General features: G+C 59.3%; 59 protein-coding genes (2 of these 59 running past the window's edge). 22 read left to right on the top strand and 37 right to left on the bottom strand.

What is annotated here, in order from left to right:
* The 6 genes in view from flgG to ISX84_RS14710 are tightly spaced (at most 49 nt apart) and all read right to left on the bottom strand, a layout consistent with a single transcriptional unit that may run on beyond the window.
* On the bottom strand, window positions 1-576 hold the 5' portion of the coding sequence (flgG, locus tag ISX84_RS14735; RefSeq protein ID WP_195821137.1) for a flagellar basal-body rod protein FlgG. 210 nt of this gene lie to the left of the window's left edge; only the first 576 of its 786 coding nucleotides appear in the window; its start codon is at window positions 574-576; the stop codon falls past the left edge of the window.
* 25 nt (window positions 577-601) lie between these two features.
* Window positions 602-1,315 (bottom strand): flagellar hook-basal body complex protein, encoded by a 714-nt coding sequence (locus ISX84_RS14730; RefSeq protein WP_195821136.1) that lies wholly within the window; start codon window positions 1,313-1,315, stop codon window positions 602-604.
* A 1-nt stretch (window position 1,316) separates the two neighbouring features.
* Complete coding sequence (locus ISX84_RS14725; protein WP_195821135.1) at window positions 1,317-1,586, bottom strand: flagellar biosynthetic protein FliQ; 270 nt, start codon at window positions 1,584-1,586, stop codon at window positions 1,317-1,319.
* Between the two features lies 1 nt (window position 1,587).
* Window positions 1,588-1,914, bottom strand: coding sequence for a flagellar hook-basal body complex protein FliE (gene fliE, locus ISX84_RS14720; RefSeq protein WP_195821134.1), 327 nt, complete (start codon window positions 1,912-1,914; stop codon window positions 1,588-1,590).
* A gap of 49 nt (window positions 1,915-1,963) precedes the next feature.
* Window positions 1,964-2,356 (bottom strand): flagellar basal body rod protein FlgC, encoded by a 393-nt coding sequence (gene flgC, locus ISX84_RS14715; protein ID WP_195821133.1) that lies wholly within the window; start codon window positions 2,354-2,356, stop codon window positions 1,964-1,966.
* Between the two features lie 13 nt (window positions 2,357-2,369).
* Window positions 2,370-2,768 carry a FlgB family protein gene (locus tag ISX84_RS14710; protein ID WP_195821325.1) on the bottom strand — a complete coding sequence of 133 codons (399 nt, stop codon included), beginning with the start codon at window positions 2,766-2,768 and terminating at the stop codon, window positions 2,370-2,372.
* Between the two features lie 81 nt (window positions 2,769-2,849).
* Between ISX84_RS14710 and ISX84_RS14705 the strand changes: the two genes are divergently transcribed.
* Entirely contained in the window at window positions 2,850-4,226 is a 1,377-nt protein-coding gene (locus ISX84_RS14705) for a FliI/YscN family ATPase (RefSeq protein WP_195821132.1), read from the top strand.
* A gap of 867 nt (window positions 4,227-5,093) precedes the next feature.
* Here ISX84_RS14705 and ISX84_RS14700 read toward each other — a convergent pair.
* The 6 genes from ISX84_RS14700 to ISX84_RS14675 form a co-directional block, all read right to left on the bottom strand.
* On the bottom strand, window positions 5,094-6,392 hold the full coding sequence (locus ISX84_RS14700; RefSeq protein ID WP_195821131.1) for a DUF1217 domain-containing protein: 1,299 nt from the start codon (window positions 6,390-6,392) through the stop codon (window positions 5,094-5,096).
* Window positions 6,392-6,796 (bottom strand): flagellar biosynthesis repressor FlbT, encoded by a 405-nt coding sequence (gene flbT, locus ISX84_RS14695; protein ID WP_195821130.1) that lies wholly within the window; start codon window positions 6,794-6,796, stop codon window positions 6,392-6,394. The genes ISX84_RS14700 and flbT overlap by 1 nt, the downstream gene beginning before the upstream one ends.
* A complete protein-coding gene (gene flaF / locus ISX84_RS14690; protein WP_195821129.1) occupies window positions 6,793-7,164 on the bottom strand; it encodes a flagellar biosynthesis regulator FlaF in 372 nt (123 codons plus the stop codon). The genes flbT and flaF overlap by 4 nt, the downstream gene beginning before the upstream one ends.
* A gap of 69 nt (window positions 7,165-7,233) precedes the next feature.
* Window positions 7,234-8,568, bottom strand: a complete 1,335-nt coding sequence (locus tag ISX84_RS14685; RefSeq protein WP_195821128.1) for a flagellin — start codon at window positions 8,566-8,568, stop codon at window positions 7,234-7,236.
* Between the two features lie 210 nt (window positions 8,569-8,778).
* Entirely contained in the window at window positions 8,779-9,138 is a 360-nt protein-coding gene (locus tag ISX84_RS14680) for a flagellar biosynthesis protein FlgN (RefSeq protein ID WP_195821127.1), read from the bottom strand.
* On the bottom strand, window positions 9,128-9,409 hold the full coding sequence (locus ISX84_RS14675; protein WP_195821126.1) for a rod-binding protein: 282 nt from the start codon (window positions 9,407-9,409) through the stop codon (window positions 9,128-9,130). Before ISX84_RS14675 ends, ISX84_RS14680 begins: the two co-directional genes overlap by 11 nt.
* Before the next feature lie 194 nt (window positions 9,410-9,603).
* On the opposite strand from ISX84_RS14675, the gene ISX84_RS14670 reads away from it, so the two are divergent.
* Together ISX84_RS14670 and ISX84_RS14665 are read left to right on the top strand one after the other, a co-directional pair.
* Complete coding sequence (locus tag ISX84_RS14670) at window positions 9,604-10,875, top strand: flagellar hook-length control protein FliK (RefSeq protein ID WP_195821125.1); 1,272 nt, start codon at window positions 9,604-9,606, stop codon at window positions 10,873-10,875.
* 11 nt (window positions 10,876-10,886) lie between these two features.
* On the top strand, window positions 10,887-11,576 hold the full coding sequence (locus ISX84_RS14665; protein ID WP_195821124.1) for a flagellar hook capping FlgD N-terminal domain-containing protein: 690 nt from the start codon (window positions 10,887-10,889) through the stop codon (window positions 11,574-11,576).
* On the opposite strand, the gene ISX84_RS14660 is transcribed toward ISX84_RS14665, so the two are convergent.
* The 5 genes from ISX84_RS14660 to ISX84_RS14640 are packed head-to-tail and all read right to left on the bottom strand — an operon-like array spanning window position 11,554 to window position 16,865.
* Window positions 11,554-12,882, bottom strand: coding sequence for an NAD(P)/FAD-dependent oxidoreductase (locus ISX84_RS14660; protein ID WP_195821123.1), 1,329 nt, complete (start codon window positions 12,880-12,882; stop codon window positions 11,554-11,556). The two genes, ISX84_RS14665 and ISX84_RS14660, sit on opposite strands and share 23 nt — an antisense overlap.
* Window positions 12,879-13,697 carry an ABC transporter permease gene (locus tag ISX84_RS14655; RefSeq protein ID WP_195821122.1) on the bottom strand — a complete coding sequence of 273 codons (819 nt, stop codon included), beginning with the start codon at window positions 13,695-13,697 and terminating at the stop codon, window positions 12,879-12,881. Before ISX84_RS14655 ends, ISX84_RS14660 begins: the two co-directional genes overlap by 4 nt.
* The gene (locus tag ISX84_RS14650; RefSeq protein ID WP_195821121.1) at window positions 13,694-14,569 is read right to left on the bottom strand and encodes an ABC transporter permease subunit; all 876 of its coding nucleotides are present in this window, start codon (window positions 14,567-14,569) and stop codon (window positions 13,694-13,696) included. The genes ISX84_RS14655 and ISX84_RS14650 overlap by 4 nt, the downstream gene beginning before the upstream one ends.
* A 31-nt stretch (window positions 14,570-14,600) precedes the next feature.
* Window positions 14,601-15,728, bottom strand: a complete 1,128-nt coding sequence (locus tag ISX84_RS14645) for an ABC transporter ATP-binding protein (RefSeq protein ID WP_195821120.1) — start codon at window positions 15,726-15,728, stop codon at window positions 14,601-14,603.
* A gap of 54 nt (window positions 15,729-15,782) precedes the next feature.
* Complete coding sequence (locus tag ISX84_RS14640; RefSeq protein ID WP_195821119.1) at window positions 15,783-16,865, bottom strand: polyamine ABC transporter substrate-binding protein; 1,083 nt, start codon at window positions 16,863-16,865, stop codon at window positions 15,783-15,785.
* A 159-nt stretch (window positions 16,866-17,024) separates the two neighbouring features.
* Between ISX84_RS14640 and ISX84_RS14635 the strand changes: the two genes are divergently transcribed.
* The 7 genes from ISX84_RS14635 to ISX84_RS14605 all read left to right on the top strand — a co-directional run bounded on the left by ISX84_RS14635 (window position 17,025) and on the right by ISX84_RS14605 (window position 24,928).
* Window positions 17,025-17,723: a GntR family transcriptional regulator gene (locus tag ISX84_RS14635; RefSeq protein ID WP_195821118.1), complete on the top strand. Its 699-nt coding sequence runs from the start codon at window positions 17,025-17,027 to the stop codon at window positions 17,721-17,723.
* Window positions 17,724-17,792: 69 nt separating this feature from the next.
* Window positions 17,793-19,190, top strand: coding sequence for an aspartate aminotransferase family protein (locus ISX84_RS14630; RefSeq protein ID WP_195821117.1), 1,398 nt, complete (start codon window positions 17,793-17,795; stop codon window positions 19,188-19,190).
* Window positions 19,191-19,416: 226 nt separating this feature from the next.
* The gene (locus ISX84_RS14625) at window positions 19,417-20,517 is read left to right on the top strand and encodes an ABC transporter ATP-binding protein (protein WP_195821116.1); all 1,101 of its coding nucleotides are present in this window, start codon (window positions 19,417-19,419) and stop codon (window positions 20,515-20,517) included.
* Between the two features lie 118 nt (window positions 20,518-20,635).
* On the top strand, window positions 20,636-21,748 hold the full coding sequence (locus tag ISX84_RS14620) for an extracellular solute-binding protein (protein WP_195821115.1): 1,113 nt from the start codon (window positions 20,636-20,638) through the stop codon (window positions 21,746-21,748).
* Between the two features lie 70 nt (window positions 21,749-21,818).
* Window positions 21,819-22,106, top strand: coding sequence for a DUF1330 domain-containing protein (locus ISX84_RS14615; protein ID WP_195821114.1), 288 nt, complete (start codon window positions 21,819-21,821; stop codon window positions 22,104-22,106).
* Complete coding sequence (locus ISX84_RS14610; RefSeq protein WP_195821113.1) at window positions 22,107-23,747, top strand: ABC transporter permease; 1,641 nt, start codon at window positions 22,107-22,109, stop codon at window positions 23,745-23,747. It begins immediately after the preceding gene.
* 2 nt (window positions 23,748-23,749) lie between these two features.
* Window positions 23,750-24,928: an ABC transporter permease gene (locus ISX84_RS14605; RefSeq protein WP_195821112.1), complete on the top strand. Its 1,179-nt coding sequence runs from the start codon at window positions 23,750-23,752 to the stop codon at window positions 24,926-24,928.
* A 78-nt stretch (window positions 24,929-25,006) separates the two neighbouring features.
* Here ISX84_RS14605 and ISX84_RS14600 read toward each other — a convergent pair whose 3' ends face one another.
* Window positions 25,007-26,302 (bottom strand): lytic murein transglycosylase, encoded by a 1,296-nt coding sequence (locus ISX84_RS14600; protein ID WP_195821111.1) that lies wholly within the window; start codon window positions 26,300-26,302, stop codon window positions 25,007-25,009.
* A gap of 113 nt (window positions 26,303-26,415) precedes the next feature.
* Window positions 26,416-27,135 (bottom strand): helix-turn-helix transcriptional regulator, encoded by a 720-nt coding sequence (locus ISX84_RS14595; RefSeq protein ID WP_195821110.1) that lies wholly within the window; start codon window positions 27,133-27,135, stop codon window positions 26,416-26,418.
* 79 nt (window positions 27,136-27,214) lie between these two features.
* Here ISX84_RS14595 and ISX84_RS14590 point away from each other — a divergent pair, with 79 nt between their 5' ends.
* A complete protein-coding gene (locus ISX84_RS14590) occupies window positions 27,215-27,907 on the top strand; it encodes a glutathione S-transferase family protein (protein ID WP_195821109.1) in 693 nt (230 codons plus the stop codon).
* Here the strand turns inward: ISX84_RS14590 and rnr are convergent.
* Genes rnr through dapE form a run of 4 tightly spaced genes read right to left on the bottom strand, consistent with a single transcriptional unit; the run spans window position 27,904 to window position 32,325 of the window.
* Window positions 27,904-30,159, bottom strand: a complete 2,256-nt coding sequence (gene rnr, locus ISX84_RS14585) for a ribonuclease R (protein WP_195821108.1) — start codon at window positions 30,157-30,159, stop codon at window positions 27,904-27,906. The two genes, ISX84_RS14590 and rnr, sit on opposite strands and share 4 nt — an antisense overlap.
* On the bottom strand, window positions 30,156-30,764 hold the full coding sequence (locus ISX84_RS14580; protein ID WP_195821107.1) for a TIGR04282 family arsenosugar biosynthesis glycosyltransferase: 609 nt from the start codon (window positions 30,762-30,764) through the stop codon (window positions 30,156-30,158). The genes rnr and ISX84_RS14580 overlap by 4 nt, the downstream gene beginning before the upstream one ends.
* The gene (locus ISX84_RS14575) at window positions 30,761-31,183 is read right to left on the bottom strand and encodes a GNAT family N-acetyltransferase (protein ID WP_195821106.1); all 423 of its coding nucleotides are present in this window, start codon (window positions 31,181-31,183) and stop codon (window positions 30,761-30,763) included. Before ISX84_RS14575 ends, ISX84_RS14580 begins: the two co-directional genes overlap by 4 nt.
* A complete protein-coding gene (dapE, locus tag ISX84_RS14570; protein WP_195821105.1) occupies window positions 31,180-32,325 on the bottom strand; it encodes a succinyl-diaminopimelate desuccinylase in 1,146 nt (381 codons plus the stop codon). The genes ISX84_RS14575 and dapE overlap by 4 nt, the downstream gene beginning before the upstream one ends.
* A 267-nt stretch (window positions 32,326-32,592) precedes the next feature.
* Here dapE and ISX84_RS14565 point away from each other — a divergent pair, with 267 nt between their 5' ends.
* Window positions 32,593-34,176 (top strand): Hint domain-containing protein, encoded by a 1,584-nt coding sequence (locus ISX84_RS14565; RefSeq protein WP_195821104.1) that lies wholly within the window; start codon window positions 32,593-32,595, stop codon window positions 34,174-34,176.
* Window positions 34,177-34,258: 82 nt separating this feature from the next.
* On the opposite strand, the gene ISX84_RS14560 is transcribed toward ISX84_RS14565, so the two are convergent.
* The 3 genes from ISX84_RS14560 to dapD all read right to left on the bottom strand — a co-directional run bounded on the left by ISX84_RS14560 (window position 34,259) and on the right by dapD (window position 36,460).
* Entirely contained in the window at window positions 34,259-34,612 is a 354-nt protein-coding gene (locus ISX84_RS14560; protein ID WP_195821103.1) for a hypothetical protein, read from the bottom strand.
* A 9-nt stretch (window positions 34,613-34,621) separates the two neighbouring features.
* Window positions 34,622-35,533, bottom strand: a complete 912-nt coding sequence (locus tag ISX84_RS14555; protein ID WP_195821102.1) for a hypothetical protein — start codon at window positions 35,531-35,533, stop codon at window positions 34,622-34,624.
* A gap of 99 nt (window positions 35,534-35,632) precedes the next feature.
* The gene (gene dapD / locus ISX84_RS14550) at window positions 35,633-36,460 is read right to left on the bottom strand and encodes a 2,3,4,5-tetrahydropyridine-2,6-dicarboxylate N-succinyltransferase (protein WP_195821101.1); all 828 of its coding nucleotides are present in this window, start codon (window positions 36,458-36,460) and stop codon (window positions 35,633-35,635) included.
* A 140-nt stretch (window positions 36,461-36,600) separates the two neighbouring features.
* Between dapD and ISX84_RS14545 the strand changes: the two genes are divergently transcribed.
* The 3 genes from ISX84_RS14545 (at window position 36,601) to ISX84_RS14535 (ending at window position 38,223) form a co-directional block, all read left to right on the top strand.
* Window positions 36,601-37,443, top strand: a complete 843-nt coding sequence (locus ISX84_RS14545; protein WP_195821100.1) for a TIGR00730 family Rossman fold protein — start codon at window positions 36,601-36,603, stop codon at window positions 37,441-37,443.
* A gap of 89 nt (window positions 37,444-37,532) precedes the next feature.
* Window positions 37,533-37,889 (top strand): DUF883 family protein, encoded by a 357-nt coding sequence (locus tag ISX84_RS14540; protein WP_195821099.1) that lies wholly within the window; start codon window positions 37,533-37,535, stop codon window positions 37,887-37,889.
* 1 nt (window position 37,890) lies between these two features.
* Window positions 37,891-38,223 carry a phage holin family protein gene (locus ISX84_RS14535; RefSeq protein ID WP_195821098.1) on the top strand — a complete coding sequence of 111 codons (333 nt, stop codon included), beginning with the start codon at window positions 37,891-37,893 and terminating at the stop codon, window positions 38,221-38,223.
* 24 nt (window positions 38,224-38,247) lie between these two features.
* Here the strand turns inward: ISX84_RS14535 and ISX84_RS14530 are convergent, their stop codons facing one another.
* The 3 genes from ISX84_RS14530 to ISX84_RS14520 form a co-directional block, all read right to left on the bottom strand.
* A complete protein-coding gene (locus ISX84_RS14530; RefSeq protein ID WP_195821097.1) occupies window positions 38,248-38,985 on the bottom strand; it encodes a DsbA family protein in 738 nt (245 codons plus the stop codon).
* Window positions 38,985-40,169: a 23S rRNA (adenine(2503)-C(2))-methyltransferase RlmN gene (gene rlmN / locus ISX84_RS14525; RefSeq protein ID WP_195821096.1), complete on the bottom strand. Its 1,185-nt coding sequence runs from the start codon at window positions 40,167-40,169 to the stop codon at window positions 38,985-38,987. The genes ISX84_RS14530 and rlmN overlap by 1 nt, the downstream gene beginning before the upstream one ends.
* Before the next feature lie 84 nt (window positions 40,170-40,253).
* Window positions 40,254-40,784: an invasion associated locus B family protein gene (locus ISX84_RS14520; protein WP_195821095.1), complete on the bottom strand. Its 531-nt coding sequence runs from the start codon at window positions 40,782-40,784 to the stop codon at window positions 40,254-40,256.
* Window positions 40,785-40,961: 177 nt separating this feature from the next.
* Here ISX84_RS14520 and ISX84_RS14515 point away from each other — a divergent pair, with 177 nt between their 5' ends.
* Window positions 40,962-41,942 carry an asparaginase gene (locus ISX84_RS14515; protein ID WP_195821094.1) on the top strand — a complete coding sequence of 327 codons (981 nt, stop codon included), beginning with the start codon at window positions 40,962-40,964 and terminating at the stop codon, window positions 41,940-41,942.
* On the opposite strand, the gene ISX84_RS14510 is transcribed toward ISX84_RS14515, so the two are convergent.
* Complete coding sequence (locus tag ISX84_RS14510; RefSeq protein WP_195821093.1) at window positions 41,943-42,257, bottom strand: YciI family protein; 315 nt, start codon at window positions 42,255-42,257, stop codon at window positions 41,943-41,945.
* 62 nt (window positions 42,258-42,319) lie between these two features.
* Entirely contained in the window at window positions 42,320-43,198 is an 879-nt protein-coding gene (gene serB / locus ISX84_RS14505; RefSeq protein ID WP_195821092.1) for a phosphoserine phosphatase SerB, read from the bottom strand.
* Window positions 43,199-43,356: 158 nt separating this feature from the next.
* On the opposite strand from serB, the gene ISX84_RS14500 reads away from it, so the two are divergent.
* The 3 genes from ISX84_RS14500 to ISX84_RS14490 all read left to right on the top strand — a co-directional run bounded on the left by ISX84_RS14500 (window position 43,357) and on the right by ISX84_RS14490 (window position 47,012).
* Window positions 43,357-44,496 carry a phosphoserine transaminase gene (locus ISX84_RS14500; protein WP_195821091.1) on the top strand — a complete coding sequence of 380 codons (1,140 nt, stop codon included), beginning with the start codon at window positions 43,357-43,359 and terminating at the stop codon, window positions 44,494-44,496.
* A gap of 93 nt (window positions 44,497-44,589) precedes the next feature.
* Complete coding sequence (gene serA / locus ISX84_RS14495) at window positions 44,590-46,185, top strand: phosphoglycerate dehydrogenase (RefSeq protein ID WP_195821090.1); 1,596 nt, start codon at window positions 44,590-44,592, stop codon at window positions 46,183-46,185.
* 98 nt (window positions 46,186-46,283) lie between these two features.
* Window positions 46,284-47,012, top strand: coding sequence for a metallophosphoesterase family protein (locus tag ISX84_RS14490; protein WP_195821089.1), 729 nt, complete (start codon window positions 46,284-46,286; stop codon window positions 47,010-47,012).
* Here ISX84_RS14490 and ISX84_RS14485 read toward each other — a convergent pair.
* The 4 genes from ISX84_RS14485 to ISX84_RS14470 form a co-directional block, all read right to left on the bottom strand.
* Window positions 46,974-47,384, bottom strand: coding sequence for a hypothetical protein (locus ISX84_RS14485; protein ID WP_195821088.1), 411 nt, complete (start codon window positions 47,382-47,384; stop codon window positions 46,974-46,976). The genes ISX84_RS14490 and ISX84_RS14485 overlap by 39 nt on opposite strands.
* Window positions 47,372-48,412 (bottom strand): L-threonine 3-dehydrogenase, encoded by a 1,041-nt coding sequence (gene tdh, locus ISX84_RS14480; protein ID WP_195821087.1) that lies wholly within the window; start codon window positions 48,410-48,412, stop codon window positions 47,372-47,374. Before tdh ends, ISX84_RS14485 begins: the two co-directional genes overlap by 13 nt.
* Window positions 48,413-48,437: 25 nt before the next feature.
* Window positions 48,438-49,625, bottom strand: a complete 1,188-nt coding sequence (locus ISX84_RS14475; protein WP_195821086.1) for a glycine C-acetyltransferase — start codon at window positions 49,623-49,625, stop codon at window positions 48,438-48,440.
* A gap of 94 nt (window positions 49,626-49,719) precedes the next feature.
* Window positions 49,720-50,286, bottom strand: a complete 567-nt coding sequence (locus ISX84_RS14470; protein WP_195821324.1) for a helix-turn-helix domain-containing protein — start codon at window positions 50,284-50,286, stop codon at window positions 49,720-49,722.
* A 124-nt stretch (window positions 50,287-50,410) separates the two neighbouring features.
* Here ISX84_RS14470 and ISX84_RS14465 point away from each other — a divergent pair, with 124 nt between their 5' ends.
* Complete coding sequence (locus tag ISX84_RS14465; protein ID WP_195821085.1) at window positions 50,411-51,589, top strand: acetyl-CoA C-acyltransferase family protein; 1,179 nt, start codon at window positions 50,411-50,413, stop codon at window positions 51,587-51,589.
* A gap of 30 nt (window positions 51,590-51,619) precedes the next feature.
* Here ISX84_RS14465 and ubiB read toward each other — a convergent pair whose 3' ends face one another.
* On the bottom strand, window positions 51,620-53,167 hold the full coding sequence (ubiB, locus tag ISX84_RS14460) for a 2-polyprenylphenol 6-hydroxylase (protein ID WP_195821084.1): 1,548 nt from the start codon (window positions 53,165-53,167) through the stop codon (window positions 51,620-51,622).
* A 104-nt stretch (window positions 53,168-53,271) separates the two neighbouring features.
* Window positions 53,272-54,024, bottom strand: coding sequence for a bifunctional demethylmenaquinone methyltransferase/2-methoxy-6-polyprenyl-1,4-benzoquinol methylase UbiE (gene ubiE / locus ISX84_RS14455; RefSeq protein ID WP_195821083.1), 753 nt, complete (start codon window positions 54,022-54,024; stop codon window positions 53,272-53,274).
* An 87-nt stretch (window positions 54,025-54,111) separates the two neighbouring features.
* Here ubiE and mutM point away from each other — a divergent pair, with 87 nt between their 5' ends.
* On the top strand, window positions 54,112-54,963 hold the full coding sequence (gene mutM / locus ISX84_RS14450) for a bifunctional DNA-formamidopyrimidine glycosylase/DNA-(apurinic or apyrimidinic site) lyase (RefSeq protein ID WP_195821082.1): 852 nt from the start codon (window positions 54,112-54,114) through the stop codon (window positions 54,961-54,963).
* A 64-nt stretch (window positions 54,964-55,027) separates the two neighbouring features.
* Window positions 55,028-55,332, top strand: the beginning of a protein-coding gene (locus ISX84_RS14445; protein ID WP_195821081.1) for an enoyl-CoA hydratase. The gene runs 472 nt beyond the window's last position; the window shows 305 of its 777 coding nt (coding positions 1-305); its start codon is at window positions 55,028-55,030; the stop codon falls past the right edge of the window.

Raw genomic sequence — 55,332 nt, 5'->3', positions numbered from 1 at the left:
AAATAGATTGCCACCAAGTGCTTCGAGCCCCTTTGCATTCGTGAAACCCGTCATGTTGAACTGCCCCAGGAGCTGCGCATCGGGCGAATCCGCGAAGTAAGCAAAGACCTCACCTGAGGCGTTTATAGAAATGCTGCGCGCGTCATCCGGGATGACGATCTGCGGCTCAACCGGGAACCCGTCTGAATTCACGATGAGACCTTCACCTGTGCGCTTTAGCCCGCCATCCCGCGTGTATGCGGTCAGGCCGGAAGGCAATGTCACCTCGAGGTACCCTTTACCTTCGATCGCCAGGTCGAGGTCACCCCCTGTCTGGCTCAGTGATCCTTGCTGCAGCTGCACGGAGACCGCTGCCGGACGCACACCAAGCCCGAGCTGAACGCCTGTGGGCATGACCGTTCCGTCCGTTGCACTGATCGTGCCGGGCCGCGTCTGTTGCTGGTAATGCAAATCGGCAAACTCGGCGCGGCGCGCATTATACCCGGTTGTGCTCATGTTCGAGAGGTTGTTGGAAATCGTCTCTACCCGCATCTGCTGGGCACTCATTCCGGTGGCTGCAATCTTAAGGGCACGCATTAAGCATCTCCTGAGTTGAAATTGGTTACTGAGACATCGCCCGCAGGGCCTGACGAACGCGTTCGTCTTCGGCCTCAAGGAAACTTGCGCCAAGCTCATAGGCGCGCTGTACTTCAATCATCCGGGTAATTTGCAGGACAGGATCCACATTCGAGCTTTCAACAAACCGCTGAAGAACCCGCGCCCTTTCGGCTGGCTCATATCCGTCATCAGCTCGGAACATCACCCCGTCTTCGCGGACCATCTCGCGGGCGTTGAGCGGCTGAACCACGCCAATCTGCCCAATCGGATTTCCCTCGCTGGAAATCGTGCCATCCGCGGAAACGGCAATATCCGCAGCACCGGGCGGCACAAAGACAGGAGCGCCACCAGCATCCAGAACCCGATAGCCGTCCATCGTGACAAGATCACCTTGTTCATTCGGCGAAAAAGCACCTGACCGTGTCAGGCGTTCCCCTGCCGGGGTTTCGACAAGGAAAAATCCGTCACCTTCGATCGCAAAATCGAAGGTTCCGCCGGTCTGCGTCAACGTTCCTTGCTGAAACGACGTTTGCCGCACATTGCCCTGACCCATCGAAAGGCTGGAAGCGCCGTCTATCGATTGGACGTACTCAGAGAAGACAAGGCCTTCCTGGCGGTAGCCGGTCGTCGCAGCATTGGCGATATTGTTCGCAACAATCCGCATCTCGCGCATGAGACCGGATTGGCGGGTCAGCGTGGTGTAGCCAGAGTTATCCATGTTAACCTCCGATGATCAACGGGATGATGCGATTTTGGAAAAACGACACCAGCGTTTGCGTCATGAATCCCATTGAAAGCCAGAAAACGATTACAATCGCGGCGAGTTTCGGCACAAACGTCAACGTCATTTCCTGAATGGACGTCAGCGCCTGCACCAGCCCAATCGACACACCCGTGACAAGGGCTGCTGTCAGGATCGGGATCGATATGATCACCGCGATCCACAACCCCTGTCGTAGAGTGTCGAAGAAGAGGACTTCATCAAGCATCTTAGACGGGCATCCGCAGGATTTCTTGATAGGCTTCCACAACCTTGTTGCGCACCGTGACCGCCGCCTCAACGGCCAGTTCCGTCTGGGCCAACGCCTGGACAAGCGCGTGCGGATCGGCATCCCCGATCATTGACGCCTTGGCGGTTTCTTCGCTTTCCGCCAGGGTCTGTGCAAAATCCACCGCCACTCTGGTCGCGGCTTCTGCCACAGTCGTTTCTTCCGGTGTGGGTTCGGTGGCCGGGCGCGCCTGCGCATAGCTTTCAATCGCGGATGTAGATCGCGAGTCCGTAAATCTTTGAATTGCCGATACAGCTTTCATATCCATTCTGGATCTCCTTGAAATCGAGCAGCCCTTCAGGCTTCCTCAGTCGTGATTAGTTCCTCAAAAGGTCCATCAAACCGCTGGACATTTTCCGTGTCTGTTCAAACACTTTCAGGTTGGCTTCATAGCTTCTCTGCGCTTCGCGCGCGTCACCGAGCTCGATCATCAAATCGACGTTTGAGCTATCAAAGTAACCATCATCCCCTGCCATCGGATGCGCAGGGTCATACACCCGTTCGAGTGTTGATCGATCAAGTTGCACGCGTCCCGTTTCAACCATCGAAACGCCATTTCCAGCATTGAATGAGGTTTCAAATGGGACGAGCTTACGCCGATATCCGGGGGTGTCTGCATTGGAGATATTCTCTGCCAAGTGACGCAAGCGCGTGGCTTGGGCTTTCAAACCGCTGGACGTGACGCTGAGTGCTTTTGCGAAATCGTTCATGATACGTTCCCTTTTACTGGCGGCTCAATGTGGCGCGCAGGATGCCAAGTGAAGACTTGTAAATGGCCAGGGCACGGTCATGCTGGCGCTTGGCGTCAAGCGACTTCAGCATTTCACCTTCAAGCGAAACGGTATTGCCATTGGGTGATGCAATGGCATCTTCGTCAATTGTCGGATCAGCGGGCTGCCCGCTCACCGCGCCGTGCAGATGAAGGGAACGTGTCGCACGTTGGTTGACCGCGTCACCGAGAGACGCGTTGCTTCTGTATGTTTCTGCAAAGGGGGCAACATCGCGCGCCTTATACTCAGGCGTGTCAGAGTTGGCGACATTCTGCGCGGCAACTGCTTGCTTCTGGCCCGCGTGTACGGCCATGGCATGGGAAATCTTGAAGACTTCTAAATTTTTGAACATCCGGGCTTCTCCCTCGAACGGTTTCATCAAGGCTTAACTCTGATTCCTTTAGAAAGAGTGTGCGAATGCCAAAGGATTGCCATGAACCAGCCAATTCCCTTCGACGGGCTGACCGCCCAGATCACTGAATTGAACCCGGTGCGCGCTATTGGCCGTGTCACCCGCGTCGAAGGCGGGGTGATCCATGTCGCTGGTCTTGCCGGCAAGGCGCGCATCGGCGATCTTGTCGTTGTTTATCGCCAAGGTGAACCGCTGTCGGGAGAAGTGCTACAACTGGATGGAGATCTGCTTGTCCTGTTGCCCGATCAGGCGCCAGACGGCGTTGCGCTGCAAGATCGAGCGGCCTTGCTGGAGGCGCGGGGGATTGCGCCGTCAAACGCATGGGTTGGCCGTATCATAGACCCGTTTGGCAACCCACTCGACGGTAAACCACTGCTGAGAGGTGCTGCAGCGCGGGCGTTGCGCCGCGCCCCACCCGATCCGGGCGCACGGCGGGCCTTGGGAAAGAGGTTGAATACAGGAATGGCTGGCTTGAACACCATGCTTCCCATTGTTCAAGGTCAGAGAATCGGCCTTTTTGCCGGTTCAGGTGTTGGTAAATCCAGTCTCCTCGGGCACCTGGCACAAAACATGACAGCAGAAATTGTCGTCATTGCAATGATCGGAGAGCGCGGGCGCGAATTGCGGCATTTCATTGAAGACGTGCTTGGCAAGGAAGGGTTGAAGCGGGCAATTGTGGTCTGTGCCACTTCCGATCAATCCCCATTGATACGGCGCCGATGTGCCTGGGCTGCGATGTCGGTCGCCGAGCATTTCCGCGATCAGGGGAAATCGGTTCTGTTACTCGCCGATTCGATCACCCGTTTTGCCGAAGCACATCGCGAAGTTGCAGTGGCGGCCGGTGAAGCCCCTGTTTTGCGCGGTTTTCCTCCATCGACCGCACATCTGATCATGTCGCTTTGCGAGCGCGCCGGTCCTGGTCAAAACAGTCAGGGTGATATCACCGGTGTCTTCAGTGTTCTCGTAGCTGGGTCCGACATGGATGAACCGATCGCTGATATCTTGCGCGGCGTTTTGGACGGACATGTTATCCTTGATCGCGGAATTGCCGAACGTGGTCGCTATCCCGCGATTGATGTCTTGAGGTCCGTATCGAGAAGTTTACCGAACGCGGCCACCGAACAGCAAAACACTCTGATTGCGAAAGCGCGACATCTGCTTTCAGTCTATGACAACAACGCAATGATGATCCGCGCTGGTCTGTACTCCACAGGCAGCGATCCTGAAATCGATGCGGCTGTGCAGATTTGGTCGGATCTAGACGGGTTCTTGGCAAAAACTGAGCGACAAAATGTTGAGAACAGCTTTGCTCAACTGGAACTAATTCTTAGGCGCGCACGCATTCCAACCATCTCAACAAATGTCGGACCGGTCATGAGGCCGACACCAGCAGCTTGAGCTGGAGAGAGGTGCTGTCTGAATCGGGCGATGAGGTGCAAGAAAGTTCGATAAGCGCGCAAGAATAGGTGCTCTCTCTGGAGGCTCCATGCGAAAGCACATCCCAAGTGCCAAAAAAAGTGCTTGTGAGCCAGTTACATGAGACACGGGCTCGAAGAGTACCGAGAGCACAGCTAAAGTCAGCAGCTCCGATTTAAGGTGCGACCGAACAAAGCGCCAGAAGCTATGTGATCTGGAGCGACGAATTGCCAGGTTTGAGTCTCCACGTCCTTCCATCCGGCAAACCTACGTATGTGACTCAGCATCGGTCACGCAAGGGATCCGGGCATTGCTCCAATGGCTCCATCGGCATCCGGATTCCGAGACCACCCGGCGCGAGGCGCGGTGCTTCCCGGTTCGTCAAATAGGAGGGCTGTCCTAAAACTGCACCGCGGAAGGAAAGGCAAAGTCTTATTACCAAGGAACTTCGCGAGAAGAGCATCGCCGAAATGACAGATGACCTCATTCTTGGGAAGGGCGATCTCTTTGAGGAATGCCACGAAGGACGCAACCGGTATCGGTTGCACTCTTAGCACATATGACATCGTTCCGCTGCTCGGTACACGGCAGTCAAAGACACAACCAAAATAGTACGGTTCGTTGGGCGCTGTTGCAGAGAATCCCTTGCGCCTCCTCATTTCGGTCCCGCCACTTTACCTCTGCCTTCCGAGGCCAGCAAGCTGTGCAGTTAAGCGATTGTTTCTCAATATGTTCCTGCTGATTATGCAAGCTTTACAGCGATCAAACTATCCGACCAAACTCTTGTTTCGCCGTGTTTTAGCATCCTCAGCAATCGCTAGATTTGACAACCGACTTCAGCGTTCGCAGTTATGATCGGAGAAGGGTGAGAGCTAATGAAGCCGACGTGGCCCCACTGTTGAAGGAAGAAAGCTGAGATCGCACCACGTACTGCGTGATCAATTGATCCAACGCCTCTGGATCGGAAAACTGATTTACCTCATTGCTTCCAAAAATGGATTGTGCGCGCTCTTTGAAAACGGTCAGCTGCTGATTGATATCGATTTGTCCGAATTCACTTGGTAAATTCAGCGCAGTCTCAAAAAGGCTACGAAGCGGTGGCTCACCCATAATAGTGAACCATTTTGCATCGTTCGACATATCATCTGAGTTGAATGGTTCCAGTTCGAACTGACCATTTACCACCGTAACCGGCTCGTCGTAGGTTACATCGCTGGGCCATTCGAAGTTCTGCTCAATGTATCGATCGGTAATCCGCTCAGGAAAATCGATTTTGCGCGCCTGAAAATCCTCGGCAATACCGAAGCCAAAAGCACGAGAGAGCTCGACATAAGCTGGACTATCCAGCTCATTGGCGAATGCGACAACGGAGATACTACCTTCCTCCAAAACCTGTTTGATTTTCTCGCGCTCCGGACTTACCGGCGTTTCGACAGTTGGTTCGAACGAGGCAATGGCCTCATAGTCGTCATGCAGACCAAACGCGCCGAGCGTCATTTTGAGAAGCCGCGGATCATCGAGCAAGTCATCTGGTGTTTCAATCAAGCCGATGTTGTCTTGGTAGTATTCAACGTCATCAGCAATGGATGAAGCAAAGTCCAACACGGCTGCAGATACAGCCTCTGCCGCGAGACGCTCAACTGATTTCTGTGGCGGACTTGCCAAGTCTCCTAAAACCCGTTGCGCGTAAAGCGCGACTCTCATCGAATCGTCTTGTTGACCAGCCGATACTTCGAAACTGGCTTCACGAAATCGAGCTACAATGCTTTCAGCAAATCCATCTTTTCCAATTTGCCGGTCCTCGCCTGGTCCTAAGCCAAAGGCTTCCGAAAACTCTTTGTAGCGACTATCGGAAAATCTGTTTGCCAGAGAGTCCTCGGCAGTTGTCCCTTCATCCAAGATTTTTTGGATAAAAAATCTGTTCTCGATATCATCTTGAATACCGAAAGCACCAAGTGCAACTTCGAGCAATCTACGATCAGAGGTCAAGTCTTCAGCAGTCTTGACCTTGTTGATGTTCTCAAGAAAATAGTCGGTGTTTCTAGTAAGTTGGGCGGAGTTTGAAAAACTCTCTAACTGAGAATCATATGTTCTCTGCAGAAATCGCCAGCCTGTCAGGCCTGTGGAGGGAATGACGGGCGCAAACATCAGTTCATCCTCGCAGCCAAAAGTCGTTCCTCGCGTGGAAGCAGCGCCCGCAGTGATTTGAGCGCGCGGTAGTGCTGCTTCTCGACAACGCCGCGCGTAGCTTCCGCGAGTACATTGCGACTGTCTGAGTCAGTGAAGACCTGGCTCAGTTCCTCGATTTGACGGAGCAAAGGAAGATGCGCTTCCTCCGGGCTTTTATCGCCAGACAGAACCAATTGCATTGCAAAACATACTCTTTTTACTGGCGTTTTTGCATCCTCTGGATGGATTGCATCACGCAGTCTCAGAATATTTGCGCCGGGCGTCATGATTGCCAGCCGACTGCGTCGATCGCCATTTTCAATAACCACACCGTTTATCAAAACGCGCTCTTTCGGGCTCAGCTTCAACACAAGACCACTCATGGCGTATCTCCTTGCTGTTTGAGACCGCCCAGGATCATCGCGTTGATCTCCAAGAGCGGGACAGCTGTCTCTTGTTTACGCAGTACTTTCTGCGTGTGCAGCCGCGTGAAATCGGCCAAGTAGACAATCCGGGCGCGCAATTGATCCGGAAGAAGGTTGTTTTCGTCTATCACGTCGACAGCAAGTGCTGTCCACAGCTTGTTGTTTTCGTACAGTGCTTCTGCCAAGGCTGGGAAATCGTTAGATTTGATCGCCTTCTTCAAACGGTGAGAAATGCGAGCAATAACTTCGTATTCTGCACTGCGTGCCGTTCTGGTCGGAGCCGCTGCTGGCGCATATGCGCTTTGGGCCTGTGCGTAAGCGTTCACGATGCAACCTTCACTAAAAACTGGAAATTAGGTTCAGGGGCGCGAAAGACCGCGCCCCTGAGGTATCGCTTAACGGAAGAGCGACAGAATGGTCTGCGGTGCCTGGTTGGCAATCGACAGCGCCTGAACACCCAGCTGCTGCTGTGTCTGCAGCGCCTGAAGCTTGGCCGAGGCTGCTTCCATGTCCGCATCCACAAGAGAACCGATACCAGAGGTAAGCAGATCGCTCAGCTTACTCACGAAATCGGCTTGTGTGTCGATTTGACGACCAGCCGAACCCAGCTGCGCCGCGGTATCGATCGACGTCTGGATCAAGCCTTCAATTGCAGCCAAAGACAGTTCAGCCTTTTCGCTGGTCGTTACGTCGATAGCACCAAGCGTGGCAAGATCACCGCCTGCTGTATGCTGGGCAGTTGCAGACGCCGGAGCAATTACGTCCACTTGGAAGCTGATTGCTGCTGCGTCCACGCCACCATCGGCCAGAGTTGCAGACAAGCCATCGTCGGTGACGCTCAGAGTGAGAGTCGACAGATCGAGTTCGTTGCGGATGGCGTATGCATCAAATGCAGCTTTCAGACCTTCGCCAATGTCACGAGCGGTGTCGCCTTCTTTTGCAACATAGAGGATCGCGTTCGGGTTTTCGCCGATAACTTCTGCTGCAGTATCGAAGTCACTGTACGCAATACCACTACCAGTCGTCGCACCAGTACTGTCGGTGCCTGCAATTGTCAGGCTGAACGCTGTACCGCCTGTATTTGCTACGTTGGTACCAGTCGCCTCAATGTCGATAGCTGTAGCGACTTGCGTGTTGACGTTTGTCGCTGCTGTACCACCTTGGGCACCGCCTGCGACAACGGTCGCAGCTGACAAGCTAACTGCGTTTGTTCCGAGATTTGCACGATCTACCGAGATTTCACCAGTGGTAACATTACCACTGCTATCACGATCAAGCGAAGACAGGATATTGGAAGTCTGTTCTTCTGTTGTGCGACCTGAGTCGTTCAGAAGATTCAAACCATTGAACTGGGCCGCACCCACAATTGACGAAATCTGATCAGTCAGTGCCTTGATATCGGTCTGGATCTTGGAACGATCCACATTCTCTTCCTGAGAATTGACGATCTTCGCTTTCACTTCCTGCAGCAGATCCGTGATTGTCTCCGCCCCATTCAGCGCGACGCCCACAGTTGCCTGACCAAGGGCCAGCGAGTCAGAAATGGCTTCGAAACCAGCGACATCGGACTCCATAACCTTGGAGATCGCCCAAACGGCCGCGTTGTCCTTGGCGCTTTCCACAGTTTTACCGGTGGAGATTTCGCTTTGGACCTTGCCCAGGTTCATGTTGATGGATTTCAGGGTCTGCAGCGCGACCATTGCGCTGTTGTTGGTAAGAATGCTCGACATAAGCATGTTCCTTTGATCATTCACGCTTTGCGTGGATTGTGCCCCCGGCGTCTTCACGCGGGAACGAAACTGTCTTTCTGACCAATGCAATCGCCTATATCTGACGACGCGCCACCCGACCTCGGATGCAGCGCCAACATGCGCGGACAAAGGCTAATGACTACTTAAGCCGGCCAGCCCCTGTCGTTCTGTTTTTATTCAAATCCTGCCTCAGGCACGTTTTTCCACCGCGCCATCGGGGGCCACGTCGATCGTGTGACGTTCACCCTTTTCGTCGTAGGTTTCGAGTGAACTGCGGACCCGCCGCAACGCCGAGAGCCGGCGGGCCACGGTCCGGATCCCTTCCAGCGCACTGTCCAACAGCGCTTGATTGCGCATGACCTTGGCGTTCAAGGCTTCCAGAGGATCCCGATCCGCTTCTTCCAAAGACGCAAGCTGGTCAATCAGCGATTCCTTGCGTTCCAGAAGACGACCTATTTCGTCGAGGTTCCCGGCCAGCAGGGCTTCCCGCTCGGCATCCAGAACATCGTCCAACGCGTCGATCACATCCTCAAACCGTTCATTTGTCATTTTGTCTCTCCTTCAATGCGTGAAACAGTGATTCGCTTAAACCGATGCCGCCAGCCTTGACCATTTGCATCGCTTGTTCCTGCAGCAGAAAAGACCCGAACTGATCCTCTCCGGCCCCCCCGCCGAAATGGTCACTGGTTTTGCCTAACCCTGCGGATTTCAACATTTCTGCCAGAAAGCTTGCCTCAAGTTTTTGCGCAACTTCACGCAAGGCCTGATCCTGGTGAGATGTGGTCGTCGGCTGTGATCCAACCGGGGGTATTGCTGGCATGACAGGTGTCTCCAATTGCAACTATTTTTTCGGATCATGCGGCAAACCGGTAAAGATGCGGTAACCAACTGCGGTCATAAAGCGCGCATTACGTGGAAGAAATCCCGGAGGCGCCCGTGCTTGAAATCCTATCCGTGCAGCCATCTGCAAAGGCCAATCGCACTGAAAAGTCATCCGCCATGGATGAGACAAAAATGAAAACCGAACGGGATCAGTCCGAACCTGATTTCGAGGCGGCGTATACATCTGATACTGAGAACGAGACCAAGTCGGCGACAGATGAAGACGCATCGCGCAGCCAGGCGGCGGAGGAGAAGTCAGCAAAAACCGAAAAGTTGCCGGAGGCCGTTGACGAAGATGTCGACACACTCCCGGCTTTCGGGGCTGAAAGCGCGGTAGAAGAAGAGATACCCGTTGAACCGCCAAAATCTGGCGCAGGCGAAAAGACTGCGGCGGAGGCGCCCTTGCAGAAAAAGAGCGCGGCGACCAGTGAGCTTGCCTTCGCGCAGCGCATCGCGATCGAGCAGAAAGCATCCGAGACTAAAAACGCTGCACCGACTCCTCCACAAGTTGGTGAAAAACAGGCGAATGTACCGCCAGCCGGTGCTCAGGCAGGTAACGGCAATGTTGCGCCAGCCGAGACCGCTGACACAACGACACCGTCAAAAACCATCGCTGGCCAAACGGATGCGGATCCTGTCGCCTCTAAAGCACCACAATCCGGCACCGCACAAACATCTGCGCCCGCCACACTTGTCACGGCTGCGCCTCAGAAAAAGACCGATGGCGAGACACTTGCTCCACGCGCAGAAGCGCGCGCGAATGCTGATCCGGACCGAGATCGGACACCCCGAGACGTCGCCGCGCCTCAGAAAGCAAACGCCACGCCAACCGCGGCGGTGAAAACCGCAACGGTTCAGACATCGCAGCAACCGATCATGCCGCTGACGGCTCACGCGGACACCACTGCATTTGATGTGTCGATGTCCCCGGTGGGTGAGGTGGACACGCCGTCTTCATGGGATCCGCGCAACGCCGCACCCGCCACTCTTGCACAGACACTGTCCCGGCCGGAGACGCCCGGCATGATTGGCCGTCAAATGGCTGAGGTCTTACAGCGCTTGCCTGATCGGCCAGTGGAACTCTCCCTCAATCCAGAGGAGCTTGGCCGGGTCCGGCTGAGTATCTCGACGGCCGAAGGCGGCATCACCGTGCATGTTCTTGCGGAAAGACCAGAAACGCTTGATCTGATGCGGCGGCACATTGACCAGCTTGGCCGCGAATTCCAGGCGCTTGGATACGAGAATATCAATTTTGCCTTCAACGAGGGACAATCTGAACAAGGCACCGGAACGAATAGCCACGAGAGCAATGCGCAGTCGGTAACCGGTGAGCGTGAGCAGCAGGAAGACCCAACCGTCCAAGTGACGATGACCCCGTCGACCGGGGTGGATTTGCGGCTTTAAGGAGAACCATCATGGAAGTCACCAACACCCAGGCAACGCAAACAGCCGCGCGCACCGCAGCTGCGGCGGAACAGTCCAATGCAGTCCTCTCGTCAGATTTTGAAACCTTCCTGCAAATGCTTACAGCGCAGGCGCGGTATCAGGATCCGCTGGAACCCATCGATTCCTCCGAATATGCGGCGCAACTTGCCCAATTCTCCATGGTGGAGCAGCAGGTTCTGTCCAACGATTTGCTGCAGGCACTGAGTGCGCAGATGTCCGCGGGCAGCATTTCAGAAATCGCAGGCTGGATTGGTATGGAGGCACGCACCACTGCGCCTGTCTCATTTGACGGATCTCCGATCACCGTGATTCCGGCGTCAGAGGCCGGTGCGGAAGAAGCTGTCCTGGTTGCCTACGACGCAGAAGGTGAAGAGGTGCACCGCAAGCAGATCGATGTCGGTTCCGACCCCGTGGAATGGGCAGGGATCGCAGAAGACGGAACAGAATTCCCGCCGGGTCTCTATAGCTTCAAGGTGGAAAGCCGCATTGCAGGAAAGACAATAGGCGTCAATGCTGGCGAAACCTATTCAAGGATCACAGAGGCGCGCCGCCAAGGCGCCGCCACCGTCTTTATTCTGGAGGGCGGATCTGCCGTAACGGCGGAAAATGTCTCGGCACTGCGCGAGCCCGCAGAGGCTACATCCGATCAGACAGCATGAGACCAGCATAGGCGGGCGGCATGATCGCCCGTCTCGCACGACCAAATGGGAACTTCGTCAGACGCCCCCGTATCGCAGCAGGATAGATCGCCGGATTTCTGCCGAGGATACAGTCTGCAAGGATTGAGCCAGCCAAGGTGCCCATCGCGACACCATTTCCATGATAACACATCCCGGCCCAGAAGCCTGAGGCCGGCGTGAGCTCTCCAACAAATGGCAGCCGGTTGCGCGACAAACATACCATGCCAGACCACATGTGCGTTGCCTCGACCCGCGCCCAGGCCGGAAACATTCGCGCAAAATCCCGCCTGATCCGTCGGCGTGCCCGGCTTTCGGCGGCCGCGCCGGTCATCAACCCACCCCGCATGCCAAACAGAAAGCGCCGATCCGGCATCAGCCTGAAGTAGTGCAAAAGGTGGCGTGTATCATAGCTCATCTGATCGCTATGCCATCCTTGTTTTTCGATCTCTGCATCGCTGAGCGGTCGCGTCACCAAGACATTGGATTGCCCCGGCATATAGCGCCCGGCGATTTCCGCTGGCAGATGCTCTGATGAGTATCCGTTGGTTGCGACGATCACATGCTGCGCAGTCACAGAGCCTGCATCGGTTTCCAATCGATGTCGCCGCACGGATGCCTGAAGCTGGCGAACGGGGCTGCGATGGTAAATCCGCGCGCCGGATGCAGCCCCTGCAGCCGCGAGACCCGTCAGGTATTTTAGCGGATTCAAACCAAAACCGATTGGGATGGTCAGTGCGCCGAAAAACGGACCGCCCAATCCAGCAGCCGCGAGATCCGATTTCTCGATCAGCTGCGATGAGACGCCGTAGTTTTCCTCTGTCCGGGCGGCTTTTTTACGCAGGTCATCCATGTCCTTGGGGCGATGCGCCAGTTCGGTTTCGCCCGTGGAATGCCGGTCCACTTCCAGACCCAAATCGTCGATCAGATCCGCCACAAGATCGACTGACACCTTTTCAGCCGCGCGAAACTCAAGACGTCCGGACGCGCCAAACCTCGCATCAAGGGCCGCATCATCCAGCATGCTTCCGCCCAAGCAGCAAAAGCCCCCGTTCCGACCGGAGGCGCCCCAACCGGGAAACTCTGCTTCGAGCACAACGACGTCAACACCAGCCTTGGCCAGATGAAGCGCTGCAGAGAGGCCAGTGAACCCGGCGCCGATGATGGCGACCTCAGCCGTCAGGGACCCTTGCACCGCGGGACGATCTGGTATCTCGCAGGTTTCATCCCACCAGCATCCCATACGCGGGCCGGGACCATAGGCATAGTCTGAAAAGATGCGGGTCATGCGGTGCGCGCCGCAGCCTGCTCATCTCTCTGCTGGCGCAGGCTGTTGCGTTTGGAAATCAGCGACGCGCTGATCACCCCCACGGTGACAATTCCGATCATGATGGTCGACAACGCATTGATTTCAGGCGAAACACCCAGCCTGACCGCCGAAAAAATCTTGATCGGCAATGTGGTGGCCGATGGGCCAGCGGTGAAGGAGGCGATCACCAGATCATCGAGGCTGAGCGTGAAGGCCAGCAACCAACCGGAAATCACCGCGGGGGCGATGATCGGCAGGGTCACCAGACGGAACGCATCGAAACTGGAACACCCCAAGTCAAGCGCCGCCTCTTCCAGGGATCGGTCAAAGGTCATCAGGCGCGAGGATACCACAACCGAAACATAACACATCGAGAACGTGGTGTGGGCGAGCACGATGGTCAGAACACCGCGATCCAACCCGATGCCGATAAAGAGCAGCAGCAGCGACAGCCCGGTGATCACCTCGGGCATCACCAGCGGTGCGTAGATCATCCCGGAAAAGAGAGTGCGCCCCAGAAACCGCCCTCCGCGCACAAGCACATAGGCCGCCATCGTGCCCAGAACGGTTGCGAACGTTGAGGAGATCACCGCAACCTTGATCGTCACCCAGGCCGCGTCCAGAAACGCTTCGTTCTGGAGCAACTCGCCGTACCATTTGGTCGAGAACCCTGCCCAGACGGTCACCAGTTTGCTTTCGTTGAACGAATAAAGGACCAGAATGACCATCGGCAGGTAGAGAAAGGCGAAACCCAACGTCAGCGACGTGACATTGAACCAGCTGAGCCTGTTCATGCTTCCTCCTCCGCCTGCCGTTGCTGGTTGCGCTGGAACAGAACGATGGGGATGATCAGGATCAGCAGCAGGATAACGGCAACCGCACTGGCCACGGGCCAATCACGATTGTTGAAGAACTCCTCCCAGAGCACCTTGCCGATCATCAATGTGCCCGATCCCCCCAGCAAAGACGGGATGACGAATTCCCCCAGGGCCGGGATGAAGACAAGGAAGCTGCCCGCGATGATCCCGTTTTTGGACAGGGGAATGGTCACCAGCCAGAAAGCCTGCAGCCGTGAACATCCGAGGTCTTCGGCCGCTTCGATCAAGGACCCGTCCAGCCGGTCGAGGGCCGCAAAGATCGGCAGGATCATGAACGGCACATAGGTATAGACGATGCCGATGTAGACGGCAGTCGTGGTGTTCAGGATGGTCAGCGGCGCGTCGATCAGCCCGGCCCACAGCAGGAACTGGTTCAGGAAACCTTCCTGGCTGAGGATGCCCATCCACGCATAAACCCGGATCAGAAACGACGTCCAGAACGGCAGGATCACCAGCATCATCAGCGTCGGGCGCCATTCTTCGGGCGCGCGCGCCATCGCATAGGCGATCGGATACCCCACCAGCAGTGTCAGAATGGTGGAAATCGCCGCGATACGGAGCGAACTGATGTAGGCTTTCCAATAAAGATCATCGGACGCCAGAAAGGCGAAGTTCTCAAAATCCAGAGCCGAAAAGAACGGGCCAACACCATCGCCCAGCGTCGGTGTGTACGGGGGGATTGCTAGCGCGATATCGGACAGCGAAATCTTGAAGACGATCACGAAAGGGATCAGGAAAAGAGCCAGCAACCAGGCATAGGGAATGGCGATCAGTACAAATCTCTGCATTGTCCCTCCCTTGCGCTGTCCATCTGCCTGCTCATTGCGCCAACAACACGCCCGCAGTCGCCGTCCAGGACACCCAAACCGTGTCTTCCCAGGTAAAGGTCCGACGCGATATGCGGCGGGTATTGGCAGTCTGCGATTTGATGATCTGCCCGCCGGGTAGCTCGACGTAGTAGGTGCTGAGATTGCCCAGATAGGCGATATCCAGCACCTTGCCCTGAACGGCGTTGTCGACATCCGCAGGCCGTTCGGCACTGATTGCGATTTTTTCAGGCCGTACTGCCAAGTGGCACGATTGCCCGTCGGTGAATGGGCGGTCGGATGCAGCGACAAGGGGCTGTTGCCCCTCCGCCCAAGAGATGTGATAGCGGTCCTCGCCCATTGGCGTTGACTGGCCGGCCACGATATTCACATCACCAATGAAATCAGCGACATAGACGCTTTCCGGCGCTTCATAAATCCGCTCGGGTGTCGCCACCTGCATCACTCTGCCTTCGTCCATGACCGCCACGCGGCTGGCGACGGTCATTGCCTCCTCCTGATCATGGGTCACGATCACGAAGGTGGTGCCGGTCTTTTCCTGAATGTCCATCAGTTCGAACTGCGTGGCCTGCCGCAGTTTTGCGTCCAGCGCGCCCAAAGGTTCGTCCAACAACAAAAGCTTGGGCGCCTTGGCAAGACTGCGGGCCAGGGCGACGCGCTGCCGCTGCCCCCCGGAAATCTGGTGTGGTTTGCGACGGGCAAATTTCTCGAGCCGGGTCAGCTTGAGCATCTCGGTCACCCGCGCGTCGAGATCATGTTTCGGCATGTTGCCGCGCCGCAGCCCAAAGGCGATGTTTTCATAGACGCTGAGATGCGGAAACAGCGCGTAGGACTGGAACATCATGTTCACCGCGCGCTTGTTCGGCGGCACGGCGGCGATGTCCTGCCCGGCCAGTTCGATGCTGCCCTCGCTCACTGTCTCGAACCCGGCGAGCATGCGCATCATCGTGGTCTTGCCGCAGCCAGACGGGCCCAGCAGCGCAAAGAACTCTCTTTCGAAGATGTCGAGTGTCAGGTCGTCGATGGCGACAAATTCGCCAAAGCGTTTTGTGACATTCTGAAACCGGATCAGCGGTTTCTCGTTGGGATCATCCCAAGGGGCAAAAACTGTTTCAGCCAATGGCGCATTCCCGAAAAAGGCCGGGCGCAGGACTGCCGCGCCCGGTTGTCTGGCTCATGTGCCCGATTTGATCCGGGTCCATGTCCGGGTCAGTGTGCGCTGTTCGCGCGGGCCCCATGTGGTCACCGTATAGAGGTTTTGCAGCGCCGCTTCATCGGGATAGATCGCCGTGTCGCCGATCACGTCTTCGACCAGAAATTCCTTGGAGGCCGCGTTGCCGTTGGCGTAGTAGACGTAGTTCGACGCATCCGCCATGTTCTGCGCGTCCATGATAAAGTTCAGGAAGGTGTGTGCGGCTTCCGGGTTGGGCGCATCGGCAGGGATGGCCATTTGGTCAAACCACATCAGCGCGCCTTCGTTCGGGGCGCTATAGGCGATCTCAACCCCGTTCTCGGCTTCGGCGGCACGGTCGCGCGCCTGAAGGATATCGCCCGACCAGCCAAAGGCCACGCAGATATCCCCATTTGCCAGTGCGTTGATGTATTCGGAGCTGTGGAATTTCTGAATATACGGGCGGACGGCCATCATTACCGCCTCCGCCTTCTCCAACGCCTCGGCATCCTTGGCGTCCGGATCTTCACCTACATAGGTCAGCGCGGCGGGGATCATCTCGGTCGGAGCGTCCAGGAAATGCACGCCACAGGCGGCCAGCTTTTCCATGTTGCCCGGATCAAAGATCAGGCCCAGTGACGCAATGGGGGCATCCGCGCCCAGTATTTCCTGCACCTTGCCGACGTTCACGCCAAGGCCCGTGGTGCCCCACATGTAGTTGATCGAATATCCGTTGTCGGGATCATACTGCTTTGTCCGCTCTTCGATCACGTCCCACATATTGCCGATGTTGGGCAGTTTCGACTTGTCGAGCGGCTGGAACACACCGGCCTGAATCTGACGGGCGAGAAAGGTGCCTGTCGGCACCACCACGTCGTAGCCCGAACCGCCCGCCAGCAGCTTGGTTTCCAGCACCTCGTTGCTGTCGAAAACGTCGTAGATGAGGTCGATGCCGGTCTCGGCTTCGAACTTTTCAAGCAGTGCTTCGTCAATGTAGTCTGACCAGTTATAGACCCGCACTTCATCCGCAAAGGTCGCCGTCGTGCAGAGCGCAAGGGCTGCGCCGCTCAGCATGAGCTTTCTCATTTCATACTCCCGTTGATACCGTCCGGGTTTGCCCCGGTTTCGGTGAATTTGATCAAGTTTTGCCCCATTCGGCAAGATGCTTTATGCTTTCACGCGATCACAGGCTGTGCAAGACATCAGACCTCATCGGCCAAACAGGAGGAGGGGCGGATCATAGAAGTGCTTAGAAATCCGGCATCCGACGCGCCGCCAAACGCGGCAAAACTGCCCGCCCATCAGCATGTCTACGAGTTGCTGCGCGCGCGTATTCTCTTTGGCGATCTGGCACCGGGGCAGGCCGTGACCATTCAGGGTCTGGTCGACGATCTTGATGCCGGGATGACGCCGGTGCGCGAAGCCATTCGCAGACTGATCTCCGGCGGGGCGCTGAGCATGCTGGGAAATCGGCGTGTGATTGTCCCGGAACTGACGGAGAGCTGTATAGAACAGCTTGATTTCATGCGGCAATCTCTGGAACCACAGCTGGCAAGGCTGGCCACGGCACGTGTGACAGACGAGGGTCTGAGCAGCCTCAAGGCGCAGGATGATGCCCTGAATACCGCAATTTCACAGGGTGATATTCCGGGATACCTGACCCACAATTACCAGTTTCACGCGACACTCTATGAGCTCGCGCAGGCGCCCATCCTGAGCGCCACGGTCGATCGGTTGTGGCTGCGTTTTGCACCGTCGCTGCGCGTTGTCTGCGGTCGCTACGGCACGCTGAACCTGCCGGACAAACACGCGGACCTGCTGGTGGCTTTGCGGGCCCACGATGCGGAGGCGGCGGCGACAGCCATGGCAGAGGACGTGCATCAGGGAATGCTGCAGATCCGGGCGTCCCTCGACACCGCTTCACCTGCCAAGCGATTCGATTGACTCTGGATAATTTGATCATATTCTGCGCGCACAGGCCACATGCCTCACTTTCCAACTGACAGGTGCCCCATGTCCGCAATCACCAACCACATGCCCACGGCGGAGCTTCAGGCGCTCGATGCAGCACACCACATGCATCCTTTCACCACGAATGACGAGTTGGCGGACAAAGGGGCGCGGGTCATCACGCGGGCAAAGGGCGTTTATCTGACGGATAGCGAAGGCAATCAGATCCTCGATGGCATGGCCGGTCTGTGGTGTGTGAACATCGGCTACGGGCGCAAGGAAATGGCCGAGGTGGCCGCCCGCCAGATGATGGAACTGCCCTATTACAACACGTTCTTCATGACCACGCATGTTCCGGCCATCGCTCTGGCACAGGAAATCACCAAGCTGGCACCAGAGGGGTTGAACCATGTGTTTTTCGCCGGGTCGGGATCAGAGGCGAACGATACCAACATCCGCATGGTCCGCACGTACTGGGCGGAGAAAGGCCAACCCGGCAAGAGCCATATCATCAGCCGCAAGAATGCCTATCACGGGTCGTCCGTCGGGTCGGGCTCCCTGGGCGGTATGAGCTACATGCACGCGCAGGGCGGCATGCCGATCCCTGGAATTCACCACATCAACCAGCCCGACTGGTGGGCCGAAGGCGGTGATATGACGCCCGAAGCCTTTGGTCTGGCCCGCGCGCAGGAGCTGGAAGCCAAGATTCTGGAGTTGGGCGAAGACAAGGTTGCCGCCTTCATCGCCGAACCGGTCCAGGGTGCAGGGGGGGTCATCGTCCCACCCGAGAGCTACTGGCCGGAAATCCAGCGTATCTGTGACGCCTACGACATCCTTCTGATCGCCGACGAAGTGATCTGCGGCTTTGGGCGCACCGGCAACTGGTTCGGCAGCCAGACCATGGGCATCCGCCCGCACATCATGACCATCGCCAAGGGGTTGAGTTCCGGCTACCAGCCGATCGGCGGATCGATCGTCTGTGACGAAGTTGCAGAGGTGATCGGTGCCACCGAATTCAATCATGGCTATACCTATTCCGGCCACCCGGTTGCTGCCGCCGTGGCGCTGGAAAACCTGCGTATCCTGCAGGAAGAAGACATCATCGAACGTGTGCGCACCGTTGGCGCACCGGCGCTGAAGGCAGGGCTGGAAAAGCTGGCCGAGCATCCATTGGTTGGCGGTCTGTCGATCAAGGGGATGATGGCGTCGCTGCCCCTGACACCGCATAAGGAAAGCCGCGCGAAATTCGCCGCAGACGCGGGGACCGTGGGATATATGTGCCGCGAGCGGTGCTTTGCAAACAACTTGGTCATGCGCCATGTCGGGGATCGGATGATCATCTCTCCGCCTCTGATCATCGAACCCGAGGATATCGATGTCTTCATGACCCGCGCCCGGACCGCGCTGGATGAAACCTATGCGCAGTTAAAAGAGCAGGACATGCTCAAACCGGCCTGCTGACGCCCGACACTCGATTCGCTGCGCTGCGGCTTGGCCGGAAATTCTGTCACTATGGCAGAAATTTGCAGCACGTCGGCTCAATATCAGGGCCGCATTCAGTCAAATCGCCTTGAATTCAAAATGATACCGCTCGCTGAGAGTTAAGCGCTTGCACCTGATCGGTTGCTTGGTGTTAGATTTGCGACAATCAGCGCGGAAAACCGCCGGACATAACGGGGAGCCACTCTTGGCCGACACTAGTAATGCAGACGCGTTCGTGGAATTCGAACGTGTGCAGAAAAGCTATGATGGCGAAAATCTCGTCGTCAAAGACCTCAACCTCTCGATGCCCAAAGGTGAATTCCTGACGATGCTTGGCCCCTCCGGGTCCGGGAAAACCACCTGCCTGATGATGCTGGCCGGATTTGAGACCGCCACCCACGGGGATATCCGTCTGGACGGGGTTTCGATCAACAATATCCCGCCGCACAAGCGCGGCATTGGTATGGTGTTTCAGAACTACGCGCTGTTTCCGCATATGACCGTGGCCGAAAATCTCTCCTTCCCGTTGGAAGTGCGCAAGATGGGCAAATCGGACCGCGAGGCCAAGATCACCCGTGCCCTCGACATGGTGCAGATGGGAAGCTTTGCCGGGCGGCGCCCGTCGCAATTGTCGGGGGGCCAGCAGCAACGGATCGCCCTGGCGCGCGCACTGGTGTTTGAACCTGAACTGGTGCTGATGGACGAACCGCTGGGTGCGCTGGACAAGCAACTGCGCGAAACCCTGCAGTTCGAGATTACCAAGCTGGCGCATGATCTGGGGATCACCGTGGTCTATGTGACGCACGACCAGACCGAAGCGCTGACCATGTCCGACCGCGTCGCGGTCTTTGATGATGGCCGCATTCAGCAGCTGGCGCCGCCCGACAAGCTCTATGAGGAACCTGAAAACAGCTTCGTTGCGCAGTTCATCGGCGAGAACAATACGCTCGAAGGCAAGGTCAAAGAGATCAAGGGCGGCACCGCGCTCATCCAGCTGGACAATGGCGAGTTGATCGACGCACAGCCGGTGAATGTCGCGGCTGCAGGGGACCGTACACGGGTCTCCATCCGCCCCGAACGGGTGGAGTACAACAAGGACCGCCTGAGCGCGGACGCCCATACCCTTCAGGCCGAAGTGCTGGAATTCATCTACATGGGCGACATCTTTCGCACGCGCCTGCGCGTGGCGGGCACCGATGAGTTCGTGATCAAGACCCGGAACGCCCCGGATGTGGAACGCCTGACCCCGGGACAGCAGATCGAGATTGGCTGGCTGCCGCAAGATTGCCGCGCGTTGGACGCCTGACGTCTAATGCGCGTGACCTGTCGTGCCCTTCACGGGCGCGATCAAAAGAGAGGCGGCGACCAAGCCCGTTGTCACCTGCCTCCGGACGATGAACGGGCGCACAAATGGGAGACTATCAATGAAACTGACCAAGACGCTTTTGGCCTCCACCGCACTGACGGTTGCGGCGGGTATGGCCAATGCCGACGGCCACATGGCCAATGAGATGACCATCGTCAGCTGGGGCGGTGCGTATTCCAACTCGCAGCAAAAGGCCTACCATGACCCCTATATGGAGGCGACCGGCATCAGCATCATCAACGATGAATCCTCGCCTGAAGCTGTCGCGAAACTGCGCGCGATGAACGAAGCGGGCAACATCACCTGGGATCTGGTGGATGTGGAAGCCGCCGACGCCATTCGTCTCTGCGACGAGGGGTTGGCGATGGAAATCGATCATGATGAGGTGCTTGCGCCCGCACCCGATGGTACATCGGCCTCCGAAGACTTCGGCGATACGATTGCATCGGATTGCTTCATCCCGCAGATCGTGTTCTCCACCACCTTCGGCTATCGCACGGATATGGTGCCGGAAGGTGTAGAGCCGCCAACCTCCGCCTGCGATGTGTTCGAGATCGAAAAATACCCGGGCAAACGCGCGCTGAACAAGCGCCCGATTGCCAACATGGAATGGGCCCTGCTCTGCGACGGTGTGGCCTATGAAGACGTCTATGACGTGCTGGAAACCGAAGAGGGTCAAGCCCGCGCCTTTGCCAAGCTCGACACGATCAAGGACCAGACAATCTGGTGGTCAGCCGGTGCGGAAACACCGCAACTGCTGGCCGATGGTGAGATCTTCATGGGCTCGACCTTCAACGGGCGTCTGTTCTCCGTGATCGCGGAGCAAGGTCAGCCGGTTGGTATGGCCTGGGACTGGCAGATGTTCGATCTTGACGGCTGGATCGTACCCACCGGTCTGTCGGATGACCGTCTGGCCCGCGTGATGGACTACCTCAAAGTGTCCACCGATACACAGCGCCTCGCAGATCAGGCCAAATACATCAGCTACGGCCCAGCACGCGCGTCTTCGGCACCGCTGGTCGGTCAGCACGCGGAACTGGGCATCGACATGGCACCGCATATGCCAACCGATCCCAACAATGCGGAAAATACATTCGTGAACAACTACGAATGGTGGGCGGATTATCGCGACGATCTGGACGCAAAATTCCAGGCGTGGCTGACGCAATAAGCCTGTTTAGGGACTGATATCACCGGCGGGGGCCGTGCATTGGCCCTCGTCACATCGAAAGGACAGACCAATGCCCAAAGGCTACATCATCGGCCATATCACCGTCACCGATCCGGAGGCCTACAAGGAATACGTGATCAAGGACACGCCCATTCTGGAAGGGCTTGGAGGACGTTTCATCATCCGCGGCGGACCGTCGGAAGTGATGGAGGGTGAAAGCCACGAGCGCCATGTGGTCATCGAATTCCCGTCGTATGAGGCGGCCAAAGCGGCCTACAACGACCCCGCCTATCAGGAAGTCATGAAAATCCGGCACCGCACCGCGAAAAGCACGATCATCGTGGTTGAAGGTGCCTGAATGACCGACGCGACGCAAGACAGCGGCCCGATGATGGCTGCCGATGGCACTACGCTGAAATCCAGCCTCAACCGGGCGCTGCGGCGGCAAAAGCTGCGTGCGCTGATGCTGATCGCGCCGCTGCTGATTTTTGTGCTCGTCACCTTCATCGCACCGATCGCGGATATGCTGTTCCGTTCGGTCGAAAACCAGATCGTTTCGGACACTTTGCCGCGCACAACCACGCTGCTGGCCGAGTGGGAGGGCGATGGGGGTGATCTCCCCGCGCCCGAGGTCTTTGAGGCGCTCTACACCGATGTCTTCATCGCGCAGGAGCGCAAACTACACACCCGGCTCGGCTCGCGTCTGAACTACGAACTGACGGGCGTCTCATCGCTGTTCCGCAAATCAGGCCGCAGGGTCGAGGACATGGGTGAGGTCTATCAGGACCAATTCGAAGACCTCGACAGCTTCTGGAAAGACAGTGAAAACTGGAATGCGCTGATGGGCAGCGACGACTGGTTTGCCGACCAGACCGCATGGGACGACAAAGCAGACACCCGCCAGCCGGCCTTTGAGCTGCGCGAGGGGATCGAAGACCTGTTGCCGCAGACCGCGGCGACTTTCGAGATATTCGCCGATTTTGTGCAGAACGAAGACGAGGACAACCTCGCCAAGGAAGACCCCTGGGCGCTGGTTTACTCCGCGCTCTACAACGACCTGATACAAGAGCCGGACGTCTCGGGCTACGCCGGTCCCGGTTCCGCCGAGTTGCTGGAAGCCATGGGCGCCGTCGGCACATTCGAAACCGTGGACTATCCGGCAGCTTTTGAGAAGATCGACAAGGACTGGCACAGCATTGACGTCTGGCAGACGATCCAGACCTACAGCCCGGATTTCACTTCGGGGTATTTCCTCAACGCTGTGGACATGAAGAAATCACCCGACGGGCCCGAAATGCGCCCTGATAACGAACAAATCTACATCAAACTCTTCATTCGCACGCTGTTCATGTCGCTGGTCATCACCGGCAGTTGCATATTGCTCGGCTACCCGGTGGCCTGGATCCTCGCCAACCTGCCCGCACGCACCGCGAACCTGCTGATGATCCTGGTGTTGCTGCCCTTCTGGACATCGCTGCTGGTACGCACCTCCGCCTGGAAAGTCATGCTGCAACAGCAAGGGGTGATCAACGATACGCTCGTCTGGCTGGGCGTGGTGGCCGATGACAGTCGCCTTGCGCTGATCAACAATCAGACCGGCACCATCATCGCAATGACCCACATCCTGCTGCCGTTCATGATCCTACCCCTCTACTCCGTGATGAAAACCATCCCGCCCAGCTACCTGCGCGCGGCGAAATCGCTGGGCGCCACGAACTGGACAGCCTTCTGGCGGGTCTATTTTCCGCAATCCGTGCCCGGGATCGGGGCGGGCTCGATCCTCGTCTTCATCTTATCCATTGGCTATTACATCACGCCGGAACTGGTGGGCGGCACGACGGGCACCTTCATCTCCAACCGGATCGCCTATCACATCTCCAGCTCGCTGAACTGGGGGTTGGCCGCAGCACTTGGGGCCATCCTGCTGGCAGTCGTGCTGGGTCTCTATTGGGCCTACGACAAGATCGTCGGCATCGACAACGTGAAGCTCGGAGGCTGACCATGGCTGCTTTGACCCCCATTTCACGTACGCCGGTATCCTTCTATGTGCCCGTGGTCGCGGCGGCCGGTGCGGTGGCCGGCCTCTTTGTCGGCACGGCGCAGGGCAGTTCCCTGATCGGCATCCTCATCGGCGCCATCCTCTTGGGCGCCATCGCCTTTCTGCTGACGCAAATCATCAAGGCCGAGGCACAGGGGCGGTGGGCGTTGACGGCCGTCTTTGCGGTGGCCGGGTTTTTGATGGGCGGACTGGCCGCAGGCATCATCGGGTTACTCTTCGGCTGGTTCTTTGGCTGGTTCACCTTCTGGCTTTTTGAAGGCCGATACCGCGCCTATGTCGCCCCCTACCTCACACCGGGCCAAGTGCTCTGGCACTACACATTCCGCGTGATCTGCGGCGCGATCCTGATCTTTCTGATCACCCCCATCCTCGTGGTGATGCCGCTCAGCTTCAACGCCGAGGATTTCTTCACCTTCACACCGGAAATGCTGCGCTTTGATCCCGCAGGCTATTCGCTGAAACACTACGAAGACTTCTTCACCAATTCCGATTGGCAGGGCGCACTGGCAAATTCGGTGAAAATCGCCCCCATGGCGACATTGCTCTCCGTCAGCTTTGGCACACTCGCAGCCATCGGCCTCAGTCAACAGCATGTCCCCTTCCGCCGCGCCATCATGGCGATCCTGATCTCACCGATGATCGTGCCCCTGATCATCTCCGCCGCGGGCATGTATTTCTTCTACAGCCGCATCGGCCTGCAAGGCACCTACATGGGTGTGGTGCTGGCCCACGCGGCCTTGGGCATTCCCTTTGTGATCATCACCGTCACCGCCACGCTTGTCGGTTTTGACAATTCGCTAACGCGGGCAGCGGCCAACATGGGCGCAGGACCGGTCACAACCTTCTTCCGCGTGCAGATGCCGCTGATCCTGCCGGGTGTCATCTCCGGTGGCCTCTTCGCCTTCATCACCAGTTTCGATGAAGTCGTAGTGGTGCTCTTCGTGGGCTCCGCCGGTCAGAAAACGCTGCCCTGGCAGATGTTCACCGGCCTGCGCGAGCAGATCAGCCCAACCATCCTCGCCGTGGCCACGATCCTCGTGATCGTCTCCATCGCCCTGCTCACAGTGGTGGAACTGCTGCGCCGCCGCTCGGAACGCCTGCGCGGCATGTCCCCCGCCTAAACGAAAACCACAAAGCCTTCATTGTTCCAAAAATATGCCCGCCGGAGGCGCAGGGTCCCACCCCGCGCCACAGCCAGCTTACCGCAGGCGTTTGAGCAGGCTCAGCGAGGCATACCCATCCTGCACCAGCCCCTGGCTGCGCTGATAGGCCCGCACCGCTTCGATGGTTTTTGGCCCGATCCGCCCGTCGATCCCTTGCGTGCTGAACCCGGCCCGTGTCAGGCGCTGCTGCATTTCCTTGCGCTCCGCAAAGGTCAACGCCCGATCCCCACGGGGCCAGCTTGCCTTGATCGACGGCCCGCCCTTGATCCGGTCACTGAGATGCCCAACGCCAATCACATAGGCATCCGCGGTATTATACCGCTCGATGACGCTGAAATTCTTGAAGATCATAAAGGCCGCCCCCTGCCCGCCCGCAGGCAGCAGGATCGACGCCTTGCCATAATTCGGCACCGTACGACCACTCATATCGACCACACCCAGCCGCGCCCACTGCCCGGGCGTCTTGGTGATCTTGCGGCTGGCCTGGGCATAGTTGAACCCGCGCGGCAGTTGCACTTCCACACCCCAGGGCTGACCTTTGACCCAGCCGAACCGCTTGAGATAGGCCGCCGTCGACGCCAGCGCATCTGACGGGTCGTCCGACCAAATATCGCGCCGCCCGTCTCCGGTGAAATCCACCGCGTAAGCGAGGTAAGAGGTGGGGATGAATTGCGTATGCCCCATCGCGCCCGCCCAACTGCCGGTCATGTTGCGCGGGCTGGTGTCGCCATTCTGCAGGATTTTCAGCGCGGCGATTAGCTGTTCTTCGAAAAACGCGCCACGCCGCCCGTCATAGGCCAGCGTGGCCAGCGACTGGATGATATCGTTCTTGCCACGATATTCGCCATAGGCGCTCTCCAGGCCCCAAACGGCAACCACAACCTCTTTTTCCACACCAAAGCGCGCCTCGATGGCGTCCAGTTTACGCCGGTGTTTCCGCAAAGCCGCCTTGCCATTCCGGATCCGGGTGTCTGACGCAGCACTGTCGAGATACTCCCAGATCGTCTTGGTGAACTCCGATTGATTGCGATCCCGGCGGATCACATCGGGATCGTATTGCACCCCCCGAAACGCCGCCTGCAAAGTCGAGGCACGAATACCCTGCGCCCGCGCACGACCTTCGAAACTGTTGATCCAACGCTCAAATCCCGGGTTGGACGCGACCTGCGTCACAGGTGTCGGGGTTGGCACCGCGTTTTCGGGACGCAGCTTCGGACGCAGCGCGGAGGCGACAACCGTCATTTGCCCAGCCGCTTGTGTCGGCTGCTCCGCCGGGCGCAATACCGGTCGCAAGGATTGTGCCGTGCCCGCTGCACCGACGCTTGTGCCCATCAATCCAGTTGCCAAAGCAACTGCGCAAAACGATCTTAACCGCATGATATGCCCTACTGCTGCTCATTATTGTTTCCAAAACTGTAGCGCGAGTCGGGCAAATTCGAAAGGATTCAATCGCTGGTTATGCGATCCTTCGCCATTTCTTCGACCTGGCAGCGGATAATTTCCAAGTGCGCGCGCAGCATCGGCACCCGGCGCGGTCGAAAACTGTGATCCGTCCGCTCGAATTTGCGCATTCGGTCCAGCCGGAACGTCCGGAAGGCCTTGCGCAGATGGCACCACGCCAGCAAAACATTGGATTTATCAAGATAAACCAGACCCAGCGGGTCCACCTGCCGCACGGTGTCAGCGCCGTTTCGGTCGCGATAGTCAAAACGCACGCTGACCTCGTCCCAGGTCGCGGCCCGCAGGGCGGCCACGTCGATCTCGATCTTGGGCAGGCTGACAAAACGGTGGGCATCCAGCACGGCATGTTGCAACCGATGCGCCTGTCGCGGTGGCACGCGCGCCTTGATCTTGGCAAGCGCAGACCGCGCCGCTTTGGCCAGCGCCGGATCGCCAATGACCGCCACATCGCGCAACCCCAGCACCAGGGCCTCCAACTCATCATCCTCGAACCCCAAAGGCGGCAGCGCGGCATCCTCGATCAGCGTATAGCCAAAGCCCGCCTCACCGTCGATCACCGCACCCATGCTGCGCAGCGCGTCGATGTCACGGTAGATCGTCCGGGGGGACATTTCCATCTCATCCGCAAGCTGGGTTGCTGTGACGGGAGGCGGCAGACGGCGCAGGGTTTGCATCATCTGGAACAGGCGGTGTGTGCGGCTCATGAGATTACTCTAGCACAAGTAGTGACAGAAATTGGCAGTAGGTCCGTATAACCTTTGTCCAACATGAAAGGAGCGTACCATGATCACATTGCTGACCTACCCGCCCGCCTTTGGCCAGTTCTCCGGCAGCCCGTTCTGCATCAAGGCGGCGCATTTGCTGAACCTTTCCGGGCAACACTGGAAACGCGAAGACACGCTCGACCCGCGCATGATGCCGCATCAGAAACTGCCGGTCATCCGGGCTGAAGACCAGTTAATCGCGGACAGCGACATGATCCGCGCCTATCTGGAATCGCAAGGCGCACACTTCGATGCCGGTCTGTCGGACATCGACCGCGCGACGTCGCGGGCCTTCATCCGCATGGCGGAAGAGCATATCTACTTTCACATCGTGCTGGACCGTTGGGCGAATGAGGATGCCTGGCCGGAAGTGCGCGAGACCTATTTTGCCTCCGTGCCAAAGCTCATCCGCGGCATGGTTGCGAACAAGATCCGCAAAAACCTGTTGTCGGCTATGCGGGCGCAGGGATTGGGACGGTTCACGCCGGAGCAGCGTTTGGCCCGGTTAGAGCCTGATCTGGATGCGATCGTCGCGCGCCTGTGGCAAAACCGGTTCCTCTTTGGCGACAGACCAACCGCTGCGGACGCCTCTGTCGGCCCGATGCTGAGCGCAGCCCTGGCCAGCCCGGGAGAGACGGCCATGTCCAGTCGCATAAGAGAAAACGCGGTGCTGATGGGCTATGTCGAACGCGTCGAAGAGATGCTGCACTAGCGGCGGCTGCGTTTGACTTTGCGCTTGGTCTTATCCGTCTTGCGTTTGGCCTTGACGCTGCGGCGTCGGGGCGAGCGTCCGGCGGGCGAACGTCGACCCTGCGGGATGGCGTCGCCTTCCAGAGACAACAGTTCAAGGGCAATCCCACCGGTGACAGGCGCCGCCTCGGCCAGGCGTACGGTCACCCGCTGCCCCAGGCTGATCATCATACCGGTGTCCGACCCCATCAGGGTGCCCGCTTCGGCATCGTAGTGGAAATACTCACGCCCGATGGAACGCATCGGGATCAGCCCGTCAGCACCGGTTTCATCCAGCTTCACAAAGACGCCGAACCGCGCGATCCCGCTGATCCGCCCGGTAAACTCATTTCCGACGCGCTCGCTCAGATAGGCGGCCATGTAACGGTCGGTAGTATCCCGTTCGGCAACCATCGACCGCCGCTCCGTATCCGAGATATGCTCGCCGGTCGCGTCCAGCGTCTCATAGTCTTCGGGCCGCAAACCATCCTTGCCCCAGCCATGGGCAGTGATCAGCGCCCGGTGCACGATCAGATCCGCATAGCGCCGAATGGGCGAGGTGAAATGCGCGTATCGCCCCAGCGCGAGGCCGAAATGGCCCAGGTTTTGCGGCGCGTAATAGGCCTGTGTCATGGAGCGCAGGGTGGACATGTTGATCAGTTCCGCCTCGTCCGAGCCTGCTGCATCATTCAGCAACCGGTTGAGATGGGCGGTCTTCAACGCCTGCCCCTTGGCCAGCGTATAGCCACTGGCCTGCGCCGTCTCACGCAGCGCATCCAGCTTTTCGGGGCTGGGTTCTTCATGCACACGGAAAAGCAGGGGCACTTTCTTTGCGATCAGCGTCTCCGCTGCCGCCACATTGGCCAGCACCATGAATTCCTCGATCAAGCGATGCGCATCCAGCCGGTCCTTGAAATTCACCGACGTCACCTGTCCGTCATCATCCAGCTCGATCCGCCGTTCCGGCAGGTCCAGATCAAGCGGCTGACGTCTCTTGCGCGCTTCGACCAGAGCCGCATAGGCAGCGTAAAGCGGCTGCAAAACAGGCTCTAACAAGGGGCCACAGCGGTCATTGGGATGTCCGTCAACCGCTTGCTGAACCTCCTCATAATGCAAAGACGCCGGGGACCGCATCAGCCCGCGATGGAAGGAGTGAGACAGTTTGTTGCCCTCTGCATCCAGTTGCATGCGCACGGCGATACAGGCGCGCGGCACCCCTTCATGCAGGGAACAGAGATCGCCAGACAGACGATCCGGCAGCATTGGCACCACACGGTCGGGGAAATACGTGGAATTCCCACGCTTGCGCGCTTCGGCATCCAGCGCGGAGCCGGGCGTGACATAAGCCGCGACATCCGCAATAGCGACCCAGATGATGTGGCCCCCGTCGTTTGCAGGATCTTCATCGGAATGGGCATAGCAGGCATCATCGTGGTCCCGAGCGTCCGACGGGTCGATGGTGATCAACGGCAGGTCCCGCAGGTCCTCACGCCCATTGAGACCAACTGGCTTGGCGCGGTCCGCTTCGGCGACAACCTCATCCGGAAAGGCATCCGGTATCCCATGCTGGTGGATCGCGATGAGCGAAACAGCCTTGGCCGCCGACGGATCGCCCAGCCGTGTGACGATCCGTGCGCGGGGCAATCCCATGCGCGTCTTGGCGCCCGCCAACTCGCCTTCGACCAGCTCACCATCCTTGGCGCCATGGGTGGCATCCGTCGCCACCAGCCATTCCTTGTCCGATCCTTTATCGACCGGCAGGATGCGCCCGCCCTCTGCCGTCTTGCGAAAGACGCCCAGCACCCGGCGTGGATTGGTACCGATCCGGCGGATCAGACGCGCCTCATAGTGATGCGCGTCGCCTTTGACCAACGTGAGGCGCGCAAGGATGCGATCGCCTGCCCCCAGTGCGGGATCAGAGGCGCGGGGCACCACAAGCACCACGGGTTCCACGCCCTCACCTTGCCATTCCATTGGTTTTGCAAATAAATCCCCGTCGGCATCCGGGCCAGTCACCTGCAGAACGCTCACCGGCGGCAGGCGGTCCGGATCCTGATAGCTGCGCTTGCGCTTTTCCAGATGACCCTCCGCCTCAAGCTCCTTGAGCACGCGCTTGAGATCAATCCGCGCCGCCCCCTTGATGCCAAAAGCCTTGGCAATATCGCGCTTTGCGGTCAGCGTCGGATTTTCGCTGATCCAGTCGAGAATTTCGGTTTTCGTGGGGATGCGGGTCATACCCCTGAGGTAGCATGCGCGCCCGGTGCCGTCATGCGCAAATCGCGCGCCTCATCCACATCACGCAACGTATCGACATAGGCGATGCGGGCATCGGGCCAGCTGGCCACCGTATCTGCCAGCGCGTGTTCGGTGGACCACCGCACATCGGCAAACAGTCGCGGCGGCAGGGCACGTGCGCGTTTCGCACCGATCAGCCAATAGCCGCCATCGGGTGCCGGCCCAAAGACGCCTTCCGCAGATCCCAGCGCGGCAAAGGCGCGGGCAATGTGGCCACGGGTAATACCGGGAACATCCGCGCCGATAATGCACACCGGGCCTTGTCCCGGCAGGCGCAGGACGCGCTTCATACGGTCGCCGAGATTGCCCCGCCCCTGGGGAATGCGGTGCAGATGCCGGGGCCAGACACGGCTCTGTAACCCGGCGACATCCGGGCTGACAGCCAGAACCAGATCCCAGCGCGGGTCCTGCAGCCGGTTCAGCAATGCCTTGGTTTGATGCCGGAACCACCAAGCGGCCGCGACTATGCCAATTTCGCGACCCAGACGGGTTTTCACCCGACCAGGATGCGGTTCCTTCAGCATCACGACGAGGGTGGATGTCACAAAATGCGTTCCATATCACGGTGATCTATGCCTGCGTCATCATAGACCGGCCCGAAGGCGGCAAATCCGAGTTTCTCGTAAAAGCCGAGCGCCTGAACCTGAGCCCCAAGCACAGCCCGCGTCACCCCGTATTGCGCGCGCGCCAGGCCAAGCGCCGCCTCGATCAGCTGTGCCCCCAGCCCGGTACCGCGTGCGGTGCGCAGCACACAGACCCGACCGATTTTCGCCGTGTCGCCCTCGATCAGAATCCGCGCGGTCCCCACGGGCGTTGCACCGTCAACGGCCATGAGGTGCAGCGCGGTGCCGTCCAATCCATCGATTTCCTCGGCCTCCGACACACCTTGCTCTTCGATGAAAACCTGCCTGCGTAGTGCCAGACAAGTGTCGAGGTCATCCGCCTGCGCGATCCGCACCGTCACACGAAATATTCCGCGAGAATGCGCGTGTAGATGTCTTTGAGTTGCCTGATGTGCGCAACCTCTACATGTTCATCCACCTGATGCATGGATTGTCCCACCAAGCCGAATTCCACCACCGGGCAGTGATCCTTGACAAAGCGGGCATCGGAGGTGCCGCCCGTCGTGGACAGAACCGGCGTCACGCCGGTTTCCGCCTCAACCGCACGGGCGACCAGATCGGAAAGCGCGCCGGGCGGGGTCAGGAAGCTTTCCCCGGAAATCTTGATTTTAACCTCGGTCTTCACGCCGAAATCAGTCTCTATGCAGGCGATTTCCTCCTCGATCCACTGCGTCAGGGACGCACCACTATGGCTGTCGTTGAACCGGATATTGACCGCCGAGGAGCATTCCGCAGGGATCACATTGGTGGCGGGGTTGCCGGTGTCCACGGTCACAACGGCCAGTGTCGACGGGTCAAAGTGCTCCGTACCGTCGTCCAGCTCGTGGCTTGCGAAACGGTCCATCAGGCGCATCATCGCCGGGAGCGGGTTGTTGGCGCGATGCGGATAGGCGGAGTGGCCCTGCGTGCCGATCACCTTGATCCAGGCGGTCATGGATCCGCGACGCCCGATCTTGATCATGTCGCCCATTTTGTCGGGGCAGGTCGGCTCCCCAACCAGGCAGACATCCATGCGTTCCCCCGCTGCTTCCATATGCGCCAGCAACGCGGTGGTCCCATCCACGGCATCGCCCTCTTCATCCCCGGTGATCGCCAGGATGATGGCACCCTCTGGTGGGGTGGCTTGAACGAAATCGATGGCGGCGGCGGCAAAGGCGGCAACACCCGATTTCATGTCCGTGGCCCCCCGACCGTAGAGAACCCCCTCTTTGATCTCCGCCCCGAAGGGTGGCATCGTCCAGGCCTCGGCATCTCCCACCGGCACGACATCGGTATGCCCGTTAAAGCCGAACGTCTTGCTGTGACCCTTGTCGCCCCAGCGCGCAAAGAGATTGCGGATGCCCCCACGGTCCGCCCAGGCGCATTCAAACCCGGCACCGCTCAGCAGATCATGCAACACATCAAGCGCGCCCGCATCCTCGGGCGTGACAGAAGCGCAGCGCACCAGATCTGCCGTGAGTGCAACGGGGTCCTGACCTGACATGCGCTTTTCCTTATCCCTGTGATCGCCTGCGCCCCAAGGTTTGTGGCCAAACGGCAGCAATGCCAAGGGGGGTGGACCAAGAATTACTTAACAAACGCGTGCCCTGCGTGTTAGCCAAAGCGCAACAATAAATCCGAGGCAGGGCATCAGCAGTGTGGTCACCATAAAATTGGGACCCAACGCACCAGAAGACCGGTAACGTGCAATCCGCACAAGCGGTGCTCTGACGATGTGTTCCCCCGACCACAGGGTACGAGGCATAGAGAGATGGTTGCAGCATCCGAACTGCCCATTCGCACGGTCCGCGAAGGCACCGACGCAACCGAGATGGCAGAGGCGATTTTCGGGTCCGGCGTCCGCGTGGAGCGGGCCTCCTACACCGGGGACGTCGACAGCGCAGGCATCTACACCAACAGCAATGCCGTCTCTCCCGGTGTCGTACCCGGCGACAGCGGCGTGATCCTGTCGACGGGCAACGCAGAGAGTTTCACCAACTCCAGCGGCTCCTCGAACCAGAGCAACAGCACATCGACCAATACCTCAGGTCCGGGCAATGCGCCCCAATTCAATGTCGCAGCAGGCGCGCGCACTTTTGACGCGGCCTATCTGGACGTGGATTTCGTGCCGGATCACGACCAGATGACGATCCAGTTCATTTTCTCTTCCGAAGAATACCCCGAGTTCCAGAACTCGATTTATCAGGACTTCGTGGGCGTCTGGGTCAATGGCGCGCAGATCGACATGGATGTCGGGAACGGTGATGTCGATCCCGGGAACGTCAATACGTCCAATAATATCAACATGTTTATTGATAATTCCAACGATGATTACAACACGGAAATGGACGGGTTCACCATCACGCTGACCCTGACCATGAATGTCGTGCCGGATACGGTAAACTCGATCCGTATCGGCATCGCGGACGTGTCTGACAACCGGTACGATTCCAACCTGCTGATCGCCGGGGATTCCATTCAGACGGACCTTGTCGCCCTGTCAGATACGGTTGAACTCCTCACCGACGGCATCAAGACCATCGATGTGCTGAGCAACGACATCAACAAAGGCCCCGGCACGCTGACGATCACCCATATCAATGGCCAAGCCGTCGTTGCCGGAGACACGATGACCCTGCCGACCGGGCAGCAGGTCATGCTGCAACCGGATGGCAAGCTCAGCGTGGTGGGGGATGGCGACCCGGAAGAGTTCAACTTCACCTACACGGTCACCAATGGCAGCATTTCCGACGTCGGCTATGTCAATGCAAGCTCGGTACCCTGCTTTGTCGCAGGCACCATGATCGAGACCACGCGCGGCAATGTGATGGTCGAACGCCTGCGCCCCGGCGACATGGTCATGACGCAGGATGACGGGCCACAACCGCTACGCTGGATTGGCACGCGCCGGGTCGATGCGGTGGGCAAATTCGCACCTGTTCACATTCAACCGAACACTTTTGGCGCACATGGACATCTTCTTGTGTCGCCGCTGCATCGCATCCTGATCCGGGATACCGTTGCCGAACTGCTGTTTGGTGATCCCGAAGTGCTGGTCTGCGCCCGCGATCTGGTCAACGACCGATCGGTCCGGACCCGTGAAGGGGGGCAAGTGACCTATGTGCACCTGATGTTCGACCGCCATCAGGTGATCTTTTCCGAAGGTCTGCCCACGGAGAGCTTTCTGCCCGGCCCACAGACGACGGATGTTTTCGAGCAGGAAATCGTTGCGGAAATCTGCGCAATTTTTCCTCAGTTAGACCCTGATACCGGGATCGGATACAGCCCCGCGGCACGCCGAACGCTCAAGGGGTATGAGGCTGCCGTGCTGCGCGTCTCAAGCGAGGCCGCGTGAGGCATCGGCGCCGAACTGCGCCACTGAAGCAACGACTGCGACGGGAATCGCCCGCCGTTGATCTTCTCAGGCGACGCGCTGATTAATCTGCGTCCGTTTCTGGATGTGTGCCGTAAAATGGCTCCATCTGCGCAATGATCACGGCATTCTCGTCAAGCGCGCGCTGCATCAGTGCCCGCTCGTCCTCACCGATCTCATGGCCCTCCGCCTCGCGTTCCGCCAACGTGCCGTAGCCGGTGACGTCCAGAGGCGCCGTGTCGGCCTGTTTCAGAACAGCAACGGTTTCACGCACCGCTTCGGCCTCATCAATGCCGCTGGCAAAAACGACGAGACCCGCGCCCGTGGCTTTGGCGGGCAAGCCGTCGCCTTCCTTGCGACCGATCTGGACAACGAGGGTAAAGACTTGCTGACGGGACGGTTTTTTCTTCTCTGCCATGCAGCTGTGTTAGGCCTTGGCGAAAGGCACCACAACGGCTTTTTCAACCAACTTGTCAGGCGACCAACCGGTATAAGGCGACCAGTCGATGGCCATTTCATGCAGGTGGCGCACCCCGGCGAGGATGGCGGTGCGTGTCTCCGGGCGCATCCTGAGGTACCGATCCGCCAGCTCTTCCCAGCGAAACGCCATCCGGCCCTTCGCATCCCGCGTGACCAGCGCGTCGAGCAAAACCAGCGCGGTACACTGGGCATGGGCAGCGTGTTCGGGATCGAGGGAGACCAGTTCGACCACTTCACCCGGAAACCAGCCGCCGTATTCCGACAGAACGCAGCTGCCTTTGAGGCAGTTGTCCAGAGCCGTGCGGTGCACAGCGCGCGTATCCACGGGCGCGGCCTTGCACACAAGCTCTCGCAGATCGGCAGACATGGCGCGGGCGATGACCTTCAACACCCGTATCAGATCGGTGCCATCATAGGTCTGCAAATCGCGCCCGTCGGGCACCTGATCGAGGTTGACCCGGCGGGTCGTATGGGCCCAGCGAAAGCCGTTCATCACAGCCGCACGAACCGGAGATGATCCCTTGCGGTAGTGATCCTGAAACGCGTCCCAGTTCCAGAAAAGATCATCCGCGCCCGACCCGCCCTGTAGCCTGTCCGCCAACAAAAGGGCGGTCGCGGTCAGAAACGCATCCGGGCCCTTGTCTGGCAAGGCGGCAACAAGCAGCAGATCTGCGTGAATGGCCTCTGCATCCGCTGCCGACAGCATGCATTTCTGATCAAAGATGACGCGGCGCAGCATCTGCTTCTGCGCCGGCTTCAAACGGTCCGCCAGACCGCCGAATCCGGTGGCCGCAGCAGATTGCAGGTCCGCGATAACCTGCAGGGTCTGAAAGGATATGGGAACAGACGCGTGACGCATAGAAATGCCATAGTGCCACATCCGGGCTGGATTGCATCCCGTGCCTGACCTTTGCCGGGTATTCCTGTGACAGGATTGCCTTAGTTGTTAATGCAAAGTTTAATCGCGCAGCAGTTCGTTGATCGAGGTTTTTGAGCGTGTCTGCGAATCCACCTTTTTGACGATAACCGCGCAATAGAGGTTCACACCGTTCTTGGAGGGCATTGAGCCCGCGACAACGACAGAGCCCGCAGGCACTTCACCATAGGTGAATTCGCCGGTCTCGCGGTCCACGATCTTGGTCGATTTACCGATGAAGACACCCATGCCCAGCACAGAGCCTTCGCGCACGACGCAGCCCTCGACCACTTCGGAGCGCGCGCCGATAAAGCAGTTATCCTCAATGATCGTCGGACCCGCCTGCATCGGTTCCAGCACACCGCCGATGCCGACACCACCCGACAGGTGCACGTTCTTACCGATCTGCGCACAGGACCCGACCGTGGCCCAGGTATCGACCATCGTGCCCTCGTCCACGTAAGCACCAAGGTTCACGAAGGACGGCATCAGCACCACACCGGGCGCGATGAAGGCGGATTTGCGCACCACGCAGTTCGGCACCGCACGAAAGCCCGCTGCCCGCCATTGATTGTCACCCCAGCCCGCGAATTTGCTGTCGACCTTGTCCCACCAGCCGCCCTCTTGCGGTCCGCCGGCCTGCATCTCCATGTCCTTGATGCGGAAGCCCAGCAGAACAGCCTTTTTCGCCCATTGGTTCACGTGCCAATCGCCACTTGCCTGCTTTTCCGCCACCCGCAGCTTGCCCCCGTCGAGGGCCGCAAGTGTATCTTCGATGGCCTCGCGGGTTTCCCCGGTGGTTGCGGGCGTGATGGTATCGCGCGCCTCCCATGCGGCTTCGATGGCGGTTTCAAGCTGTGCGTTGGACATGAGGTTCCCCCAGGGAAAGAATTAATATGCAGCGCCTATACAAGTCCGATGCCACACGCGCAATCCATCTGCGCCAAGGCCATTGCATCTTGGCACGCAACATGGCCCCCTGCCTTTGATGAGTTATTGGAGTGACCCGGATGAACAAACCCCGCCACCCGCTGCGCGACGCGCATATGGACCGCGACGCGGTTCAGGACGTACCCGACACACCGCAGACGCGCGCCCCGGCCTACAGGCTTGCCTTTGCCGATGAAGATTTTCTGTGTCGGGAAGAACTGCGCCCGGTGCGGCTGCAACTGGAATTGCTCAAGCCGGAGATGATGCTGGATGCGCATAACATCACCAGCACCATCGTACTTTTCGGGGGCGCCCGCATTCCCAGTCCGGCGAACAAGGATAAGGCGCGCACGAAAACGCTCTCTGATCTGTCGCACTTCTACGACGAGGCGCGCGAGTTTTCACGGCTGATGACCTTGAAAAGCCTCGAAAGCAGCGGGCGGGAGAACGTGGTGGTCACCGGCGGTGGTCCCGGCGTGATGGAGGCGGGCAATCGCGGGGCGGAGGATGCGGGCGGGCATTCCATCGGGCTCAACATCGTGTTGCCGCACGAGCAGGCGCCCAATGAATACGTCACGCCGGAGCTGTGTTTCAACTTCCACTATTTCGCCATCCGGAAAATGCATTTCCTGATGCGCGCCAAGGCGATCTGCGTCTTTCCCGGCGGGTTCGGCACCATGGACGAGCTCTTTGAGACGCTCACCCTGATACAGACCGGGCGGATGCAGCCCGTGCCTGTCCTGCTTTTCGGACGCGCCTTCTGGGAGCGTATTCTGAACTGGGAGGCGCTGGCGGACGCGGGCACCATTTCGGATGAGGATCTGTCGCTCTTCCGGTTTGTCGACAGCGCCGCCGACGCGATGCATCTGATCGAGAACTGGCAGGACCTGCCCGCCCGCGACAAACTGCCCGGGCGCAGCTGAGGGAACCATTCAACCGTCAGCCGCGTTACCTCTCTGAATAGCACATCATGGGGTCACATCGTGGCCCCGTTCATTTTCAGGAGGGCCACATGGCACAGGCACGCACAAACGGCAAAACCGACGTGAATGACGTTACCGCACAGATCGATACCATCAAGAACGACATTGCTGCGCTGACAGCGCTGATGTCCGACCTGGCCCAGGACAAGAAAGAGGAAGCCAAGGAGCGCGCAGCGAACACCGCAGCAGCGCTAAAATCCTCAGCGGCGCAGAAAGTGGATGCGGCACATGCCAAAGCGGTCGAAACCGGAGAACGTGTGCGCACGGATGCCGAGGCCGCGTATTACAAAGCCGAGGAAACGGTCCGTCAGCAACCCGCCATGGCAGTGGGCATCGCCGCCGGGATCGGTTTTCTGGTTGGCATGATGGCGACGCGTCGGTCGTAAGATGTTTTCGCACCTTCGCCAAAGTATTCGAGACACTGCTCAACGTTTCGCGTTGGGCAGTGTCGGTGCGCTCATGACGCTTGTGGGACTGGGGTTTCTGAGCGCGTCGGCGCTGATGCTCTTACTCACTGTTACCGACCCGATGACGGCCAGCGCGATCATGGGGGGTGCGTATCTGGGCATCGGATTGCTGATGATGGTCGCGGCGCGCTCATCGAAGTCTGACCACAACCGGCATCACCACCGAGAGGTCCAGCCAAAGACGGATGAGATGCCGCCGCTGGCCGCTGCCTTCATGCAAGGCATGGCACAGGGGATGGCGCACCGACGCTAAGACATCGCTGCGGATCGCCGGGTGTCAGATACAGCCAGTGAAAGATGTCTGGCGCTCCAAGTCGATCAGCTTAAGCAAATCCGCTTCCGACAGGGCACCGACCACCACCGTACGACCGACCACCATCCCCGGCGTGCCGGGAATGCCAAGCGCGCGGCCCAAAGCCAGCGCGTCTTCGATTCTGGCCGTGATCTCCGAGCCGGTGGCATCTTGCATCACCTTTTCCGCGTCGAGACCGTGACGCTGTGCAACATCGCGCACGCCCACCAGACCGGGGCGCAGCACGCGCTGCATCATGTCGAGGTGGATGGCGGTATGGTCGCCCTGATTACCTGCGGCAAGTGCCACCTGCGCCGCCCAGACAGATCGCTCCCCCAACAGCGGGAGCTCATGAAAAACCAGATCGATGGGCGCTCCACTGGCTGCAAGATCGGCCAGGCGTTTGTCCAGAACCGCGCAATATGGGCAGTAGTAGTCACTGAAAACGGCAATGGACAAACGTCCGGGCGCAGAGGACTGTTGAAAAATCGCAGTGCACAGATTGTCGGGCAGGCGCGCCATGGCTGCTTCTTCTTCGGCCGTCAGCAGTCCCGCAAAATAATCCTGGCCGCTTGAGAGATTTCCACGCATCAATCGGCGAAAGCCGGGCAGGTTGGGCATGTCGGAGAACGCAAAAGCGCTGGCCTGTCGCCGCAAGATCGGTGGGATGGCCAGCGCAACGGCGACGGCCCCTCCGACGATCAAAGCATCGCGTCGGCGCATTACTGCCCCGCAAGCCCCGCTTCGGCCTCGATCTGGCGGCGCGATTTCCGCGCCCGTTCCGTCGCGGACTTGAGCTGCCCGCAGGCTGCCATGATGTCTTCCCCCCGCGGCGTGCGGATGGGTGAGGCATAGCCTGCCTTGTAGATGATATCCGCAAACGCCCTGATGCGGTTGTTCGACGACCGCTTGTAGGGCGCGCCCGGCCATTCATTGAAGGGGATCAGGTTGATCTTGGCCGGAATGCCATCGATGAGCTTGATCAAGCGGCGCGCGTCTTCGTCGCTGTCATTCACACCGTCGAGCATCACGTATTCAAAAGTGATCCGCTCGGAATTCGACACTTTGGGATAGCTGCGCAGCGCGTCGAGCAGCACGTCAATGTTCCAGCGCTTGTTGATCGGCACCAGCTTGTCGCGCACCTCATCCGTGGTGGCGTGGAAACTGATCGCCAGCTGGCATCCGATTTCCTCCGCCGTGCGCGCGATCTCGGGCACAACGCCGGAGGTCGACAGCGTGATGCGACGGCGGCTGAGCTGAATGCCCTCGGCGTCCATGGCAATTTTCATCGCGTCCCGCACGTTCTCGAAGTTATAAAGCGGCTCGCCCATGCCCATCAGCACGATGTTGCTGAGCAGGCGGGTTTCATCCTTGGGCGCGCCGATTTCCGGCCATTCGTCCAGATCGTCGCGGGCCATCATCACCTGGCCAATGATCTCGGCGGCGGTGAGGTTGCGCACCAGTTTCTGCGTGCCCGTGTGACAGAACGAACAAGTGAGCGTGCAACCCACCTGTGATGAGACACAAAGCGTGCCGCGCCCCTCTTCAGGGATGTAGACCACCTCAACCTCATGGCCGCCGGCAATGCGGACCAGGTACTTGCGGGTGCCATCTTCGCTGACCTGCTTGGAGACAACTTCCGGGATTTCGATCACGAAGCGCTCCTTCAACTCCGCACGCAGGGTCTTGGCCAGGTTCGTCATCGCGTCGAAATCGCGGACACCCCACTGGTAGATCCACTGCCAGATCTGACCGACGCGCATCTTGGCCTGCTTTTCCGGCACCCCTGCCTCGATCAGCGCGGCGCGCATGGCATCGCGGGTCAACCCGACAAGGTTGACTGGCCCCTCCGGCAGTTTGCGCGGCATGGTATGTACATCTTGCGTGATCGGCGCTGAGGCAGACATGGGTTTTCCTGACATGACGAAGATGCGCCTCTATATAGAGGTTTGCGCCAAGATCAAAAGGAAAAGCCCGTCAGATCTGTGTGATCAGTTGGCGCAGCGTTTTTGCGCCTCGTCCAGGGCTGCGGTGAACCCGCGCAGAGAGAATGTGTCCTTGGTTGTGGTGCCGCGGCTGGAGAGCCCTGTCACCACAGCATCTGCGCCACGTTTCATCGCTGCCACGATCTTGGCATCCTCGGAGGTGTCTTCGGGCCAGGCCCATTCACCATCGGTAAAGAGCGAATGGCTGGTGCCGCCGATGTCGATCGTCACCTTGGAACCGCTGGCAAAAGGATATCCACCGGTGAACGTGACCTGTGCATTGGCACCCGATCCAGGGCGGAAAAAGACCATCAGAAGGATCTGGCCACGGGTCGCCGCAACAACGCGTCCATCCCGTGTGTTGACTGTTTCTTTCGGGACGGAAACCCCCCAGCACTCGCGCGGGTTTTCGTCCTCGTAGACGCCCCAATCGGTCTTTTCGGCAACCAGATTGCTGCTTTCATCCTGTGCCTGCGCGGCCATGCCCGTCAGCGCCAGCGCCGAGACCAAACCAATGAAACCTTTCAAAATTCGCATGTCTTACAGCCTCCAGCCGTCTTTAACCTCAATGTCCCCGAACCTGCCCGGCGTGCCTTTTTCGACCCGCTCTCTTGCAAGACCCGTCAATCTTCTCGACAAGTGTCACAGTAGCGCAAAACCCGCGACCCCCGAAAGTCCGATTAGCAGGTTTTTGCCAAATTCTTGAGGGTTAAAATGACGCAAGCGGTTCCGATGGTCGAAATCTGGCGCGGGGACTTTCTCGAAAGCGCGCATAGTGGCCATGCGGTGGTCTGTGATGACAGCGGTCAGATTGTCGAGGCCTGGGGTGATCCTGAGGCCATCGTCCTGCCGCGCAGTTCCGCCAAGATGATACAGGCCCTGCCGCTGATCACCTCCGGCGCGGCCGAGGCGGCGGGCCTGACGTCAGAGCATCTTGCCCTCGCTTGTGCATCGCACAACGGGGCCGCGATCCACACCACACGGGTTGAAGGCTGGCTCAAAGCACGGGATCTGTCCGATGCGGCCCTGCGGTGCGGCCCACAAGTACCGGATGACCGACCGGCACGGGAGGCGATGATCTGCGCCCATGAAAGCCCTTGCCAGATACACAACAATTGTTCCGGCAAACACGCGGGCTTTCTGACGCTGGCACAGCATCTGGATGCCGGACCGGAATATGTGGACGCAGATCATCCCGTACAAAAAGCCTGCCTCGACGCATTTGAAAGCAAGACGGGGGAAAGCTCCCCGGGATTTGGCATCGACGGCTGTTCTGCCCCGAATTTCGCGACCAGCCTGACCGGCATGGCGCGGGCCATGGCGCATTTCGCCGCCGCCCCCACGGACAGCGCCGAGGCGCAGCTGCATCAGGCAATGCGGCAGCACCCGGACCTGGTCGCAGGCGAGAAACGATCCTGCACGGAACTGATGCGCGCGATGGATGGCAAAGTCGCAATCAAGACGGGTGCGGAGGCGTTTTTCATCGCCATTCTGCCAGAGCAGAAACTGGGCGTCGCCCTCAAGATCGTCGATGGCACAACGCGGGCGTCGGAATGCGCCATCGCGGCGATTCTGGTGAAACTGGGCGTGTTGGCGCCGGATCACCCGGCAACCCGCAAACGGATGAACGCGCCCATCACCAACCGGCGCGACATTCAAACCGGGTGGATCAAGCCGTCTGCAGCGCTTGCCTGATCACATCTGGTGCACTTCGGCAACTTCGATGGACCCGGAGCCATCGGCCACCATCGGACAGCCCTTGGCCATGTCGATGGCCTCGTCGATATCAGCCGCTGCAACGACACTGAACCCGGACAGGGGGTTGGCCCCGCCATGGTCCTCGACCCCTTCTGCAGTCACCGTTTTCGACGTCCCCACCGGGTTGCCCGGATTGACGACCGCCTTTCCCATGGTCTCGAACCACGCTTGCCACGCGGCCATGACCTTGGCGCCCTCTTCTTCCGATTCCGGTGTTTTGCCGCCGTGGTAGGCGAATACATACTCTGGCATAGTGTCTCCTCCCGTATGACCCGGGCGCAATGATACCACAGGCGGGCATGAGTCGTCTTTGATCAGCCGGTGACGAAGTCCGACACCGCGTATCCCTGCAGGAACAGCAGCGCGGTCAGATCACCGTGATTGATCCGCACGTCGCATTGCGCTGCCACGGCGGGTTTCGCATGCAGCGCAACCCCTGTCCCCGCGCGGCCCAGCATGCCCAGATCATTCGCTCCGTCGCCGACGGCGATCACATCCGCTTCGCCAATCCCAAGACGCCGTGTGATGTCCTCCAGCGCATCCACCTTGGCCTGTTGGCCAAGGATGGGCATCCCGACCTCACCCGTCAGGCTGACGCCGTCGTTGAGCAGGGTATTCGCGCGGTTCTCATCGAAGCCCAACTGCCCGGACACGGCGCTGGTGAAATCGGTGAAACCGCCGGAGACCAAAGCGGCATGCGCCCCCTGCGCCTTCATCGTGGCCAGCAGCACCTCGCCACCCGGCATCAGGGTAATGCGGTCCGCAAGCACCTTTGCAATGGTGGCGACAGGCAGGCCTTTGAGCAGTCCGACACGCGCACGCAGGGCTTCTTCAAAGTCCATCTCGCCATTCATGGCGCGGGCGGTAATCTCCTTAACGCGGTCGCCGATCCCCGCCTCATCGGCCAGTTCGTCAATGCACTCCTGCTGGATCATGGTACTGTCCATATCGGCCAGCAACATCTTCTTGCGCCGTCCTTCCTTAGGCTGAACGGCAAGATCAACGCCTTGTTTTTGCAGATCTTCCCAGACCCCCCAGCGATTGTCCGGCAGTCGCGGCAACGTAAATTCTGCCGCCTCATCCGGGGCGAGCCAGACCACATCCACCCCACCCCAAGCGTTACGCAGAGCTTCGGGCAAGGCAGGCTGCAGGCTGTGTGCGCCCGCCGCAGACAGGAGAGTGGCGATATACATGGGCAAAGTTTCCGATCCGCGCAGAGTGTGTCGCAAAAAAGCGAATTTGCGGCGTTCTAGCCTCGTTTTTTCCGTTGCACCAGACCATGCGCCGCCATAGACCCGTCCGTGGGACACCCTTCCCCAACGAAGGGCGCATATCTGGAAGGATAGCATCAATGGCTACTCAGAAACCGGCGGCGCGGCCGGAAAATCCGCGTTTTTCTTCTGGCCCCTGTGCCAAACCCCCCACGTTTGATTTGACGAATCTGTCCGACGCGCCGCTGGGCCGGTCACACCGGGCAGCGCCTGGCAAAGCCAAGCTGCTGGAAGCGATCGAGACCACGCGCGAGATCCTTGGCTTGCCCGCGGACTACCGCATCGGTATTGTGCCCGCCTCAGACACCGGTGCCTTTGAGATGGCGATGTGGTCGCTGCTGGGCGAACGCCCTGCCGAAATGGTGGCATGGGAAAGTTTCGGGGCTGGTTGGGTCACCGATGTGGCGAAACAGCTCAAGATCGAGCACACCGTGCATACCGCCGACTATGGTGAGATCGTCGATATGGCGGCGCTCAACTACGACAATGACGTCTGCTTTACGTGGAACGGTACGACCTCTGGCGTTCGCTTGCCGTCCGGCGATGTGATCCCGGCGGATCGCAAGGGTCTGACGCTTTGCGATGCGACTTCTGCCGCTTTTGCGATGGATTTGCCCTGGGACAAACTCGACGTGACGACGTTCAGCTGGCAGAAGGTGCTCGGCGGTGAAGCCGCACATGGCATGCTGATCCTGAGCCCGCGCGCGGTCGAGCGGTTGGAGAGCTACACCCCGCCATGGCCGCTGCCGAAAATCTTCCGCCTGACCAAGGGCGGCAAGCTGATCGAAGGCATCTTCAAAGGTGAGACGATCAACACGCCGTCGATGCTCTGTGTCGAGGACTACCTGCAATCTCTGGCTTGGGCAAAATCCGTGGGCGGGTTGCAGGGGCTTATTGCCCGTGCCGACGCGAACACCGCTGCAATCACCGAATTCGTGCAGCAACACAACTGGATCAGCTTTCTCGCAAGCGATCCGGCAACGCGGTCCAACACCTCTGTCTGCCTCAAATTCGCTGACGACCGGGTCAAGGACGGCGCAAGCTTTGCCAAGGCCATCGCGAAACGGCTCGCCGATGAGGGCGTGGCCCTTGATATCGGTGCCTATCGCGATGCCCCTGCCGGTCTGCGCATCTGGTGCGGTGGCACAGTGGAAACCACCGATATCGAGGCGATGCTGCCCTGGCTGGCCTGGGCTTTTGAAGCCGAAATCTCCTCCTGAAGCAATGGTGGCCCAAGGCCCACCCTACCTGCCAATCCACAGGTAAGGTGGGCCTTGGGCCACCGCTCCCACAGACATTAAAGGACCAACAGAATGGCCCCTAAAGTACTCATCTCCGACAAGCTCTCAGAAGCCGCTGTGCAAATTTTCCGTGACCGTGGAATCGATGTCGATTTCCAGCCCGACGTTGGCAAGGACAAGGAAAAGCTCAGCCAAATCATCGGGGACTACGATGGTCTGGCCATCCGATCCGCGACCAAAGTCACGGAAAAGATCATTGCTGCCGCCACCAACCTCAAGGTCATCGGGCGCGCCGGGATCGGCACGGATAATATCGATAAGGAAGCAGCCTCAAAAAAGGGCATCATCGTGATGAACACGCCCTTTGGCAACATGATCACCACGGCGGAGCATGCCATTGCGATGATGTTTGCCGTGGCGCGTCAGATCCCCGAAGCCTCCGCCTCGACGCATGACGGCAAATGGGAAAAATCCAAGTTCATGGGTGTCGAGCTGACAGGCAAAACGCTGGGCGTGATCGGTGCCGGTAACATCGGCGGCATTGTCTGCGACCGCGCCCGCGCGCTGAAGATGAAAGTGCTGGCCTATGATCCCTTCCTCGGCGAGGAGAAGGCCAAGAAGATAGGTGTGGAGAAAGTCGAATTGGATGACCTGCTGGGCCGTGCGGATTTCATCACGCTGCACGTGCCCTTCACCGATCAGACCGCAAACATCCTCAGCCGCGAAAACATCGCCAAGACCAAGAAAGGCGTGCGCATCATCAACTGCGCCCGCGGCGGTCTGGTGGATGAGGAGGCTCTGGCCGAGGCGCTGAAATCCGGCCATGTGGCGGGGGCAGCCTTCGACGTCTTCGCCAAGGAACCGGCGAATGAGAACCCGCTGTTCCACCTGCCCAACGTGGTCTGCACCCCGCATCTTGGGGCTGCCACGACCGAAGCACAGGAAAACGTAGCCCTTCAGGTCGCGGAACAAATGTCGGACTACCTCCTGACAGGCGCCGTGGCCAATGCGCTGAACATGCCTTCCGTCACGGCGGAAGAGGCTCGCGTCATGGGACCATGGGTCAAGCTTGCCGGGCATCTGGGCAGCTTCACCGGGCAGATGACCGATGAACCCATCCGGGCGATCAACATCCTCTATGACGGGGTGGTCGCCGACATGAACCTCGAAGCGCTCAATTGCGGCGTCATCGCGGGCATCATGAAAAAGGCCAACCCGGATGTGAACATGGTCTCCGCCCCCGTCATCGCCAAGGAACGTGGCATCCAGATTTCAACCACAAATCAGGACAAATCCGGCGCGTTTGACGGCTACATCAAGGTCACGGTCGTCACAGCGAAACGAGAACGGTCAATTGCCGGTACCGTCTTTTCGGACGGCAAGCCGCGGTTCATCCAGATCAAGGGCATCAACATCGACGCAGAGATCGGCGCGCATATGCTCTACACCACCAATGAGGACGTGCCGGGTATCATCGGGGCATTGGGTCAGACGATGGGCGACAATGGCGTGAACATCGCGAACTTTACGCTGGGCCGGGCCACCGCCGGCGGAGAGGCCATCGCCCTGCTCTATGTCGATGAACCTGTCCCGGCAGAAGCCCGCGCCAAACTGGCCGAAACGGGCATGTTCACCCAGATCAAACCGCTGGCCTTCGACGTGGCATGACCCATCGGGAGGCCGTCGCCACATGGCCTGACCTCCCATTCCGCTTTCATCCTGCGGGACATTGCGGCATGAAGTGACCGTAACGCTGGGGAACATTCATGACCAAGCCGATCTATGCCATTGGTGACGTGCACGGACAGCTGGAGGAACTTCAACGGGTTCTAGCCCTGATCGAAGCGGATGGCGGACCCGATGCACAGGTGGTGCTGGTCGGGGATTACGTTGACCGCGGGCCCGACAGTCGCGGCGTTCTGCAGTTGCTGATCGACGCGGCGGCCTCAGGCCGCAACTGGGTCACGCTCAAGGGAAACCATGACCGCTATCTCAATCGCTTTCTCGACGACATGATCGTGTATGATCCCGCCACCCGGCCCGACCTGTCGTGGTTCAACCCGCGTCTGGGCGGAGACAAGACCATGGCCGCCTACGGCGTTGAGGCCAATGAAACCATCCCCCCAGCCGTGATCCGCAAAGCCGCTCTCGCCGCAGTGCCCCAGGCGCATCGCGATTTTCTGTCCAGGCTGCCGCTGATGCATGAAACAGAAGACCTGCTGTTCGTGCACGCGGGCATCCGGCCCGGTATCGCACTGGAAAAGCAGGTCGAAGACGACCTGATCTGGATCCGGGCACCCTTTCTGGATCATCAAGGGTCTCACGGGCCACTGGTCGTGCACGGCCACACCGCGCTCGAGCATCCGGAACATGCTGGAAACCGCGTCAATCTGGATGGAGGGGCGGGGTATTTCCGCCCGCTGCATGCCGCCGTTTTCGAAGGACGCGCGTGCTGGCTACTCTCCGAGACGGGACGCATCCCGCTGCGGCCATAGTGCCGCCCCCAGACACAGCCACCCCAGAAGGCCCTGCCCGTGGTGGCTGAGGTCGCTTTTAACGGAAAAGCCAAGCAGTTTCACCAGGAACAAAGGCGATGGCGGATCTTGAACCACCCATTGCAAGGGCAACCCGTCAAAGATCAGCAGATAGTAAGCATAGTAGACCTGCGGTGAAATCCAGACGAATGCGCCAAAAAGCACCACCGCCACAAAGACCCGCAGGATGAGACTGCGCACGCGCGACAACCGCCAGGCGAGGAACACGGTGCCAGCCGCCAGCATAACGGACACCAGCGCTAACCCGATCTGGCCCGCCAATGAAAGCGTGAAAAAACTGTCCTGCGCGTAAATGCCGTCTATCCCGTCCAATCCAACACGACTTTGCCCGAACTACCGGACTTCATGGTAGCAAAACCTGCCTCAAATTCGTCAACTGGAAAGCGGTGCGTGATCACCCGGCTGATGTCCAACCCGTTCTGCAGCATCGCAATCATCTTGTACCAGGTCTCGAAAATCTCGCGGCCATAGACGCCCTTGATCGTAATCGCTTTAAACACGATGCGGCTCCAATCCACAGGGCTCTTCCCCGGCGGAATGCCCAGCATGGCGATACGCCCGCCCATGGTCATCGCCTCAACCATCTGATCCAGCGCGCGCTGATTTCCCGACATCTCGAGGCCCACGTCAAAGCCCTGTTTCATCTTGAGATCCGACACTGTTTCAGCCAGATCAGCCTCCGCAACATTGACCGGCACCACATCGGCCACCTCCGCTGCCAGCGCCAGACGGTCGGGATTGATATCGGTGATCACAACGTGCCGGGCGCCCACATGCCGGGCGACGGCCGCCGCCATGATGCCAATGGGACCTGCGCCGGTGATCAACACATCTTCCCCCACAAGATCAAAGCTGAGCGCGGTATGCACCGCATTCCCCAAAGGATCGAGGATCGCACCGATGTCGTCGGAAATCTCATCCGGCAGCGGAACGACATTGAAGGCGGGCAACCGAAGGTATTGGGCAAAGGCGCCCTGCTCATTCACACCGATCCCGCGCGTCCCGGGATCAAGATGGAACTTGCCCGCGCGGCTCTGCCGGGAGGTCTTGCCAATCAGATGCCCCTCCCCGGAACAGCGCTGACCGACTTCCAAATCCATTACGTTAGAGCCTGTTTCCACGATCACACCGGCAAATTCATGGCCGGTGATCATTGGAACGGGCACGGTATGCGCCGCCCAATCATCCCAGTTCCAGATATGAATGTCGGTCCCGCAGATGCCGGTCTTGTTGATCTTGATCAGCACGTCATCCGGGCCAATCTCCGGCACCGGCGCATGGGTCATCCACAACCCCTCACGCGAATGCAGTTTGGACAGTGCCTTCATTTCATTGTTCATCAAATATACCCTTCGCACCATCGCGTCACGCGATTACGCCGCACGCCCTGCCCGCGGTCTCAAAGGCCTCGAGCGCCTTGTCCAATGCGTCGCGGGTCAAAGACGCATTCATCTGCGTCCGGATGCGCGCCTGACCGCGCGGCACCACGGGGAAAAAGAACCCGGACACGAAAACGCCCTCTTCGAAGAGCCGCGCCGCCATGTCCTGCGCCAATTGTGCCTCGCCGAGCATCACCGGCACAATCGGATGTTCGCCCGGCAGCAGATCAAAGCCCAGTTTTTCCAACCCCGCACGCCAATACGTGGTGTTTTCAAACAACCGTGCCCGCAGATCGTCCCCGTGTTCCACCAGCTCCAACGCCTTGATCCCTGCCGCAACAATGGATGGCGGCAAAGAGTTGGAAAACAGATAAGGCCGCGCCCGCTGGCGCAGCAGATCAATCACCACCTGCGGCCCGGCGATATATCCGCCAATGGCCCCGCCCAGCGCCTTGCCGAGCGTGCCCGTCAGGATATCTACCTCAACGCCTGCATGTGCAGGTGTTCCCGCCCCTTTCGGCCCCATGAAACCGGTGGCGTGGCAATCATCCACCATCACCATCGCCCCGTATGTCTCGGCCAGCGCCTTGATCTCCGGTAGCTTGGCCAGATAGCCATCCATGCTGAACACGCCATCCGTGGCGATCAGGATGAACCGCGCGCCCTCTTCGCGGGCCAGCCTCAACTGTCCTTTTAGATCAGCCATGTCCGAATTGGCATAACGGTATCTTTTGGCTTTGCAGAGCCTGATCCCATCAATAATCGACGCGTGGTTCAAGGCATCGGATACCACGGCATCCTCGGGCCCCAGAAGGGGTTCGAACAGCCCGCCATTCGCATCAAAACAGGCCGCAAACAGAATGGAATCCTCCATACCCAGAAAGGCCGCAAGCTTCTGCTCCAGCTCCCGATGGATATCTTGCGTGCCACAGATGAAACGTACGGAGGCCATGCCAAACCCGCGCGGGTCCATCGCCTCCTTGGCGGCCGCAATCAGCTCCGGATGGTCCGCAAGCCCCAGATAGTTGTTGGCACACAGGTTGATGACCTCACGCGGACCCACCGAGATCTGCCCGCCCTGAGGCGAGGTGATCATGCGTTCGCGCTTCATCATGCCATCCGCCTCGATCTGCGCGAGGGTTTCGGTGATGTGCTGCAGATAGGCTTGCGTCATGATGCGACTCCTTTTGCCATTCATCTAACATAACGGATGCACCTCCGAAATAGGGGATTTTCATGATAGCGGATTTTTTCCGGTATTTCGGATATCAGGCATTCTGCACGACGAGAAAGGCCCGGACGTCGCCCGTTTCCGCAGCGATCCTATGCGTCACATCTGCAGCGTAGCGCGCAGTATCACCCGCGTTCAGCGTACTCGACACCTCACCGCTGGTGACCGTCACCGCGCCATCGATCACGGTCAGATGTTCACGCGCGCCCCGGGCATGGGGGTGGCTGTCGAGCATCCCTCCTTTGGCGATCGTCAGCTCATAGACCTCATGCCGTCCTGCGTCCTCGGGCGGGGACAGGATGCGAATACGACAGCCGGAGCCAAGATTGTCGATGGTGGGCACGTCTGCAGCCCGCAGCGTTTCGATCTGCGCAACGTCCGAGGCACCGTCAAGCAGCCCTGCGAAATCGACCTGCAGCGCCCGCGTCAGGTTCCACAGCGTTGCAATCGTCGGACTGCTTTCGCCCCGTTCGATCTGGCTGACCATGGAACGCGACACGCCCGACAGCTTGGCCACCGCATCCAGTGACAGATCCTGCGCGCGCCGCGCCGCTTTGAGCCGGGCGGGCAGTTGCGTCAGGATGGTATTATCGGTTTCCGTCATATCGGAGACATCGCCGATATGCAGGATTGTTGTCAATTGAAACTGCGGCGCTGACGGGACGTCGTTGCTGACAACCGCGCTTTGCGCCAACATAAGGTGCAGAGGATCAACCGGGGAGGCCGCCATGACCAAAGACATCGTGATACTGGACGGAGCACGCACCGCCATCGGCACATTTGGGAGTGCCCTGGCAGGAACGCCGCCCATCGACCTGGGCACGGTGGCGGCCAAGGCGGCGCTGGAGCGGTCGGGTGTGGACGGTGCACAGATCGGCCATGTGGCCTTTGGACATGTGATCAACACCGAACCAAAGGACATGTACCTCAGCCGTGTGGCCGCGATGCAGGCGGGCGTGCCGGACACGGTGCCCGCGATGAATGTGAACCGCTTGTGCGGCTCCGGCGTGCAGGCAATTGTCTCGGTCGTGCAATCGCTGATGCTGGGCGACGCCGACTTCGGTCTGGCAGGTGGCGCCGAAAACATGTCCCGCTCCCCGTTCATCGTGCCGCAGCAGCGGTGGGGCGCGAGGATGGGTGACATCAAAACGCTGGATATGATGCTGGGCGCGCTCAACTGCCCCTTTGGCACCGGTCATATGGGGGTCACAGCCGAAAACGTCGCGGCAGAGCACGACATCACGCGGGAACAGCAAGACGCCTTTGCGCTGGAGAGCCAGAAGCGCGCGGCAGCGGCCATCGAAGCGGGCCATTTTGCCGGGCAAATCACACCGGTAGAGGTGCGGGTCAAGCGGGACATGGTTGCCTTCGAGACAGATGAACACCCCAAGGCGACGACAGCGGAGGCGCTCTCCGGTCTGCGCCCGGTGTTCCAGAAAGACGGCTCCGTGACGGCGGGCAATGCCAGTGGGATCAACGATGGCGCTGGCGCGCTGGTTCTGGCCACAGCGGAGGCCGCCGAGAAGGCCGGGCTGAAACCGAGCGCCCGCATTCTGGGGTATGCGCATGCCGGCGTGCGCCCGGAGGTCATGGGCATCGGACCGGTCCCGGCGGTGGAAAACCTGCTGGCGCGGACCGGCCTGCAAGCCAGCGATTTCGATGTGATCGAAAGCAACGAGGCCTTTGCCGCGCAGGCGCTGGCGGTCAGCAAAAACCTTGGTTTTGACCCCGCGAAAGTGAACCCGAATGGCGGTGCGATTGCCTTGGGCCACCCGGTCGGCGCGACGGGCGCGATCATCACGGTCAAGGCGCTCTATGAGCTGGAACGCATTCAGGGGTCCAAGGCGCTGATCACCATGTGCATTGGCGGCGGTCAGGGCATTGCCCTGGCAATTGAGCGTCTATAGGCGCAGCACCCGCCGACCGCCGCGCCGTTCTCAGAGGAACGTCAGATCGACGAGCACAAGCGTGAGCGTGGCGCCCGCCCCGATGGCGATGCCAAAGACGATCGCCAAGAGCACACGCTCCATCAGACCGGGTTTGGACGCAGGTTCTGCCGGGTTGCTCTGACGGACCAATGCAGCTTCGACCATCCCCGGCAACCGGGGTCCAAACCGGGCGACAACGCGGGCGGTTTTTGTCAGGTCATTCAGCACCGCTTTGGGTCCGATGGATTTGGAAATGTAGTCCGTCACGATGGGGGCCGCAACTTGCCAGATGTTCATTTGCGGGTTGAGCGAGCGCGCCACACCTTCGACCACCACCATCGTGCGTTGCAGCAGGATCAGTTCGGTCCGCGTTTCCATGCCAAACCGTTCCGTGACCTCGAAAAGGTAGTTCAGCAGGCGGCCCATGGAGATGTGATTGGCGTCCATACCGAAAATCGGTTCGCCCACCGCGCGCAGAGCGCGGGCGAATTCATCCACATCCTTGTCGGCGGGCACGTAACCGGCCTCAAAATGCACCTCGGCCACGCGTTTGTAATCCTTGCGGATGAAACCAAAGAGAATCTCCGCATAGACCCGGCGGGTGTATTCATCGATATGGCCCATTATGCCGAAGTCATAGGCGACGATGTCGCCATTGGGCGCGACCTTAAGGTTGCCTTGGTGCATGTCCGCGTGGAAGTAGCCGTCCCGCAGCGCGTGATTGAGGAAGAGCTGCAGAACGCGTTCGCTGAGCGCCACACGGTCATGCCCTGCCGCGTCAATCGCATCATTGTCGCCCATCGGGGCGCCATCGGCCCAGCCCAGCGTCATGACGCGGCGGGCGGAATACTCCCACTTCATCTGTGGCAGCTGAAACCCGGCATCGTCTTTGGTATTGGCCGCGAATTCGGACGCGGCAGAGGATTCCAGACGCAGGTCCAATTCACCCCGCACGACACCATCGAAATGTTCGATCACCTCCATCGGACGCAGGCGGCGGGAGCCCGGCGAGAAAATCTCGACCATGCGCGCTGCGAGGTAGAAGGCGTCGACGTCTTTGCGAAACGCCTTTTCGATGCCCGGGCGCAGGACCTTGACGGCGACGGCCTCGCCGGTGCTGGCTAAGGTGGCTTTGTGCACTTGGGCAATCGACGCCGCCGCGACCGGTTCGCTGAACTCGGAAAACATCTGATCGACGGGCATGCCGAGCTCGCGCTGCACCTCTTCTTTGGCTTCCTGCACCGAAAAGGGCGGCAGTTTGTCCTGCAGGACGCGCAGTTGCAGCGCCAACTCATCGCCCACGACGTCGGGGCGGGTCGAGAGAATCTGGCCGAACTTGATGTAGGCGGGGCCGAGCGCGGTCAGCGCGCGGGTGGCGGGCGGCATCGCCGGATCGCCCTTGTACCCCAGCCATTTGAACGGCAGACCCAGCGTGCGGGCGACAAATCGCAAGGTCGGCGGCGCTTCGAAAGCGTCGAGCACGACATTCATCGCGCCTGTACGTTCCAGCGTGGCACCGGTGCGGATGAGCCGCCAGATATTATGGGGACCGCGCATGGGTTATCCTTTGGTGTCGCCGTACGGGCGCAAGGCGACCCGCCGGGGGCGCTGCCCCGGGTCCCCCGACATATTGGCGGAACAATGAAGAGGCGCGCGCGGCGTCACAGCTTCCAGCCCGAATGCAGGCAGGCCACGCCCATGGTCAGATTGCGGTACTTGGCATTCTCGAAGCCCGCATCGCGGATCATGGCGAGGAAGCTTTCCTGATCGGGGAAGTTGCGGATCGATTCCACGAGGTATTGGTAGCTGTCGCGATCGTTTGCGATGATCTGGCCCATGCGTGGGATCACGTTGAAGCTGTAGAGGTCATAGGCCTTTTGCATCGCGGGGTTGGGCAGTTGGCTGAATTCGAGCACCATGCACCGACCGCCGGGTTTGAGCACGCGGTAAGCCTCATGCAGCGCGTCCTGTGGGCGGGTTACGTTCCGGATGCCGAAGCTGATGGTGTACACGTCAAAGCTGTTGTCTTCAAAGGGCAGTGCCATCGCATCACCCACCACCCAATCGAGGCTGTCCTGCATCTGTGCGGCCTCGGCGCGCTGGCGTCCTTCGACCAGCATCGGCTCTGTCAGGTCGAGCACGGTGGCGTGACCGGAGCCGGCGCGCTTGAGGAACCGGAACGAGATGTCGCCCGTCCCCCCCGCCACGTCGAGCAGCTTTTGCCCGGGGCGCGGTGCCAACCAATCCATCATCGCGTCTTTCCAGAGCCGGTGAATGCCCCCCGACATCACATCGTTCATGATGTCGTACTTGCTGGCGACCGAGGAGAAAACGCCCTGCACACGTCCGGCCTTTTCACCCTCGGGAACCGTCTCGAACCCGAAGTGGGTGGTTTTATCTTTGGTATCTGTCATCGGCTCTTGTAGTCCCTGCGCTTCGCGCTTTGTTATAGGGCTCTGAGAGCCGTGCACAATGCGGCCCTTTCGTCACAGGGAGGCAAGATGCCCGAACTGCCCGAAGTTGAGACGGTCCGGCGCGGGCTGACCCCGGCCATGCGGGGCGTGCGGATTGAGAAGGCCGAGGTCAATCGGCCTGATCTGCGCTGGCCCTTTCCTGAGGGCATGGCGGGCCGGCTCACCGGGCAGCGCGTGGAACAGCTGCGGCGGCGCTCGAAGTATATCTTAGCCGATCTGAGTTCGGGTGAAACGCTGCTCATTCATCTTGGCATGTCGGGTCGGATGCTGGTGTCCGGTGATCCGCTGGGGCAATTCGTGTATGACCACCCTGCCCCGGAGAAACACGACCACGTTGTCCTGCATATGGAGAACGGCGCGCGCATCACCTTCAACGACCCGCGGCGGTTTGGGGCGATGGATCTGATGCCGACGCAGGGTGCGGAGCACCACAAGCTGCTGTCTGTTCTGGGGCCGGAACCCCTGGGCAATGACTTTCACGAGGCGCATCTGATCGAGGCGTTCAGGGGCAAGATGAGCCCGGTGAAATCAGCTTTGCTCGACCAGAGAATTGTTGCCGGGCTGGGCAACATCTACGTGTGCGAAGCCCTCTATCGCGCAAAAATCAGGCCGACGCGTAAAGCCGGGCGTATTTCTGCCCTCCGGGTTGCAGGGCTTGTGCCGATCATTCGCGCAGTGCTGTCAGAGGCCATTGAGGCGGGCGGCTCCTCCCTGCGGGATTTCAGGCAAGCCGATGGCGAGCTTGGATATTTCCAGCACAGCTTTGACGTTTATGGTCGCGAAGGGGCGCCGTGCCGCACCCCCGATTGCCCCGGCGTTATTGGGCGAATCGTGCAATCGGGACGCTCATCTTTCTTCTGCGCGCAATGCCAAAGATAGCTTGAACCTCGGGTGCGCATGGTATTGAGTCGAGGTTCCAGACAACAATCGAGAGCTCCTTTCAATGGCCTATGAAACGATCATCGTTGACGTAGAGAACCATGTCTCACAGATCACGCTGAACCGGCCCGATGCATTGAATGCGCTGAATGACGAGTTGATGAAGGAACTGGCCGACGCGCTGGCAGAGGCGCAGGCCAATGAGAAGGTCCGCTGCATCATCATCACCGGGTCTGAGAAAGCCTTTGCCGCGGGTGCGGACATCGCGATGATGAAGGACAAGAGCTTTGTCGAAGCATTTTCCGGGGATCTGTTCACGCCCGAGACCGACCAGATCATGCGGGTGCGCAAGCCCATTATCGCCGCCGT

Origin of the sequence: Roseobacter sp. MH60115 (assembly GCF_015644665.1) — a bacterium.
GTDB lineage: Bacteria > Pseudomonadota > Alphaproteobacteria > Rhodobacterales > Rhodobacteraceae > Roseobacter.
Note: the sequence above shows the minus strand (reverse complement) of the source record. Positions and strands in the feature narration are given on the sequence as shown.

Bases quoted from the DNA above. Each gene is read 5' to 3' on its own strand.
- ISX84_RS14730 (WP_195821136.1), bottom strand. From the start codon at position 1,315: ATGGATAACTCTGGCTACACCACGCTGACCCGCCAATCCGGTCTCATG.
- ISX84_RS14725 (WP_195821135.1), bottom strand. From the start codon at position 1,586: ATGCTTGATGAAGTCCTCTTCTTCGACACTCTACGACAGGGGTTGTGG.
- fliE (WP_195821134.1), bottom strand. From the start codon at position 1,914: ATGGATATGAAAGCTGTATCGGCAATTCAAAGATTTACGGACTCGCGA.
- flgC (WP_195821133.1), bottom strand. From the start codon at position 2,356: ATGAACGATTTCGCAAAAGCACTCAGCGTCACGTCCAGCGGTTTGAAA.
- ISX84_RS14710 (WP_195821325.1), bottom strand. From the start codon at position 2,768: ATGTTCAAAAATTTAGAAGTCTTCAAGATTTCCCATGCCATGGCCGTA.
- ISX84_RS14705 (WP_195821132.1), top strand. From the start codon at position 2,850: ATGAACCAGCCAATTCCCTTCGACGGGCTGACCGCCCAGATCACTGAA.
- ISX84_RS14700 (WP_195821131.1), bottom strand. From the start codon at position 6,392: ATGTTTGCGCCCGTCATTCCCTCCACAGGCCTGACAGGCTGGCGATTT.
- flbT (WP_195821130.1), bottom strand. From the start codon at position 6,796: ATGAGTGGTCTTGTGTTGAAGCTGAGCCCGAAAGAGCGCGTTTTGATA.
- ISX84_RS14685 (WP_195821128.1), bottom strand. From the start codon at position 8,568: ATGTCGAGCATTCTTACCAACAACAGCGCAATGGTCGCGCTGCAGACC.
- ISX84_RS14680 (WP_195821127.1), bottom strand. From the start codon at position 9,138: ATGACAAATGAACGGTTTGAGGATGTGATCGACGCGTTGGACGATGTT.
- ISX84_RS14675 (WP_195821126.1), bottom strand. From the start codon at position 9,409: ATGCCAGCAATACCCCCGGTTGGATCACAGCCGACGACCACATCTCAC.
- ISX84_RS14670 (WP_195821125.1), top strand. From the start codon at position 9,604: ATGAAAACCGAACGGGATCAGTCCGAACCTGATTTCGAGGCGGCGTAT.
- ISX84_RS14665 (WP_195821124.1), top strand. From the start codon at position 10,887: ATGGAAGTCACCAACACCCAGGCAACGCAAACAGCCGCGCGCACCGCA.
- ISX84_RS14660 (WP_195821123.1), bottom strand. From the start codon at position 12,882: ATGACCCGCATCTTTTCAGACTATGCCTATGGTCCCGGCCCGCGTATG.
- ISX84_RS14655 (WP_195821122.1), bottom strand. From the start codon at position 13,697: ATGAACAGGCTCAGCTGGTTCAATGTCACGTCGCTGACGTTGGGTTTC.
- ISX84_RS14650 (WP_195821121.1), bottom strand. From the start codon at position 14,569: ATGCAGAGATTTGTACTGATCGCCATTCCCTATGCCTGGTTGCTGGCT.
- ISX84_RS14640 (WP_195821119.1), bottom strand. From the start codon at position 16,865: ATGAGAAAGCTCATGCTGAGCGGCGCAGCCCTTGCGCTCTGCACGACG.
- ISX84_RS14630 (WP_195821117.1), top strand. From the start codon at position 17,793: ATGTCCGCAATCACCAACCACATGCCCACGGCGGAGCTTCAGGCGCTC.
- ISX84_RS14620 (WP_195821115.1), top strand. From the start codon at position 20,636: ATGAAACTGACCAAGACGCTTTTGGCCTCCACCGCACTGACGGTTGCG.
- ISX84_RS14615 (WP_195821114.1), top strand. From the start codon at position 21,819: ATGCCCAAAGGCTACATCATCGGCCATATCACCGTCACCGATCCGGAG.
- ISX84_RS14610 (WP_195821113.1), top strand. From the start codon at position 22,107: ATGACCGACGCGACGCAAGACAGCGGCCCGATGATGGCTGCCGATGGC.
- ISX84_RS14605 (WP_195821112.1), top strand. From the start codon at position 23,750: ATGGCTGCTTTGACCCCCATTTCACGTACGCCGGTATCCTTCTATGTG.
- ISX84_RS14600 (WP_195821111.1), bottom strand. From the start codon at position 26,302: ATGGGCACAAGCGTCGGTGCAGCGGGCACGGCACAATCCTTGCGACCG.
- ISX84_RS14595 (WP_195821110.1), bottom strand. From the start codon at position 27,135: ATGAGCCGCACACACCGCCTGTTCCAGATGATGCAAACCCTGCGCCGT.
- ISX84_RS14590 (WP_195821109.1), top strand. From the start codon at position 27,215: ATGATCACATTGCTGACCTACCCGCCCGCCTTTGGCCAGTTCTCCGGC.
- rnr (WP_195821108.1), bottom strand. From the start codon at position 30,159: ATGACCCGCATCCCCACGAAAACCGAAATTCTCGACTGGATCAGCGAA.
- dapE (WP_195821105.1), bottom strand. From the start codon at position 32,325: ATGTCAGGTCAGGACCCCGTTGCACTCACGGCAGATCTGGTGCGCTGC.
- ISX84_RS14565 (WP_195821104.1), top strand. From the start codon at position 32,593: ATGGTTGCAGCATCCGAACTGCCCATTCGCACGGTCCGCGAAGGCACC.
- ISX84_RS14560 (WP_195821103.1), bottom strand. From the start codon at position 34,612: ATGGCAGAGAAGAAAAAACCGTCCCGTCAGCAAGTCTTTACCCTCGTT.
- ISX84_RS14555 (WP_195821102.1), bottom strand. From the start codon at position 35,533: ATGCGTCACGCGTCTGTTCCCATATCCTTTCAGACCCTGCAGGTTATC.
- dapD (WP_195821101.1), bottom strand. From the start codon at position 36,460: ATGTCCAACGCACAGCTTGAAACCGCCATCGAAGCCGCATGGGAGGCG.
- ISX84_RS14545 (WP_195821100.1), top strand. From the start codon at position 36,601: ATGAACAAACCCCGCCACCCGCTGCGCGACGCGCATATGGACCGCGAC.
- ISX84_RS14540 (WP_195821099.1), top strand. From the start codon at position 37,533: ATGGCACAGGCACGCACAAACGGCAAAACCGACGTGAATGACGTTACC.
- ISX84_RS14535 (WP_195821098.1), top strand. From the start codon at position 37,891: ATGTTTTCGCACCTTCGCCAAAGTATTCGAGACACTGCTCAACGTTTC.
- ISX84_RS14530 (WP_195821097.1), bottom strand. From the start codon at position 38,985: ATGCGCCGACGCGATGCTTTGATCGTCGGAGGGGCCGTCGCCGTTGCG.
- rlmN (WP_195821096.1), bottom strand. From the start codon at position 40,169: ATGTCTGCCTCAGCGCCGATCACGCAAGATGTACATACCATGCCGCGC.
- ISX84_RS14520 (WP_195821095.1), bottom strand. From the start codon at position 40,784: ATGCGAATTTTGAAAGGTTTCATTGGTTTGGTCTCGGCGCTGGCGCTG.
- ISX84_RS14515 (WP_195821094.1), top strand. From the start codon at position 40,962: ATGACGCAAGCGGTTCCGATGGTCGAAATCTGGCGCGGGGACTTTCTC.
- ISX84_RS14510 (WP_195821093.1), bottom strand. From the start codon at position 42,257: ATGCCAGAGTATGTATTCGCCTACCACGGCGGCAAAACACCGGAATCG.
- serB (WP_195821092.1), bottom strand. From the start codon at position 43,198: ATGTATATCGCCACTCTCCTGTCTGCGGCGGGCGCACACAGCCTGCAG.
- ISX84_RS14500 (WP_195821091.1), top strand. From the start codon at position 43,357: ATGGCTACTCAGAAACCGGCGGCGCGGCCGGAAAATCCGCGTTTTTCT.
- serA (WP_195821090.1), top strand. From the start codon at position 44,590: ATGGCCCCTAAAGTACTCATCTCCGACAAGCTCTCAGAAGCCGCTGTG.
- ISX84_RS14490 (WP_195821089.1), top strand. From the start codon at position 46,284: ATGACCAAGCCGATCTATGCCATTGGTGACGTGCACGGACAGCTGGAG.
- tdh (WP_195821087.1), bottom strand. From the start codon at position 48,412: ATGAACAATGAAATGAAGGCACTGTCCAAACTGCATTCGCGTGAGGGG.
- ISX84_RS14475 (WP_195821086.1), bottom strand. From the start codon at position 49,625: ATGACGCAAGCCTATCTGCAGCACATCACCGAAACCCTCGCGCAGATC.
- ISX84_RS14470 (WP_195821324.1), bottom strand. From the start codon at position 50,286: ATGACGGAAACCGATAATACCATCCTGACGCAACTGCCCGCCCGGCTC.
- ISX84_RS14465 (WP_195821085.1), top strand. From the start codon at position 50,411: ATGACCAAAGACATCGTGATACTGGACGGAGCACGCACCGCCATCGGC.
- ubiB (WP_195821084.1), bottom strand. From the start codon at position 53,167: ATGCGCGGTCCCCATAATATCTGGCGGCTCATCCGCACCGGTGCCACG.
- ubiE (WP_195821083.1), bottom strand. From the start codon at position 54,024: ATGACAGATACCAAAGATAAAACCACCCACTTCGGGTTCGAGACGGTT.
- mutM (WP_195821082.1), top strand. From the start codon at position 54,112: ATGCCCGAACTGCCCGAAGTTGAGACGGTCCGGCGCGGGCTGACCCCG.